The following is a 42,926-nucleotide window of genomic DNA, read 5'->3' on the forward strand; positions in this document are numbered from 1 at the left end:
GCTTCATATGTACGGTCTTGTTTCTGACGGCGGTGTACACAGCCACATCACACATATCTATGGCCTTTTAGAGCTTGCTAAAAAGAATGGCCTTAAGAAGGTATATGTTCATTGCTTCCTTGACGGAAGAGATACACCACCAGAGAGCGGAATTGACTTTGTACAGCAGCTTGAGGACAAGATGAAGGAACTTGGAATTGGTGAGATCGCTTCAATTTCTGGTCGTTACTACGCAATGGACAGAGATAACAACTATGACAGAGTTGAGATCGCTTACAATGCGCTTACAAAGGGCGAAGGCAACAAGGCTAATTCTGCTCACGAGTGCATGGTTAATACATACAAAGATGGCAAGACAGATGAGTTCGTTGTTCCTACAGTTATCATGAAGAACGGAGCTCCTGTAGCTACTATCAAGGATGGAGATTCAATCATTTTCTATAACTTCCGTCCAGACAGAGCAAGAGAGATCACACATTGCTTCTGCGATGATGAGTTTGATAAATTTAACAGAGGTAAGCGCCTTGACGTAACTTACGTTTGCTTTACAGATTATGATCCACTTATCCCTAACAAGGAAGTTGCCTTTAAGAAGGTTCTTCTTAACAACACCTTTGGTGAGTGGCTTGCAGCTAAGGGACTTAAGCAGGCGCGTATCGCTGAGACAGAGAAGTATGCTCATGTAACATTCTTCTTTAACGGCGGTGTTGAGCAGCCTAATGAGGGTGAGGACAGAGTTCTTGTAAACAGCCCTAAGGATGTTCCTACATATGACCTTAAGCCTCAGATGAGTGCTCCTGAAGTTTGCGAAAAGATTCTTGATGCAATAAACTCACAGAAGTACGACGTTGTTGTAGCTAATTTTGCTAATCCTGATATGGTTGGACATACAGGCGTTATCCCGGCAGCTGTAAAGGCTATTGAAGTAGTTGATGAGTGCGTTGGCAAGATCGTTGATGCTGTTAAGTCTGTTAACGGAACAATGTTCATCTGCGCTGATCACGGTAATGCAGACATGATGATAGATTACGAGACAGGAGAGCCTTGGACAGCTCATACAACAAACCCTGTTCCTTTCATCCTTGTTAACTATGACCCTGCTTATACTCTTCGTGAAGGCGGATGCCTTGCAGACATCATTCCTACACTTATTGAATGCATGGGAGAAAAACAGCCAGCTGAGATGACAGGAAAGAGTCTTCTTATCAAGAAATAATTGACTAACTGGTCCTGAATGTGCTATAGTACTTTTTGCGTGTTTTAGAATTCTTTGAACTTTTTTGGAGGTTTTTTCGTGAGCGTTTTAGATTACGTTTTTGGAGTTTTATTTATTATAATTTGCCTTGCGCTATGCGCACTTGTGCTTGCACAGGAAGGTAAGAACCAGGGACTTGGTGCTATTCAGGGAACAGTTGAGAACACATACTGGGGCAGGAATAAGGGCCGTTCAAGAGAGGGTATCCTTAAGAAAGTGACAGTAGTTCTTTCATTTGGCTTTATCATTCTTGGCATTGTTCTTAACATGGGTATTTTTTAATTAAAAATACAAATTATATTAACTTTTCTGGGCACTCTACTACAAGGTTAGTTGGGGTGCCCATATTTTATGGTATTATAAAGATATGAGTAAAAATAAGAGCCTAAAGCGCATGGATGAGCAGCTTTTTGGCAGAGATAAAAAGAAAAACTACATAACAGGTCAGTTTGTTTCAAGTGGACGTGGATTTGGCTTTGTGGAAGTGGAAGGGAGAGAAGAAGATATCTTTATCCCTGAGGAGTATGTACACGGAGCTTTTCATACAGATACAGTTGAAGTTGAGATACTGCCAGAGAGCACAGGTAAAAGGCAGGAAGGCAGGATCAGGAATATCCTGGTAAGAGGTATTGAAGAAGTAGTTGGAACTTTTCAGGGTGAGACTAACTTTGGATTTGTTATTCCTGATAATAACAAGATCCAGAGCGATATATTTATTCCCAAGGAACATTCAAATGGAGCAGTATCCGGGGATAAAGTAGTTGTCCTTATCAGTGATTATGGTGACCCTATTGCAAGAAGAAAACCAGAGGGCAAGGTTAAGGAAGTTATAGGTAATATCAATGATCCAGGTGTTGATATCCTTTCAATAGTTATGGGATATGGCATACCCTATGAATTTCCTGAAAAGGTCATAAATCAGGCCAACAGATGTCCTGACAGCGTCAGCGAAGCTGATATGTACGGAAGGTCTGACCTTAGAAATGTGACTATGGTCACTATTGACGGCGAAGATGCCAAAGATCTTGACGATGCAGTAAGTCTTAGCATTGATGGAGATGGTAATTATCATCTTGGTGTTCATATAGCTGATGTAACTAACTACGTACAGGAGAGTTCAGCCCTTGACAGGGAAGCTTTAAAAAGAGGAACCAGTGTATACTTGGTAGACAGGGTTATACCAATGCTTCCCCACAGACTTTCCAATGGTATATGTTCCCTTAATCATGGAGAGGACAGACTGTCTTTAAGCTGTCTTATGACCTTTGATAAAAATGGGGGATTACTTGACCACGACATAGTTGAATCAGTTATAAATGTCAATGAGCGCATGTCTTATACAGATGTCGCTAAGATCTTAGAGGATAAGGATCCCGAGACTATAGACAGGTATAAAGAGCTTGTCCCAATGTTTGAGGATATGGCAGAGCTTTCCCACATCCTTAGAGGCAAGAGAGAAAAGAAAGGCGCTATTGACTTTGATTTTCCTGAGTCCAAGATTATCCTTGATAAAGATGGAAATCCTATAGACATCGTTCCTCATGAAAGAAATGTTGCAACAAGGCTCATTGAGGACTTTATGCTTGCTGCCAATCAGACTGTGGCAGAGCATTTTTACTATATGCAAAGTCCCTTTGTTTACAGAGTACATGAACAGCCTGATCCGGAGAAAATAGCATCTTTATCTTCCTTTGTGTCCAGCTTTGGTCATCATATAAAGATGCGCAAGGATGATGGAGTAAGACCAAAAGAACTACAAAAGCTCCTAAAGGGCATACAGGGGACCAAGGAAGAAGCGGTTATCAGCAGAATGGCACTAAGGTCCATGATGCAGGCTAAATATAGTACTGAGTGCACAGGTCACTTTGGACTGGCTTTTGACTATTATTGTCACTTTACTTCACCTATAAGGAGATATCCTGATCTTCAGATCCACAGGATCATCAAGGATTACCTGCGGGGCAGGATGAATGAAAAGAAGGCTTCTCACTACAGCGAGATCCTGGATGAGGTGGCAAAGCATTCCTCCGAGACAGAAAGGCGTGCTGAAGAGGCTGAGAGAGAAACTGACAAGCTTAAAAAGGCTCAGTTTATGGAAAATCATGTGGGTGAGCGCTTTGAAGGACTTGTTTCCGGTGTTACCCAGTATGGATTTTTTGTTGAGCTTGAAAACAGCTGTGAGGGTATGGTAAGGGCATCCTCTATGGAGGACGACTTCTACGTATATGATGAAAAGGCAATGAAGCTTGTTGGCGAGAGATACCACAAGGAGTATACCATTGGCCAGAAGGTACTTATCAGGGTTGTTGGTGCTGACAGACTCACAAAAACCATAGATTTTAAACTGGCAAGTGATGATCCGCAGGATGATACAGATGACTATGTGGAGTATTCAGACAGCCGCAGAGCTGTAGAAAAGAGAGCAAATAAGATCCGAAGACTCTCTCTGGAAGCTTCTGATACTGGCGAAAGATCTGATACCCCTGCAAGAAAAGTATCATCTGGCAAAAAGCCAGAAGATAAGAAAAAGTCCACACGAAAAGTTTATAAAGTACATAAATACAAGAAATCTGCAACCAGCAAGGCAGCCAGAAGTGCTCAGGGTAAGGGCAGATCCAGGAAAAAGAGATAACAATGGCAGAAGATAATAAGGCAAGAAAGTTAATAGCAAATAATAAAAAGGCTTATCATGACTATTTCATTGAGGAAAAGTATGAGGCTGGACTTGAGCTTTTCGGAACAGAGGTTAAATCCCTAAGACAGGGCAAGTGCAGCATCAAGGAGTCATGGATCAGCATCGATAAGGGCGAAGCTTTTATAATGGGCATGAACATCAGCCCCTATGAAAAGGGTAATATCTTTAACAAGGATCCCTTAAGAGTTAAAAAGCTTCTTTTACACAAGGCTGAAATAAGAAAGCTTGACCAGCAAAAAATGGTTCAGGGCTATACACTTGTGCCTCTTGAGGTGTATTTTAAAAATGGCAGAGTGAAAGTGGAAATAGGCCTTGCCAAGGGTAAAAAACTCTATGACAAGAGAGCTGATATGGCGAAAAAGGATCAGCAAAGAGAAGCAGAAAAAGAGTTTAAGCAAAGGTTCAAATAAACCTTTGTCTTAAGGAGGGTGTAACTGTAATAATGCCTGAAGATAAAGATGTATGGTTAGATCAGCTAAAGCACGTTGAGACAGCTGACGGAATAAGGTACACAGGTAGTAAGGAAGCTTATCTTAAGTTTCTTAGGACTTTCTATGCCACTTTGGAGGACAAGGCCGACGAGATTGAAAAATCCTACAAGAGTGGTGATATGGAGTTTTGTACTATCAAAGTCCATGCATTAAAAAGTACAGCCAGGATAATCGGAGCCAGAGAACTTTCAAAGCTTGCTGAAAAACTTGAAGAGGCTGGAAAGAAAAAGAACTTTAAGATTTTTGACGAGCATATATATGAACTTTTGTCCATGTACAGGCAGTATAAAGAAGACCTTGCCGGACTTCCAAGAGAACAGGATCTGATAAAAAAAGAACCCATTTCGGAGGATGCTCTTTCAGATGCCTATGATGCTCTAAGGACCTTTGCATCCCAAATGGATGTGGATGCAGTAAAGATGATTTTGGACGAGCTTGACACCTATAAACTTTTAGCAAGTGATGAAGAAAGAATTGAAACAATTAACAGAAAATTGTTACAATTTGATTGGGATGGAATAGAAAAGCTGTTACAATAGAGGTATAAATATACGGCACCCTTGGAGGATGTGTATCTATGGCTGTAAATAAAGCAATTGTAATAGGACAAAAAGAATCGTTCTTCATCAAGGTACTTATAAAAAAGATGGAGGATGGCAGGATTCAGACTAAGTATGTTCAGAATACTGTTGATGATATCAACAGCAACATAAACGATGCTGATATTGCTGTATATTATATGGATTCTGGTGAACTTATAGAGGCCAGCATCTTAAGGTTTATAGTAGATACACTTAAAGACAAGGAAAAGAAGCTGATCCTGATAGGAGACCCTGCTGATACCAGGTTCTTAAGTGACGATATTCCAGATGATATTCTCTATCAGGTGCTTCCAAGGCCACTTGATAATGACAAGTTTATGTCCGTTATATCTGAGTTCTTTAAGAAAAGCTCCATGGATGAGTTTAAAAAGAGTATTTTGGTTTGCGATGATGACCCCAATTATCTGGGCCTTGTAAGAGAGTGGCTTAAGGATACATACAAGGTATCAGTTGTAACATCAGGACTTCAGGCCATCAAGTGGCTTGGAAAAAACAAGGCCGATCTTATTTTGCTTGATCATGAAATGCCGGTAACAACAGGTCCACAGGTTCTTGAGATGTTAAGGGCAGATGAGGAGACCAGATCTATTCCAGTTATGTTCCTTACTGGTAAGAGCGATAAAGAGAGCGTGCTTGCTGTTGTGGCTCTTAAGCCTGAAGGATATTTCCTTAAGAATATTGAAAAGGATGAGCTTTTAGAGAAGCTTGGACATTTCTTTGCTCTTCAGGCAGCAAAAAATGGCTAAACCTACAGGTTATTGATTTAATCTGTGTTTATGTATATACTGAAAAAGCAAATTAAATAAGGGTTAGTAAAGGTTTCGACAGGGATTTTGAAGCTGGAGAAGCTATCCGCAGGACGGTGCGTTAAACTTCAAATTAAAATTAAACGCTGAAGATAATTTAGCATTTGCTGCCTAAGGGCAGCTCGTGGACCTGAGTACACCTACATACTTAGTAATCCGCGTCAAATCTTGTAGGAAACGACATGGCAAGTGCCTCGAGGCTGTGGTCGTATAAGGGGCTACAGATCATCTTTGGTTGCCTATTACTGAAGGTGTGATGGAACAGGAATGCAGAATTCCGAAATAACAGGCTATGATAGTAGAAGGACAGGGGATGAATTTTTGGACGCGGGTTCGACTCCCGCCTAATCCACTCGGGAAAAGAGCTATTTTATGTGGCTCTTTTTTGATTTGTAGATAATTGTCAGAATATATCACAATTTTGTCACAAATTTAGCGACGCAATTTGATATACTGACACTATGCGTTTCATATTTATTTATTTGTGAGGGGAAAAGATGGCGCTAAGTAAAAAGAGAATAGTTGTAAAAGTTGGAACTTCAACAATAACAAACGAAGAGGGCAATATTGACATAAGGACCCTGGACCATCTGTGCAGGGCTTTGGCCGGTGTTGAAAATCTTGGATATGATCTGGTCCTGGTATCATCAGGCGCTATAGCTGTTGGTGCTGGTAAGATGAGACTTGCCCAAAAGCCAAAGGAGATCAGGATGAAGCAGGCTGCAGCCGCAGTTGGGCAGACTGAGCTCATGCACCTGTATGACAAGTTCTTTAGTGAATATGGCAGGATGGTTGGCCAGATTCTTCTTGATAATGGGGATATTTTAGACCCTGTAAGAAGCGAGAATCTAAAGAACACCTTTGATGCTCTTTTAGAGAATCACATTATTCCTATAGTCAATGAAAATGACTCAGTAAGCCACACAGAGATTGAGTCTGAGAAAAAGCTCTTTTCTGATAATGATATGCTCTCAGCTGTGGTAGCAGTATTCTGTAATGCCTGTAAGCTGATCATTTTTTCTGATATTGATGGTTTATATGATGGCAATCCAAGCACTAATCCGGATGCCAAGCTCATAAGCAGGGTAGAAGAGATCACTGAAGAATTAAAGGGACTTGCTTCTGGCTCTGGCTCTAACAGAGGAACCGGCGGTATGATAACCAAGCTTGAAGCAGCAGAGCTTGCGACTTCAAGAGGGATTGACGTTCTTATTACCAATGGTAAAAATCCTGAAAAGCTCTATGACATCATTGAAAAAAAGAAAGTCGGAACTTTATTTGTAGCAAAAAAATAAAGCATTTGACTGACTTTTGAAGTGTTCATCAATCAAATGCTTATTTTTGCTTTATAGATCAGACATTTTCATGGAACTTATCATATATCTCAGTAAGATAAGTCTTGACAATCTGAATGTTTGACATCTTGCGAAGGTCTACATTGCCCATGCTTACTGCAATCTCATCTGCAAGAAGAAGCATGTCATATATCTTTAACTTGAACTCGTTCCTGCTAAGCTGATCCACGTTGATCTCCATAAGAGGAGCACCAAGCTTCATTGTTACGTTTTCATCAGCGATTCCGGTCTGTACAATGCGGCTTTCAGGATCAAAATTAACGTAGAGGATGAGTTTTTCTTTCTCGTGCTTTTTTAAAGTAGTAGGAGTCTGGTGTGAAGCGTCCATCCACTCGTAGAAATCTGCCTCGTCCGGGTTCATAAGGAACTTTGTGAGTTCTTCTCTATGTTTTTCAACGTACTGCATATATTTGCTGGCGTTAGGACCAGTATAAGCCAATTCTACCTTGACACCATTGTCTGTTTTAACAAGACGACATTTTTCAGCAACTTCCTTGATCTTGAGGGAGGTTTCTGTGTTGCCGATCATCTTAAAAGTGCCGGTTTCCAATTCCTGCTTAAATTCCATTGCGTTCTCCTTGTCTGTTTGTAAGTAACTACCTATAAATCAGTTGTTAGTATAGCATAAAGAATTTAAAAATGATATACTATCTAAAGTCTGAGACTTGGCTTTTCAGATTTAGTATTAGAGAAAGTTTTGTAATGGGTAAGAAATGGCTACTAATAACAGGGGAAATTCATCCAGGGGAGCTTCAAAAAAGAGCTCATCCAGGTCTAAAAGTGCATCAAAAAAGGCAAGGCCTCAGGAGGAAGAGATTCTTGACTACTCCTTAAGGAGTGAGCTTGTCGTCATTGGAATGGTGGCACTTACTATCTTTTTATTCCTATGTAATTTTGGCATATGTGGTGCTTTTGGAGACGCTGTAAGTAGTGTTTTATTTGGTTTGTTTGGAATTACAGCCTATATCGCACCTTTAGTTATTCTTGGCACAGTTGTGATATCTATTGCTAATTTTGGCTCCAGCGCATCAACAAGGAAGGTCGTATCTGGAATAGTTCTTTTCTTCCTTGTAGGGATCATTGCGGAGCTTTTGTCAGGACGTCCTCAGTCCGCTGAATCCTATGATATAAAAATGATCTATTCTCAGGCCAGTGAATATCGAAATGGCGGAGGTGTTTTCGCCGGTTCTCTTGCCTATCTTTCATACAAATATCTTTCACTTGTGGGATCTGTTTTGCTTATCCTGCTTCTTTCAATTGCTGCAATTGTGGTATTTACCCAGCACTCCTTTGTGGGAGGACTTAAAAAGGGTGGAAGGCGCATTATAGACAGAACCCGTCAGGAAGCTGACAACTACAGGGACTACGCTGAAAAGCGAAGGGAAAAGATGGAACAGCGAAGAGCCCAGGTGGAGGAGAAAAGACGACTTTTGCTTGAGCAAAAGGAAGATGAGAAGATCCTTCGCATGGAGAAAAAAGTTGCTGGCGTCATGCTGGATACTGAGCTCAAAAAAGAAGAGGATGAGGAACAGCCTGATAAAAAGATCAAGATCCACGGAGAAGATGACAAGTCAGATAAAAATCTCTTTATCCCTGATGAAGATGAGTTTCACGACGACATTCATGAGATCACTTTAAAGAATGCAATCGATGAGATAAGCAGTGCTGACGAGGACATTTACGAAGAGTCTTACGAAGATTCATCTTATAAAGAATCTTATGTCGAGGAAAGCAAAGAGGAAGAGGAGACTAAGACAGAGAATGCTCCTATTAAACTTGTTGCAAGGAGCGCAGATGAACCGGAAAGCGACCATGATCCACTTCCAGATGTACCGATTCACGCAGAGCATCTTGGTAATGGCATGAATGGTGAATATGTAGTTCATGCCCAGGACCACATATCTCAGTCTTCTGGTGCAAATACCAGTATAAATGGTGCTTCAAAAAGCTCAGTATCATCTCTTGGACCTGGTCCTCACACCACTAGTCCTGGCATGGAAAAAGAAATCGAGAAGCACAAAAAGGTTATCAACAAGAAGTATGTGTTCCCGCCAATTTCGCTTCTTGAAAAGGGCGTTAAGAACAAGAACACAGATACCGCAAGGCAGCTGAAGGAGACGGCACTTAAACTTCAGGAGACACTGCGCACCTTTGGAGTAAACGTTACGGTAACTGATATCAGTCAGGGACCTGCAGTAACAAGGTTTGAACTTCAGCCTGAAGCGGGAGTGAGAGTCAATAAGATAGTATCCCTTGCTGATGACATCAAGATGAATCTTGCTGCCAGCGATATCAGAATAGAGGCTCCGATTCCAGGTAAGGCTGCTGTCGGAATAGAGGTTCCCAATAAGGAGAATCAGGCAGTTGCTTTAAGAGACCTTCTGGAATCCCAGGAATACAAGAACTTTTCATCAAAGCTTGCCTTTGCTGTTGGTAAGGATATAGCAGGTAAGACAGTAGTGACAGATATAGCCAAGATGCCCCATCTTCTTATTGCTGGAGCAACGGGATCTGGTAAGTCTGTCTGCATAAACACCATCATCATGAGCCTTATCTATAAGGCTGATCCCAAGGATGTTCAGATGATCATGATCGATCCTAAGATAGTGGAGCTTTCAGTGTATAACGGAATTCCACATCTTATGATCCCGGTTGTTACAGACCCTAAGAAGGCTGCTGCAGCCTTGAACTGGGCAGTTGCAGAGATGACGAGCAGATACAAAAAATTTGCTGATACTGGAGTGAGGGATCTAAAGGGCTATAACAAGCTCCTTGCAGAAAAGAATGATCCTGACAATCCACCGCTTCCACAGCTTGTTGTTATCGTAGACGAGCTTGCTGACCTTATGATGGTTTCAGCCAACGAGGTTGAGGATGCAATCTGCAGATTGACTCAGCTGGCAAGAGCTGCAGGTATCCATTTGATAATTGCAACCCAGCGTCCATCAGTAGATGTCATCACAGGACTTATCAAGGCCAACATGCCAAGTAGAATTGCTTTTGCTGTGTCCAGTGGTGTTGATTCGAGGACGATCCTTGATATTAACGGCGCAGAAAAGCTCCTTGGTAAGGGCGACATGCTCTTTTACCCCCAGGGCTACACAAAACCGGCCAGAGTTCAGGGAGCATTTGTTTCAGACAAGGAAGTACAGGCAGTTACTGATTTCTTGAAAAACCAGGGAATCGACTCTTCATATAGCGAAGAAATTGAGATGCAGATAAATAATCTGCAGAGCCAGTCCGGTGGAGGAGGCGGAAGTTTTGGATCTTCCGATCCGGATTCAGGCAGAGATGAGTACTTTGTTCAGGCAGGGAACATAATCATAGAAAAAGAAAAGGCTTCAATCGGAATGCTGCAAAGAGTCTTCAAGATCGGCTTTAACAGAGCCGCAAGGATCATGGACCAGCTTTGCGAGGCCGGAGTAGTTGGAGATGAGGAAGGTACCAAGCCCAGGAAAGTACTGATGTCAAAAGCGGAGTTTGAATCTTATTTAAACGGAGGAGAGTAAATGGCTGTAAAGAGTGATATCGAAATTGCACAGGAAGCTAAGATGCTTCACATCAGAGAGGTGGCACAAAAGCTGTCTATTACCGAAGATGACCTTGAGTATTATGGCAGATACAAGGCTAAGCTTACGGAAGAATACCTCTCAAAGGTACAGGGGAATAAGAAGGGCAAGCTTATTCTCGTAACTGCGATCAATCCTACTCCAGCAGGTGAAGGAAAGACCACTACCAGCGTAGGACTTGGAGATGCACTTAACAGGCTTGGCTACAAGACTGTAATTGCACTTCGTGAGCCTTCTCTTGGACCATGTTTTGGTATAAAGGGTGGAGCTGCAGGTGGTGGATATGCACAGGTTGTTCCTATGGAAGACCTTAACCTCCACTTTACCGGAGATTTTCATGCAATAACTGCTGCAAACAACCTTTTGGCCGCACTTCTCGATAATCACATACAGCAGGGTAATGAACTTGGCATCGACACCAGACAGATCATCTGGAAAAGAGCTGAGGACATGAACGACAGAGCTCTTAGAAATATTGTAGTAGGTCTTGGCGCCAAAGCTGATGGCGTTCCAAGAGAAGATCATTTTGTTATAACAGTTGCTTCAGAGATAATGGCTATTCTTTGTCTTGCCAGTGATATGAACGACTTAAAAGCAAGACTATCAAGGATAATCGTTGCTTATACAAGAGACGGCGAGCCTGTAACAGCCAAGGACTTAAATGCAGTTGGCTCTATGGCAGCTCTTTTGAAGGATGCAATAAAGCCTAATCTTGTTCAGACTCTTGAGCACACACCAGTTATTGTTCATGGCGGACCTTTTGCCAATATCGCTCATGGCTGTAACTCAGTAAGAGCAACTAAGACAGCTCTTAGCATTTCAGACTATACAGTTACAGAGGCAGGCTTTGGTGCTGACCTTGGTGCTGAGAAGTTCCTTGACATCAAGTGCAGGATCGCAGGCCTTAAGCCTGATGCAGTTGTGCTTGTTGCAACAATAAGAGCACTTAAGTACAACGGCGGCGTTGCTAAGGCTGACCTTGGAACAGAGAACCTTGAGGCTCTCAAAAAAGGTATTGTTAACCTTGAAAAGCACATTGAGAACATCCAGAAATACGGTGTTCCTGTTGTAGTTACTCTCAACGCATTCCTTACAGATACTCAGGCAGAGATGGATTATGTAAAGGCCTTCTGTGAGGAGAGAGGCTGCAAATTTGCCCTGTCAGAAGTATGGGCTAAGGGCGGCGAAGGCGGAGAAGCTCTCGCAAAAGAAGTTATTGAGACTATAAACACCAAGCCATCTAATTATGCTCCAATCTATCCTGATGATATGTCTCTTCAGGACAAGATAACTACTGTATCAAAAGAAATCTATGGCGCAGACGGCGTGAACTTTGCACCAGCAGCACTTCGCCAGCTTAAGAAGATTGAAGAGATGGGATTTGGAAAGCTTCCTGTATGCATGGCCAAGACACAGTATTCGCTTTCTGATGATCCTGCACTTCTTGGAAGACCAAGAGATTACAATATCACTGTTCGTGAGGCATATGTATCTGCAGGTGCAGGCTTTGTTGTTGCACTGACCGGAGCAATCGTTACTATGCCAGGTCTTCCTAAGAGACCAGCTGCCTTTGATATTGATGTCAATGAAGAAGGCAAGATTGTAGGATTATTCTAAGGAGCTAATATGAGTGCTACTTTAATTGATGGTAAGGCTATATCACAGCAGATAAAGGATGAGCTTAAGGAAAAATGCTTGGAGCTAAAGGACAAGGGCATAGAAGTTACGCTGGCTGTTATCCTTGTAGGAAGCGATCCTGCTTCCCAGGTATATGTTAGAAATAAAAAGAGAGCCTGCGAATATATTGGCTATAATTCTCTTTCCTATGAGCTTCCAGAAGATACAACCATGGAAAAGCTCCTTGGTATTATTGATGAGCTCAACAATCGAAGCGATGTGGATGGCATTCTTGTTCAGATGCCACTTCCAAAGCATATGGATGAGAAAAAAGTAATAAATGCTATTCGACCTGATAAGGACGTAGATGGATTCCATCCAATGAACGTCGGGGCTCTTGTGGTAGGAGATAAGGGATTTGTATCCTGCACTCCTGCAGGGGTTATACAGCTCCTTAAAAGAGGGCTTCCTGATTATGATATATCAGGAAAAGAGTGCGTCATTGTAGGAAGGTCCAATATAGTTGGCAAGCCAATGTCTCTTTTGATGCTAAGAGAGAATGCCACTGTGACTGTGGCTCATTCCAGGACCAGCAATCTTAAAGAGGTGTGCAAAAGAGCTGATATTATAATTGCTGCTGTAGGAAAGGCAGGAGTTATAACAAAAGACCATGTTAAGCCCGGAGCAGTTGTTATTGATGTGGGTATTAACAGGGGCGATGACGGAAAGCTTTGCGGAGACGTAAAGTTTGATGAAGTTTCTGAAATAGCTCATGCCATAACTCCGGTACCTGGCGGTGTTGGACCAATGACCATTGCCATGCTCATGAATAACTGCTATGAAGCTGCACTATCACACAAGTTGGGAGAATAAATGAAGTGTCCTAATTGTGGCCTTGAGATTCCGGAAGGACATATGTATTGTGACCACTGTGGCCTTGAGATCAATTTCGTCCCAGAGTTTGATCCTGAAGTAGAAAACGAGATCAATGCCACTTTATCCGGAATGGCAGATGAACTAAATAAAGAAGACCGGGAAAAAGAGGAAAAGAGAAAGAAGAGAAAAAAGCTGATCCGTGCTATCACTTCAAGATGGCAGATGATCCTTGCTTCTTTGATGGCTTTTGCTCTTTTGGCTATTGCTGCATTTTACCTGTTTGCCTATAACAGCAAGTCTTCGCTTTACTATCTGAGGCAGGCTGAGAATGAAAAAGCCAAGGGAAGTATTGAGAGTGCTATTGAGATATTAAAGGATGGACACAAAGATCATCCAAATAACACTGACATTATTTTTCGAATGTCAGACTATTATCTTGAAGATGGCAATACCAGTGAAGCTGTAGATACACTAAGGATCATTACGGACGGATCTTCTTTCACAGATGAGAAAGTGCTTAATGCCTATGAGAGTATCATTTCAATCTACAGGCAAAGTGGTGACTATGACAAGGTGGCACAGATTCTGAATGAAAGTGATGCTCCTGCTGTGGAAGGGCTTCGCCAGAGGTATATACCGGCAATGCCTGTAATGAGTCCCGTTTCAGGAACTTATACAGAAGTAAGTGTGAATATTAAACTCCTTGAGGGAACCTCCAACAAGATCTACTACACAGTCAATGATGGCGAACCGGATTCTGGAAGTATCATGTATGATAATGAGATCGTGCTTGATGATGATGGGACATATAACATCAAGGCAGTTGCTGTGAATGAATATGGTATTTCCAGTCCTGTATCTGAGTGTGAGTATACAGTTGAAAAAGGAGCTCCTGCAGAGCCTGAGATAATGGAACCAAGCGGTGACTACAACCAGAACACAATGATAGTTGCTGTTGCTGAGGCAGGAACATCTATCTTTTATACCACCGATGGCAGTGATCCAACCATGGAGTCCAAACAGTATGTATCACCGATCACAATGCCTGTTGGAAGCAGTCATTTCAGATTTATTGCATATGACAACGATGGGAACTTCAGTGAGATAGTAGACAGGCAGTATCATCTGATCTATACAAGACTTGTTTCTACGGAGCAGGCTGTTAACAACCTTGTTAGTACTTTGGTAAGGCTTGGATATCTTTTGGATAATACCGGAAAGGCCATAGGAGTGGAGGGTCACAACGAATACATCTATAACTCTGTAATAGAGATACAGGGAGCGGGAGAGTATTACGTTGTAGTCGAAAACCACGTATCCAATGATGGAACAGTGGCTCCAACAGGGCTTATGTATGCTGTTAATACTCATGACGGCGCAGTAAACAGACTTGGCTATGATTCAAGCGGCAAATATACACTTATCACGATATCAAACAGGTAGAGAGCACTTTAACGGTTTAAAGGTTTAACGCTTGAAATTTTGCCTGTCTTCGGTTATTATTTTTAATTAAGCGTGAATAATTATTAGGGGAACAATAAATTTTTTTGGTAGGAGGATTACTATGTTCAAGATTTTGGAGGCCAGAGAGCTGACAACAAACATTTATCAGATGATTGTTGAGGCTCCACGTGTGGCTAGTGCCTGTTTACCAGGACAGTTTCTGATCATTCGTGTTCATGAAGATGGAGAGAGAATACCTCTCACAATTTGTGACTACGACAGAGAAAAGGGTACAGTTGAGATCGTAGTTCAGGCTATTGGTGCTGAAACTTTTAAGCTCTCTAAGCTTAAGGCTGGTGATGAACTGGCTGATGTTGTGGGACCTTTAGGCAAAGCTTCTGACCTGGTTTATGAGGACATCGATGAACTTAAGAAAAAGAAGATCGTATTCATCGCAGGCGGTGTTGGTACAGCACCAGTTTATCCTCAGGCTAAGTGGCTTAAGGAACATGGCGTTGACTGTGATGTTATTATCGGTGCCAAGAACAAGGATCTTGTAATCCTTGAGGATAGATTTAAAGAGGTTTGTAACCTTCATATCACAACAGATGACGGTTCCTACGGAAGAAGTGGAATGGTTACTGTAGCACTTCAGGATCTTTGGAATGAAGGCAACAAGTATGATCACTGTGTTGCTATCGGACCTATGATCATGATGAAATTTGTGTGCAAGCTTACCAAGGAGCTTGGTATTCCTACTGTAGTAAGCATGAATCCTATTATGGTTGATGGAACAGGAATGTGTGGAGCATGCAGACTTACTGTTGGCGGCGAAGTAAAATTTGCCTGCGTTGATGGACCAGAGTTTGATGGACACAAGGTTGATTTCGATCAGGCTATGAATCGAATGAAGCTTTACAAGACAGAAGAAGGAAGGCTCATGCTCAAGGCCCAGGAAGGTGACACACATCACGGCGGTTGCGGTAATTGCTAATATTCTGAAATAGGAGAATCGATATGGATGGATTTGTAAGAGTTCCTGTTCGCGAACAGGATGCAAAAGAAAGAGCCAAGAACTTTAGGGAAGTTTGTCTTGGATACAACAAAGAAGAAGCAGAGAGTGAAGCTACAAGATGCCTTAACTGTAAGAATCCCAAGTGCGTAGAGGGATGTCCTGTTTCAATTGATATCCCTGCATTTATTCAACAGGTTAAGGAAGGAAATGTTGAAGGCGCATATCAGACAATCAGTAAGTCAAGTGCCCTTCCAGCAATTTGCGGAAGAGTTTGCCCACAGGAGAGCCAGTGCGAAGGTAAGTGCGTAAGAGGCATTAAGGGTGATCCTGTTTCAATTGGTAAGCTTGAGAGATATGTTGCTGATACAGCAAGAGAAATGGGCATTGTTCCTGAGGGTGCCAAGGAGAAAAAGAACAAGAAGGTTGCAGTTATCGGCTCAGGTCCTTCTGGACTTACCTGTGCTGGAGACCTTGCAAAGATGGGCTATGATGTAACTATCTTTGAAGCACTTCATGAGGCTGGCGGAGTACTTGTTTATGGTATTCCTGAATTCCGTCTTCCTAAGAGTGCAGTAGTTAAAAAGGAAATCGAAAACGTTAAGGCTCTTGGCGTAAAGCTTGAGACCGATGTTGTTATTGGAAAGTCGGTTACAATTGATGAGCTTATGGAGAAAGAGGGCTTTGAGGCAGTATTTATTGGATCAGGTGCCGGCCTTCCAAGATTCATGAACATCCCTGGCGAGCAGGCTATGGGTGTATTCTCAGCCAATGAGTATCTTACAAGAAGCAACCTGATGAAGGCTTTTGATGAGAACTCAACTACTCCTATCATGAGAGCTAAAAAGTGCGTAGTAGTTGGTGGTGGTAACGTTGCTATGGACGCAGCAAGAACAGCTCTTCGTCTTGGAGCTGAGGTACATGTTGTTTACAGACGTGGTGAGGAAGAGCTTCCTGCACGTAAGGAAGAGGTTCATCACGCTAAGGAGGAAGGCATCATATTTGACCTTCTTACTAATCCTGTTGAGATCCACGAGGACGAGAATGGATGGGTAAAGAGCATCACATGTATCCGTATGGAGCTTGGAGAGCCTGATGAGTCTGGTAGAAGAAGCCCAGTTGAGATTCCTGGCTCAGAGTTTGAGATAGAGTGCGATGCAGTTATCATGTCACTTGGAACATCACCTAACCCTCTTATTTCTTCTACTACTGAGGGACTTGAGGTTAACCGCAGAAAGTGCATCGTAGCAACAGAAGAGACTGGACAGACATCCAAGGAAGGCGTATTTGCAGGCGGTGATGCAGTAACTGGAGCAGCTACTGTTATTCTTGCAATGGGTGCTGGAAAGGCAGCTGCCAAGGGAATTGATGAGTACCTGTCTTCAAAGTGATCTTTGAACTATAATATACCTGCAATCTGGGGCATGGGTTAGTTTATCTAACCTATGCTCTTTTTTGTATTTATGAAGAAAAATTAAGAAATTTCGACGGTAAATCTTAAGATTTTGCTGATAACATGAGGGTAACAGATATTATAGAAAGCCAAGGTGTGGTATAATATCAAAGATTGTGAGAATGGAGAGAAAGAGAAAATGGATAAACAGGAGAAAATAAAGATTGCAATTACTGCAGGTATTGCAGCAGTAATTTTACTGATCTTGGTTTTAGTGCTTACGCTTTCTGGTGCTAAGGATAATGGAGATGATCAAAAGCTAAGTGAGAGTATACAGGAATATGCTGACATTGCAGCAAGCAGCGCCTCTGTAGAAGATGTGATAACAGCTTCAGATGAAAGCAGCAGCGAGGATTCAGCAGAGGAAGTGGCAGAAGATAGTAGCGCCGCTTCCAGCAGCCAGTCGGTAGATGTTCTTACTACAACTTCAAAAATGGAAGCTGCAAAGGAGACTGTATCTGGTAACAGCTTTTATGCTACTGATAAGGCAACTTTAAAGAATGTATATAAGGGACTTAAGATCGATGTTAAGTCTCAGCTTGAAGAGCTTTATACTTACTGGTCTGATGATAATACTGCAGCTGTAAGGGATCTTGCACACCTTGAAAGATTTGAGGCTATGTCATACCAGCTTTGTGGAACTAATGATTTTTACTATTATGGTGAAACAAATAGTGATGGCAAGCCAAATGGAACTGGCGTAGCGGTATATGGAGACGATCAGTATTATTATGGACAGTGGTCTGATGGACTTAGAAGCGGCAATGGAACCTGGATTTCTTTTTACCCAGACTATAGTCAGTATGTAGTTACAGAGCACATGTATTCAGGACAGTGGGATAATGACCTTCCAAATGGCAAGGGACAGGAGCACTATGACTACAATTTTGGGGATATGAATAAGGCTGATTACTATCTTCAGAATGCAATTGGTGAGTTTTCAAATGGCCTATATAACGGAGAAATGTATATCATAACTGTAGATAAGGATGAGAATACCATAGAGTGGGTCGGTACCTGCAAAAATGGCTCATGGGAGCAGGTTCTTTACTCTACAGTTGATAAAAATGGCAGGGCACCATACTTGTCACAGAGAGAGGACTCTGAGCGCCATTTGTACATGACAATGGAAGGCGCTAAGAATAACGGCGTCAGGGGTATTATTTACGGCGGAAGTGTAAAAGGATACTGATTTGGTAAAGATAAGTATTATCTGTGTAGGTAAGATTAAGGAAAAATACTGGCTTGATGCGATCGCAGAGTACTCCAAGAGGCTTTCAAGATACTGCAAGCTAAATATCATCGAAGTTGCTGATGAAAAGACACCAGATGATGCATCAGATGCTGAGTGTGATGCAATAAAAAAGAAAGAGGCTGATAAGATACTTAAAAAGATCGACAGCCAGGGGCTTGTGTGTACATTGGAAATCGCAGGGAAGCGCTTTACTTCAGAAGGCTTTGCTTCTTTCATTGATGGAAGCAGCACAAGGACCAGTCACATCCAGTTTGTGATCGGAGGTTCTCTTGGACTTCACAGAAGCGTCCTTGATCAGTCTGATATGGGGATCAGTTTTTCAGATATGACATTTCCTCATCAGATGATGAGAGTGATCTTGTTAGAACAGATATACAGGGGCTTTCGTATTACAAACGGTGAGCCTTATCACAAGTAATATGGGGATAGATCTTTTATATGAGTGAGATTACAGAACTTAGGCTTTCTCTCACAGCAGAGGATGAGAGAAGTATTTTTGGGGACAACGACAACTACATAAGAAAAATAGAAAAAAGCCTTTCTGTTGAAATAATCGACAGAAATGGCGAGCTTCACATAATTGGCGACAGGGAAGGCGTAAGCAATGCTTCTCAGATAATAAGGGATCTGGTAAAGCTGTCAAGACGCGGATCTTCTATAGAGGAGCAGAGTATAGACTATGCCATTTCTCTTAAGAAGGACAAAGAGACAATTGGTCTTTCAGAGGATGAGGAAAAGAATAGCTTATCCTACATCGATACAGATGTTATCTGTCATACGATAAGTGGTAAGCCAATAAAACCCAAGACTCTTGGTCAAAAGAAATACATAGATGCTATAAGGAATAAAATGATAGTCTTTGGACTTGGTCCAGCGGGTACTGGTAAGACATACCTTGCTATGGCTATGGCCATCACCGCATTTCAAAGGGAAGAGGTTGGAAGGATCATTCTTACAAGACCTGCTATAGAAGCTGGAGAGAAGCTGGGATTCTTACCTGGAGATCTGCAGAGCAAGGTTGACCCATACCTCAGGCCTCTTTATGATGCCCTTTACCAGATCATGGGTACAGAGAACTTCCTTAAAAACATGGAGAAGGGACTGATCGAGGTTGCGCCTCTTGCTTACATGAGAGGGAGGACCCTTGATAATGCCTTCATAATTCTGGACGAAGCACAGAACACAACTCCTGCCCAGATGAAGATGTTCCTTACACGTATCGGATTTGGATCAAAGGTGATTATAACTGGAGATTCATCACAGAAGGATTTATCTCCTGATGTAAAGTCTGGCCTTGATATTGCAGAAAGCGTCCTTAAGGGAATCGATGATATAGCCTTCTGCAATCTGACAAGTGCTGATGTTGTAAGGCATCCACTTGTTCAAAAGATTGTCAAAGCCTACGAGGACTACGAAAAGAAAGCTGCAAATAAGCAGGCTAAGAGAAAAATTCAGAAGGTGGAGAGACAAAGGTCGAATGGAAGGGGATAAATCTGCATCAAGATATAATCTGATATATATGGCGCTTTTTCTTTTCACTGGCGCGTTTGTTTTTGCATTTTCATTTATTGTTGGGAAAAGCTATGAGGCCATACTAAGAAACACTGTTGTTTCAATGCTTTCAGCTGGAACAGTTCTGTTTATGATAAGGGATGCCATGGGAAGGGGACCAGAGGGCTTTTCTTATGACAACTATTACAGAAAGATAAGATTTATCGTAGTCTTTGCCGGAATGGTTGTTTTGTCCTGCGTGCTGTCCCTGGTTCCAAATGAGTTTTGGCCGTATATGTCACTGTTTGTGATACTGGCTTTGTTTTCTAACAGCGAAATTGGAATGATTGCTGGTATTTCTTTTACCACAATATCAGTTATGCTTGAGAAAAATGGTGGTTTTGGTGAACTGTTTATGTATGTTCTTGCAGGGGCAGTAGCCATAGCGCTTTTTCGTGACCTTAAGGAAAATACTGCTATTGGCCTTCCGGTATTTATATCGCTGCTGATGCAGGCTGTGCTTATAATAGCTTACAATGTGCTGTTCCAGAACAGGACATTTTCTATAAATATCCTGATCCTTCCGATCCTTAACCTTATGCTGAATCTTATTATTCTCCTGGTGTTCCTCAACATGTTCGGAGTTTACGTTATCCGTAAGTCCAACGACATGTATATGGAGATAAACGACGTATCATACCCGCTTCTTGTAAGCCTAAAGGAAAAGGATAAGGATGAGTATTTCAGAGCTATCCACACAGGATATCTGGCAGAAAGAATTGCACTTGGCCTTGGCTTTAACGACAGAGCTGTTAAGGCCTGTGCTTATTATCACAGGATCGGTGTGCTGGATGGAGGCCTTAAGTGGTCAGATGTAGAGCATTACTATGTCGATAATAATTTCCCAATTGAGGCAGTAGAATTCCTTCACGAATATATCGAGCCTCCAAAGGGATGTGTGAAGTCAAAAGAGGCGCTTGCTGTCCAGTTATCAGAGACTGTCATAGCCTCAATAATGTATCTTATCAAACAGAATAAAGATGCTAAAATAGATTATGACAAGCTTATTGATAATCTCTTTGACAAGAAAGAGGCAAGCGGAGAATTAAAGGATTATGCAGTTACCTTCATGGAATATGACAGGATGAGGGCAATCTTAAAGAAAGAGAAGCTTTACTATGACTTTTTACGTTGAGAATGAAGTAAATGCTGAGTTTGATTTTGATATAGAAAAGCTATCTACTATGGTAGCAGGTAGAGTTCTTGAATCAGAAGGCTGCGATTATGATGTGGAAATTGGCCTTACCATTACAGATGATGAGGGGATAAAAGAGCTAAACAGTCAGTTTAGGGATATAGACAAGCCAACGGATGTCTTATCCTTTCCAAACGTGAATTATGAAACTCCTGGGGATTTTTCAGTTATTGAATCAGACCAGAAGGTTGACCTTATAAATCCTGATAGCGGCAAGATAATGTTTGGGGACATTGTCATCAATGAGAAAAGAGTCAGAGATCAGGCCGCTGAATATGGTCATAGTGAGAAGAGGGAGTTTGCTTTTTTGGTGGCCCATTCAATGCTCCATCTTTGTGGATATGACCACATGGAAAATGATGAGGCTGCTGTAATGGAAAAGAAGCAGGAGGAGGTTCTAAGTAGCCTTGGTATAACAAGGGACTAAGAGCTTTAGTTTTTAAGTATTGTTGTGGGAGAACGCCGTAGTGAAGACGTATGCAGAAGCTAAACGAATAAGACCAGATATACTTACAGCAGCTGTGTATATTTCTGCATGTATACTCATGGTCTTTTTGATCATATCAGAAAAGATATTTGGGGATACGGGAATGTATTTTGCCTCAGGTCCTTTGTCCATTTATCTGTTATTTTATTTAGGGCTTGTTTTATCAGTTCAAAAAGCAGTTTATATAATGGTCAGGCTAAGGGCCAGAAGATCTCAGTACTTAAATGCTGAGACTAATATGCAAAGATCAATGAGGATTTTTTCACTGGCAGGAATTTTTGCCGGAGTGGTCCTTATTCTTGCCTGCTTCCCCATTTCCACAAAGGGATTTGGAACAGAAAGAGGTTATATTCAGATCATAATGGCAGGAGCTTGCGTCCTGTTTTTGGGAATTCAGGGAGTGCTTCGGGGATATCTTCAGGGAATTGGTTATACCAAGCCAATTGTTATCTCAGATATGCTGGTGGCAATAGTTTCTTTTGTTTCTGGTGTCATTATATCAGGAGTTTTATACAGCTATGGAACCAAGGTAAATGACCTTTTACATGTGGATGAGTTTTCATCGGTATATGGCTCTGTTGGAATGATGGCTGGTATTCTGATAGGATCTCTATCAGGCTTTATCCAGAGTGTTATCAGTTACAACTTAAGAAAAAATGAGATAGCAAGCTTTGTAAAAACAGGGGCACCCAGGTATCTTGATAATAAAAATGATGTTTTGACAGGCATAAGACCTATAATGCTTCTTTACTGTGCTCCTGCACTTGTGTTTATTTTTGACCAGTGCTTTTACTCAGTCTATATGAGAAAGGTGCACGAGGATATTGATTTTAAGACTGTTTATGGCATGGCTTTTGGAAGAGTAGAAGTTCTTGCTATTTTGATCATGCTTATATGCTGCATTCCGTTTATTAAATCTCTTAACAGGATCATGGCAAGAGTTGAAAGGGATGAGCATGAGGGATCAAGGGAGAGATTCAGAGGTTTTATGCGCTTTTCCAATATGCTCTTTATTCCTGTCACAGTATTTGTACTTGCGGCAAATGAGCTTTTAATGACTTCGGTTTATGGAAAGAGCAGCAACCTTGCCAATTCTTCACTGATGCTGGGATCACTGCTCATATATTTTGTCGGGTATATGGTTATGTTTTCGTGGCTTCTTAGCCACATGGGCAAATCGGTTCTGACAATGTTAAATACCCTGGTATGCCTTGCGTTACATGTAGCGCTGATGATCCTGTTTGTTCCGGTTTTAAGTCTTGGAATCCTGGGAGTACTTCTTGCTGTCATCATAGCGGCAGCTATATACGATATACTGAATCTTCTTGAGCTTTCCAAGATCCTTTCAAACAGGCAGGAGTATCTAAAGACATTTTTGATGCCACTTTTGTCATCGGCAATTGCAGGTGTTTTGGTGTTCCTGATAGGAAGACTTCTTGCCGGACTTATTGGCGAGATTCTGACACTTGTTATCTGTATAGTGGTATTTTGGGTTGTATATATGATAGCGATGATATTTTTACGGGGCGTAAGAGCCCATGAGCTTCGCAAAGTCTTTTTAGGTCAGCTCTTTTATGGCATTGCCACAATGATCCAGACAGAAGAGCGGTATGAGGGATAAATTTGAGTAAGAAGATTTATGTGTGTGGCGGCGGCGCATCAGGAATGTGCGCTGCCATATATGCGGCAAGAAATGGCGCAAAGGTTTGCATAATTGAAAAGAACGACTGCCTCGGCAAAAAGCTCTCCATGACAGGCAATGGGAGATGCAATCTCACCAACCTTAACATGAGTGAAGACTGCTATAATGCTGCCGCAAGAAGCAGAATGAAGGATTGGCTTGGAACGTATGGCGCGGAAGATGTCATATGTTTTTTTAAATCTCTGGGAGTTGTGGTAAAAAGCGAAGATGGCTATATTTATCCGGTTTCTGGTCAGGCTAAGACTGTCGTAGATGCTCTGAAAAATGAGATCAAAAGACTCGGTGTAGAGGTGGTTTACAAAGAGCAGCTTAAGTCTGTAGCTGGTCTTGAAGATGGCTCTTTGGAGATAGTTACAGATAAATCCAGGTACCAGGCAGACAGGAGCATCATTGCAGTTGGCTCTTTATCTGGTGTTAAAAGCACCATGTCTACTGGTGATGGCTATTACATTTGCAAAAAGCTTGGAATGACAATAAAAGATACATTCCCTGCACTTGTGGGCTTTAAGTGTGAGGAAGATGAGTATCTTCCAGAAAAGGGAGTAAGGTGCGACGCACGGATATCCTTTATTCTTGGAAGTGAGGTCCTGTCAAGCGAACAGGGGGAACTTCAGATAACATCTGATGGAATATCAGGAATACCTGTAATGCAGGCTTCAAGAGATGTGATCAGGTTTGTTGAAGAGAAAAAACCTGTATATGCAGCTATTGATTTTTTTCCTGACTACGATGAGAATGACTTTGCTTGTCTTAAGAAGGATATGCTTCGCCTTAAGGACGAACGGACTATAGAGGAGTTTCTTTTAGGCTTCGCTAATCAGGGCGTAACAGATATGATCCTTGCCAGGATGAAAATATCAAAGACCATGAAGATGAAGAATATTTCCGACAGCTTTGCTGAGTGCATTCTTGACAGCTACAGGAACCTTAAGATAAAAATTGAAGGCAGCTACGGATATCAGGCATCTCAGGTAACTGCTGGCGGCGTTAGCATAGCTGAAGTTGGAAGCGATTTTTCTTTTAATAAAAACAGGAACATTTACGTAATTGGTGAACTTCTGGATGTAGACGGCAGATGCGGCGGATATAACCTTCAGTTTGCCTTTACCAGCGGATCCATCGCAGGATGCGCTTCTTCCCTATAAGGAATAAGATTTAATTTATGATAAGAATTGGACAGATCAAGTTTGAAATCACTGAAAATACCACATATGACGAGGAAAAAGTAAAAAAGCTCCTTGCTATTAAGGCTGCAAAAAAGCTTAAGATTTCTGCCTCTGAAATAACAGGGATAGGGATCTCAAAGCACTCCATCGACGCAAGAAAAAAGCCTTTACTGTTTGATGTATATGTGGCTGATGTGACAGTAAAAGGTGATGAAGAAAAGATAGTAAAGAGAGCAAAAGATAAGAATATAGCTGTCTTTGCAAAGAAGGAATATGACTTTTTCAAGGCGGCAGGCACCAAGCCATTTAACTCTGATAAAATGGTTGTGATAGTAGGAGCAGGTCCTGCAGGACTTTTCTGCGGCTATGAACTTGCAAAGCATGGCTTTAAGCCGGTTATCCTTGAAAGAGGCGCTGATGTCGATAAGAGGACAGAGATCGTTAATAATTTTTGGAAGGATGGCAAGCTAAATCCTGCTACCAATGTGCAGTTTGGAGAAGGCGGTGCCGGAACCTTTTCAGATGGTAAGCTTAACACCATGGTTAAGGACAAGGATGGAAGGCTTGACAGGGTCCTTGATATTTTTGCCTCCCACGGAGCACCAGGCAGGATCAGGTATGAGTCCAAGCCACACATTGGCACTGACATTTTGCGGGAAGTTGTTAAGAACATAAGAAATGAATTTATAAGCCTTGGTGGAGAGATACTCTTCGAAAGCCAGGTAACTGATATAAGATTAGATCATGATGGCTCAGTAAAGGCTGCAGTTTGTGGAGAAAAGGAATACCCCTGCGACTATCTGGTGCTTGCAATCGGGCACAGTGCAAGGGATACCTTCTACATGCTTAAAGATTTGGGAGTTAGCATGCAGCCTAAGCCCTTTGCAGTGGGCTTTAGGGTTGAACATCCTCAGAGTCTTATTAATGAATCCCAGTATGGCAAAAGAGATATTGGAGCTTTGTCAGCAGCTCCCTACAAGCTTACTACTACAACAGCTGAGGGCAGAGGCGTTTATTCATTTTGCATGTGCCCCGGGGGATACGTGGTAAATGCATCATCTGAAGAGGGGATGCTTGCAGTAAACGGTATGAGCTATAGCGGAAGGAACGGAAAAAACGCCAACTCAGCAATAATCATCACTGTTGATCCAAAGGATTTTGGCACAAGTGATGTCTTGTCTGGCGTTGAGTTTCAAAGAGGACTTGAAAAGAAGGCTTATGAACTTGCTGGCGGTAAGATCCCAATTGAATACTATGGGGATTTTAAAAAGGCTGTAACTGGGGAAGATGCCTTAGATACAGAAGATTCCGGCCTTATAGATGAGCATTTTTCTCCGCAGATGAAGGGAAGTTATGAGTTTTCAGCTGTCCATGAGATACTTCCAGAAGAGCTTAATAAAGCGTTTGTTGAAGGCATGGAAAACTTTGGAAAGACCATAAAAGGATATAATGACAACAGGGCCCTTGTGTCTGGTGTTGAGAGCAGAACTTCATCTCCTGTAAGGATAAACAGGGGAAATGACGGCTTTTCTGAGAATATAAAGGGACTGTTCCCCTGCGGAGAAGGCGCAGGCTATGCAGGAGGTATCATGTCTGCTGCCATGGACGGAATACGGATCGCGCAGCTCCTTGCCAGAAAGGCGGCGGGAATTGACTAAGGACGATCTGAGAAAACAGGCTCTTTTGAAAAGAGACAGCCTTTTAAAAGATAAGATAACAGGCTATAGCAGAGAGATATTTGATAAACTCACAGCTCTTTTATCCTACAAAGAAGCTGGGAACATTCTTATCTACGCATCTATGAGAAGCGAAGTCATCACAGATGAGATAATACTGGATGCACTTGCTTCTGGGAAAAGAGTCTTTTGCCCTAAGGTAGTTGATAAAACAAACGGACTAATGACATTTGTCAGGATCAGGGCTTTAGAAGAGCTTAAGAAAGGCTATTTTGGAATCAGAGAGCCCGTGGTACCCAGTGGATATGCTGAACCAGACTTTGATATTGATAAAAGCCTGATTGTTATGCCACTTGTTTGTTTTGATGATGATAGAAACCGCATTGGATACAGCGGAGGCTTCTATGACAGATATCTGGCTATGCACAAAGGTATGAAGTCTGTTGCTATAGCTTTTGAATGCCAGAAAACTGATGGCAGGATACCGGCTGATGCCTTTGATGTGGCGCCTGATATGATCGTTACTGAAGAAAGTATTTACTGATGGGAAGAAGAAAGAGAGATACAATTGAATTTCGCTTCTATGAAGTCCCTCAGGGTCAGGATTGTCTGGCTCTTCTTGGCGAGAGCTGGATAAGGGTGTATGGCATAGATGAAAAGTACCTTCACTTTCATAATCTTTTTGAAGTTGGATACTGCAGGAACGGAAAGGGAGATCTTGTACTTGATGAGGAAGTAAGGAAGTATGAAACGGCTATGTTTTCAATAATTCCTGCAAACTACCCGCATACAACTTTAAGCCCTGTGGCCAATTTCTGGGAGTATCTGTTTTTTGATGTTGACCAGATACTTAGGCTCATTTATCCGGGAAATCCTACAAAGCAGAGGGAAGCAGCTGAAATCATCGACAAAAATGCAGACCTTATATATGAGTATGAACATCCTGAAATGGCAGAAGTCATAAAGAGGATCATGGAGGAGATGAGGGATAAAAAGCCCTACTACATTGAGACTACCCAGAATCTTCTAAAGGCATTTGTTTTGATGCTGATAAGATACCAGAGCCAAAAGGAAGAGGCAAGGAAAATCAGTGTTGATGGTGATGATGGCTCTGCAATGATGCTAATAAGACCTGCGCTTGAGTATATTGACAAAAACTACCCTGAGCCTATCAAGGTATCTGAGCTGGCACACTGCTGCAATATCAGTGAACCCCACTTCAGACGTATTTTTGTGGACACCATAAACATGTCTCCAATAGACTATCTTAATCTTGTAAGAATACAAAATGCCTGCAAGATAATGAACAAAACTGATCATTCCATGGAGGTTGTGGCGTCGGAATGCGGCTTTTCGACTTTTTCAACTTTTAACCGCAACTTCAGGAAATTCCTTGATACTTCGCCTTACCAGTGGAAAAAGAATAAGGACAATTACGAAAACAAACTCCTTAATTACAACATAAATGCCCTTAAGGGATGGTGAGCAAAAGTTACTTAAAGGTTTACGAAAACTTTTTCTTCACATTTTCGACATATTTGATTGAAAATGCACATTTTAGACTTTAAAATGTGTATTTTTTTTGTTTACAGTTGTTATAATGTACACATAAACCGATCGGAAACCGATTGTTTCCGTCAAAATGTATAATGCATTCACTATGACACTAGTCTGACATATGTGCAATATACATAAATGGTTTCAAATCATTTTTTCATTTAGGGAGGGTAAAAAATGAAAAGAAAAGCACTATCAATTTTCCTTGCATCAGCTATGTCACTTTCACTTTTAGCTGGATGCGGTGGCGCAGCAGACACAGCTTCAACCACAACAGACAACACAGCAGACAACACAGCAGAGGCTCCAGCACAGGACGCAGCTACTGAGGCAGCTCCTACAGCTGACGTTGCATCTGAGGGTGAGCATGAGCTTTCAGTTTATGCTTGGGACAAGAACTTCAATATCCCAGCTCTTGAGGCTGCAGAGAAGGCTTACCAGACTGTAGATCCTGATTTCAAGCTTAACATTGTTGAGCAGTCAGCATCATCAGATGTTGAAAATGCCATCACACTTGCTGCTTCATCAGGCGATTACAGCCAGCTTCCTGACATAGTTCTTTTCCAGGACCACTACATCCAGAACTACGTTACAAACTATCCAGATGCTTGGCTTGATCTTGAGGATGCAGGAATCAACTGGTCAGACTTTGGTGCTGAGAAGCTTTCATATTCAACAGTAGGCGGCAAGCACTACGGCGCTCCTGTAGATAACGGAACATCAATCTTTGCATATCGTACAGATGTCCTTGAAGAGTGCGGATATACAATTGACGATGTAACTGGTATCACATGGGATGAGTGGCTTGAGATTGGCCGTGTTGTAAAAGAGAAGACAGGTAAGTACCTTGTTTCTATGGACCACAACGGAGACGATCTTCCTTACATGATGATGCAGGCTGAAGGCCAGTCACAGTGGAAGGATGGAGAGCCTAACTTCGTTAACAACGACACATTAAAGCAGGTTCTTAATGTTATTATCACAGGAGCTAAGGACGGTGTTATCTACCTTTGCAACGATTGGTCAGAGTACACAGATACTTCTATCATCGGCGACCAGGTTGCAGGCGTATTCAATGGTAACTGGATCATTCCTACAATGCAGCAGGTATCAGAGAACAGTGGTAAGTGGGCTATTACAACAGCTCCTACACTTTCTGGAAAAGAAGGCTACGCTGCAAACGGTGGTTCTTCACTTTACGTAACAAGCAACTGCTCAAAGCCTGAGCTTGCAAAGGCATTCCTTGCATACACATTTGGCGGCGGAGAAGGTGCTATGGCTACATACGATGACGCTCTTAGAAACGGTGGTGTTATCACATGCTGCATCTCAGCTTCAAAGTCTTCTGTATATCAGGAAGGTGTTGATTTCTTCAATGGACAGTCAATCTATGCTGACATCGTTGCTATGGGTGCTAACGTTCCTGTAGTAGAGCAGAACGATTTCCACTACTCAGCACGTACTCAGATCCAGGCTGCTATCACAAACGTGATCAACGGATCAGATCTTGATACAGAACTTCAGAACGCAGAAGACCAGGTTAGATTTGAGATGGGCCTCTGATACATTGGCTCATTACATTCGCCAATGTATCAAAGGCGATCTGATGATAAAAATACGGGGAATCGGACTTCCGATTCCCCTATTTACTAGAAATATCAAAGCTATTAAATGTCACAAAGGGGGACAACAATGGGAAATAAGAAAAAAATGGGGCTCCTTGCTAAACAGAGAGCTGCTGGATGGGCTTTTCTCTTTCTTGCGTCCGCAATGATCGTTGTTATGAGCTTTTACCCTATGGTACGGGCCCTTATTACATCATTTAAAACGGGCTCTTCAGCCAATCTTCAGTGGGCTGATCCACTGATCTACAACTACAAAAGAATGTTTCAGGATAAGATGTTCATGAGATCTGTAGGAAACACATTCCTGTATCTTATAATTCAGGTTCCTATCATGCTTGTTCTGGCTATACTTCTTGCTCAACTTCTTAATAACAAAGATCTTAAGTTCAAGGGACTTTTCCGCACATGCATATTCCTTCCTTGTGCAGTATCACTGGTTTCTTACGCACTTATTTTTAGATCTATCTTTGCAACACAGGGCCTTATAAATATCATCCTTCAGAAAGTTGGAATAATTACTGAAGGCATTAACTGGCTTGGAACAACTTCAACTGCAAGAATTGTTATCATCATTGCTCTTATCTGGAGATGGACAGGATATAACATGGTTTTCTATCTTGCAGGACTTCAGAATATCGAATATTCAGTGTATGAGGCAGCCAAGATCGATGGCGCAAATGGATGGAAGACATTCTGGTATGTAACAGTACCGCTTCTTCGTCCTGTCATCATCATGACATTTATCATGTCAATAAATGGTACATTGCAGCTCTTTGATGAGTCTGTAAACCTTACAAACGGTGGACCTGCAAATACCACTATTACAATGTCTCACTACATTTACAATAACTCATTTGGACAGGGTGTTGCCAACTTTGGTTATGCATCTGCCATGTCATTCTTTGTATTTATACTTGTTGCTATACTTGCAGCAATTAACCTGAAAGTAGGTGATACACGTGACTAAGACTAAGAAGAAATTCAACAGAAGTGCTACTCAGAGAAGACTTATACCAACCTATATTTTTCTTGTAATAGCATCTTTTTTCTCAGTATTTCCTCTCTACTGGATGTTTACTGCTGCGACAAACGTAACTGTTGACGTATCAAGAGGTAAATTGTGGTTTGGTACTCACATGGTAGAAAACTTTAACAACCTTGTGGCATCAACAAACCTTTGGAAGGCCTTTGGCAATTCATGCCTTTATTCAACTGCCCAGACTATCCTTTGTATTTTCGTTTGTTCACTAGCTGGATATGGTTTTGAGCTTTATCATGACAAGGGAAAAGACATTTTGTTTGCGATACTTCTTATGGCTATGATGATCCCTGGAGTTGCAACAATGATACCTCTGTTTACAATGATGAGTAAGTTCCATTTCCTCAATACAGTATGGGGCTTTGCACTTCCTGGTATCTCAACTCCATTTATGATCATGATGTTCAGACAAAACTCACGTAATTTCCCGCCTGATATCATGGAGGCTGCCAGAATTGATGGCCTTTCAGAGCTTGCGATCTTCTTCCGCATGTATATGCCGGTTATGAAGTCTACTTATGCAGCAGCTGCAGTAATTGTCTTTATGAATTCCTGGAATGCTTATATGTGGCCAAGAGTCGTAATGACAGATAACAGGGCACAGACAATGCCAATGCTAATTGCAAACCTGGCTGGAGGATATACAATTGACTACGGAATGCTGATGATGGGCGTATTGTTCTGCTCACTTCCAACAATGTTTGTATTCTTCGTGCTTCAGAAACAGTTTGCAGAAGGTATAACAGGTTCTGTTAAATAATAAAATGAGGAAAAAGTTATGGAAAAATTTGTTTATGACATCGTAGGTGACCCCAAGATTTTTGAAGAAAACAGGCTCCCTGCACATTCTGATCACATAGTCTATAAGTCTGGGTCAGAGCTTATGGCAGGAAAGACAAGCCTTAGACTTCCTCTTGATGGAGTTTGGGAGTTTCACTATTCAAAAAATATAAAGGATGCCCCTTTGGATTTCTTTGAGGATTCCTATGATACTTCTTCATGGGACAGGATACATGTTCCTGCACACATTCAGATGGAGGGGTATGACAAGCCTCAATATGTAAATGTTCAGTATCCATGGGATGGAAGAGAGTGCCTTACTCCCCCTGAAATTCCACAGATGTTTAATCCTGTTGGAGACTATGTAAAGCACTTTACACTTCCTGAGAGCTTCAGCGGAAACAAAGTCCACATTTCTTTCCAGGGCGTTGAGAGTGGCTTTGCACTCTGGCTCAATGGAAAATATGTAGGCTATAGCGAAAATTCTTTTGACCCTGCTGAGTTTGATATTACAGATAAACTTAAAAGTGGGGATAACAGGCTTTGCGTAAGAGTATTTAAGTGGACCAGTGGAAGCTGGTGCGAGGATCAGGACTTCTTTAGATTCTCCGGAATATTCAGAAGCGTTTACCTCTTAGATATTCCTTCCACTCATATTTACGACCTTAAGACAATACCTGTTGTAGATGAGAGCTTGAAGAGCGGAAGCCTTAAGTTTGAGTTTACGACAATGGGCAGTGGATCAATAGATCTTAAGCTTAGCTTTAAGGGAGAAAAAGTCCTTGAGGGCAACATTCCTCTTGCAGATGGTGGAAACACACACGGAAGCTGCGATGTATCAGACCCGGTACTGTGGAGTGCTGAAGAACCTAATCTCTATGAACTTATTCTTACTGTCAAGGATGCAAGCGGAAAAGTAACTGAGATCATTAGACAGAACGTTGGCTTTAGACGTTTTGAACTAAAGGATGGTCTGATGCTCCTTAACGGAAAAAGAATAGTATTTAAGGGCGTCAACAGACATGAGTTTTCTAATAAAAATGGAAGAGTGCCAAGCAGGGATGAGCTTTTAACTGACATTCTCACCATGAAGAGAAATAACATCAATGCCATTAGGACCAGCCATTATCCCGATGATTCACCTCTTTATGAACTTTGCGATATCTATGGTCTTTACCTTATTGCAGAGAATAACTTAGAGACCCATGGAACATGGGAGCCCTATGAAAGAGGAGCCAAGGGCGAAGACTATGTTGTACCAAGGGATAACCTTGATTGGGAAGGGCTTCTTTTAGACAGGGTTAATTCCTGCTATCAGAGGGATAAAAACCACCCTTCAATCCTTATATGGTCCTGTGGCAATGAGGCTAATGGCGGAGTAGTACTCCATAAGATGTCATCTCTTTTTAAAGAGCTTGATAAAGAAAGGCTTGTTCACTATGAAGGCCTTTTCCATGACAGAAGATTTCCTGATACCTCTGACATGGAGAGCCAGATGTATCCAAAGGCTGCGGACATAAAGAAGTTCCTTGATGAAAATAAGGAAAAGCCTTTTATATGCTGTGAGTATTCCCATGCTATGGGTAATTCCTGTGGCGGAATGCATCTTTACACAGATCTTACTGACACAGAACCAAGGTATCAGGGCGGCTTTATTTGGGATTATATTGATCAGTCAATAACCAGGAAGGACCGCTACGGAAAAGAGTTTGAGGCCTACGGCGGAGACTTTGACGAGAGACCAAATGATGGTAACTTTAGTGGAAATGGTATCTGCTATGGTGACAGAACTCCTTCTCCTAAGATGCAGGAGGTTAAGTTCAACTACCAGAACATTTCTGTAGAGTTTGATAAAAACGGCAAAAAGTTCAAAGTCATAAATAAGAACCTCTTTGTCAATACAGACAGCTTCGACTGCTATATGATCCTTGGCGTTAACGGAACAGAGAAGATGAGAGAAAAGATGGAAATATCTGTAGCGCCACTTTCCTCAAAAAGCTTTAATGTGCCTGCTTCGATCATGGACTTTGCTTCCTGTATTGACGGCGCAGAATCCGTTAAAAATCAGTTTACAGAGTATGTTTTCACTGTTTCATTCGTGCTTAAGGATGATACTTTATGGGCATCAAAGGGCCACGAAGTAGCCTTTGGACAGACTGTATTTAAAACAAACTTTTATGAGCATACAAGTTCTCTTCCTCTTAAGTTTGTTCAGGGTAATAATAACCTTGGTATATATGGTCAGGACTTTTCCTGCATGTTCAGCTATCCAAGCGCAAGTCTCTTATCCTATGTTTATTGCGGCAGGGAGATGATGGTAAAGAACCCTCTTCCAAATTTCTGGAGGGCACCTGTTGATAATGATAATGGATACATGATGACAAGCAGGTATTCACAGTGGAAGATAGCAAGTCTTTATCCTACACTCAGAAGACCTGATGGGCCATTTGTTATGCCTGATATTATCCCTTTAGCAAATTCCATTACCATAAGGTACACCTACTTTATGCCTACAACTCCAGAGAGTGAATGCCATGTAAGCTATGAAGTATTCGGGGATGGTACCATAAGATGCGAGATGGATATGGATCTAAGCAAAGAGCTTTGCGATATGCCTGAGTTCGGAATGATCTTTAAACTGTCAGCAGACTTTGATCAGGTTACCTGGTATGGACTTGGACCTGAAGAAACCTATGCAGATAGAAAGAGAGGCGGAAAGCTCTCTGTATATAAGAATGAGGTAAAAGACAATATGGCAAAGTATCTTGTCCCTCAGGAGTGCGGCAACAAGTGCGATGTCCGCTTTGCAAAGGTTACTGACAAGCGTGGCAGAGGAATGATGTTCTTTGGAAAGCCATTCAACTTCAGCGCACTTCCATATAGCCCTCATGAGCTTGAAAATGCAATGCATCCATTTGAACTTCCTGATGTTCATTACACCTACGTAAGAACCTCACTTATGCAGATGGGAGTTGCAGGAGATGACAGCTGGGGATCAAGACCTCATAAAGAATACAGGCTCCCTAATGAAGGAAAATTAAAATATGATTTCTACTTCAGAGGAATCTGATAATAGAATACTCATAGGATTTTGAAGTGTGTCCCGGATGCCCTTTGGTATCCGGGACTTTTTTTGCCCTGAAAAGCTCATGAAAGCTAGACATTTAAGTGGCTATGTGTGATAATCAAATAGTGTTTTAAAGGGCCCTGCAAGTGATGCAGGGCTTAGTTTTAAAGTAGAGGATGAATAGCATGAATCTTGTAGAACTCTGTAAAAACGCAAAACAGGCTAAATATGAGGTGGGGAGCCTTTCTACTTCCCAGAAAAATGATGCTCTTTTATTCATAGCTGATGAACTTATCGCAAATAGTGACAGTATCATTAAGGCCAATGAAGTTGATGTCAAAAAGGGACAGGACAATGGAATGCATAAAGGTCTTATTGACAGGCTGCTTCTCAATGAAGGAAGGATCGAGGCAATAGCCGAAGGGCTTAGACAGGTGGTAGCTCTTCCTGATCCAATTGGAGAGGAGATCGAGCACTTTGAAAGACCAAATGGCCTTAAGCTTAAAAAGGTAAGAGTTCCTCTTGGAGTCATTGGAATCATATATGAATCAAGGCCTAATGTGACTGCAGATGCCTTCGCACTTACATTTAAGGCTGGAAATGCTGTTGTTCTAAAGGGCGGAAGTGATGCAATAAACAGCAATATTGCTATTGCGAATGTGTGCAGGAATGCTCTTATAAAGAAAGGCATAACCCCTGACGCAATTCAGCTCATAGAGGATACCGACAGAAAAGTTACCTCTGAGTTTATGAAGATGAATGACTATGTTGATGTTCTGATTCCCAGAGGTGGAGCAGGACTTATAAGATCTGTTGTTGAAAATTCCACTATACCTGTTATCGAGACAGGCAGCGGAAACTGCCATATTTATGTGGACAAGGAAGCTGACATAAGTAAGGCAATTCCAATAATCATTAATGCTAAAACCCAGAGAATTGGGGTCTGCAATGCTGCAGAATCTCTTATTGTCCATGAGGATATAAGAGATGAGTTTTTGCCTCTCTTTTCAAAGGCCATGAAAGATCATAGTGTGGAAGTAAGAGCTGATGAAGAAAGCAGACCATATATAGAGGGCGCAGAAAGTGCCACAGTAGAAGACTTTGGAAAAGAGTATCTTGACTACATCATCTCTGTTAAGACAGTTAAGAATGTAGATGAAGCAATTGATCACATTAACAGATACAACACTGGACATTCTGAGTCCATAATCACAGAGAATAAGGCCACTGCACAGAGATTCCTTGATCGCGTTGATGCAGCATGTGTTTATGTCAATGCGTCCACCAGATTTACTGATGGATTTGAATTTGGCTTTGGCGCTGAGATAGGTATCAGTACGCAGAAACTCCATGCCAGAGGACCAATGGGACTTAGGGAGCTTACATCCTACAAATACCAGATCTATGGGGAAGGGCAGATCAGAGGATAACATGGACAATTTACAGTATCTAGAGGAAAGAAAGCACATAATCGATGTTGCCAGAGAACTTAATGAAATAGGTCTTCTTGTAAGAACCTGGGGGAATATAAGCTGCAGAACAGATTCAGATCATTTTCTCATAACACCAAGTGGCATAAGGTATGAAGATCTTACTCCGGAAATGATTGTTTTAGTTGATCTTAAGGACATGTCCTATGAAGGAGAATATAAGCCTTCCAGTGAGAAGCTGGTTCACGCAGCTGCTTACAATGCAAGGAAGCACTGTGATTTCATTATCCACACACATCAGGTGTTTGCATCCTGCGCTGGAACCCTTGGTATAAAGAAAGTCTTTTCATACTTTGAGGATGAGGATGTTACTATTCCTGTTGCTTCATATGCACTTCCAGGAACGCAACAACTGGCGGATAACGTCAAAAGAACGCTTAATAAGTTTAAATCTTCCAATGGAATAATAATGTCCAATCACGGAACGCTGTGCCTTGGCGAAACCTCCAATGAAGCATTGTTTGAAGCGGAGATGATGGAAACAGCCTGCAGAAACTTTCTTGAGGATGTATGCAAGATGGATATGCCCCACGGCGTTGAGGAGATGTTTTCATCCCATCTTGAAAATGGTGACATCATCTATGATGTTCATGATACTCCTGAGAGGGTTAAGACAATACACAAGCAGGTATATTCGAAGCGTTCAGACGTTAAATATATAATTCACAATAAGTCAGAGGCTGTAATGATGGTTTCCAGAAGAGCCAATCATATGAAGCCGCTACTTGATGATTTTGCACAGCTTATTGGAGTGTCTGTTAAGATACCTTCAAATGAAGGGGAGATATATCACAACATCAAGAAAAAGGTTAATGTCCTGTTTGTGCCAAATGACGGTGCGTACTGCTTTGGCCCCACTAAAGATGATGCAGAGGCAGTAGCCATGGTCCTTGATAAGGGCTGTATTGCATATATCGCTGCCATGAGAAATGGCGAGGGACATTATCTTTCACTTTTTGATTGCATCAAAATGAACCGCAATTACAGAAAGAATTATTCAAAACTTGCTGACACTGTAGCACATGAGGAGAAAGATGATTAAAAGACCAGGAAATATCAAAAGCGGAGATACGATCGGAATAACAGCCCCATCCTTTGGTGCCTTCATCGAGCCATATAGTCTTCTTATTGATATTGCTGAAGATAATTTAAAGGACAGAGGTTACAGGATATTTGAGGGCAAGACAGCCAGGCTCGGAGATGGCATAGGGATCAGCACTGACCCAAAGGTCTGCGGCGCTGAACTTATGGATTTTTACAAAAGAGATGATATTGATGCCATTATTTCCGCAGGTGGCGGTGAACTCATGAATGAGACCATAACCTATGTGGATTTTGATGAGCTGAAAAACTATAAGCCAAAGTGGTATGTTGGATATTCTGACAATACTAATTTTATTTTCCCTCTTGTAACAATTACAGGCGTTCAGGGGATCTACGGTCCTTGTATAAATGGATATGCCAAGGTGTGGGAAGATACAGAAAAAGATACCTTCGCAATCTTAGAGGGCACTAAGAGCTCTTTTGACGGATATGATATGTTTGCAGAGCCGGTTAATGAAACTGATCCTGAAATAGAAGAGTATACTGATGAGTATCTACGTGCGCCATATCCTCTTAATGCTAAAAGGCAACTTGTATCATATGTACATGACGGCAAAGGTCTTGTATCTGCAGATAATGAAAATATCGAAATGCAGGGCATATTACTTGGTGGATGTCTTGACGTACTTGCCAATCTTGTCGGAACAAGGTTTGACAGGGTTAATGAGTTTATAGCGGGTAATCCTGGAGTGATCTGGGTTTTGGAAGCCTGTGATCTTTCTCCGATGTCTACAAGAAGAGCAATATGGAACCTTAGAGAAGCTGGATGGTTTGACTCAGCTGCCGGCTTTGTCATTGGAAGGCCCAGGGCTTCCTGGAAGCAGGATATGCTTGGCGTAGATCAGTATAACGCTGTCACAGATGTGGTCCGTGAAATGAAGGTCCCTGTAGTTATGGATGCTGAGATTGGACATATAGATCCAATGCTTCCTGTTATCATGGGAGCAGAGGCTAAAGTAAGTGTTTGCTCAAATAAATTAAATATCAGTTACGTGTAAATCACTTGCTTTAATTATTTACAATCTTTAGATTTTATTTACGTGCAATTACGATAACTATAAGATATAATATAATCACTCACTATGTATGAATGGAGGGTTTCTTACGATGAAAAAGACTTTAAAAATGATATTTGGTTTAACACTTGCTCTGATGTTTTTCCTGTCCGCACCTGCCATGCAGTCATATGCCTACAGCACAATTCCTGATTACTTTGACTTTGGTGATGCTACAATAGCAATTCCTGCAGGCGGGAGTTATAAGATGTGGCTTGCAGCAACATATGATTATACATACTTTATTGAAGGTGCGACCAGTGATGCAACATATCTTGAGTGCAACTTTAAGAGAGATTCCGGATATGTAACATTTCACATCGGGGCTGATGAACAGGGCGGCAATGTGTTCTTCCATTTCTATGTAAGGGACGATAAGGTGCCTAATCAGGATCTTCATGATTGTGTTGAAATCTATGTACAGAACAGACAGCCTGTAAATCAGAGCCTTCAGGTGCCTATTGCTGGTGGTAAGGTTGGTACACTTTCAAAGGATGGAAAGAGATCAATGCTCTATAATGACAAGGGCGTTGCTATGGCTTCCTTCTCACTTACAATGGGAAATGGCAGAGGTGCTGAGTTTGGACAGAAAGGTGTTGAGAGTAACGGAGCGAATTACTTCTCAGTAATCACAGGATATGATAACTGCACACCTGTTATTTCAGAATCTGACAAGGCTGTTATGCTGGCAAATGGATATGCTGGAGTAGTTGTAAATGGCAAATTTGTAAACTGGCCATAATCATTAAGTTTATCAAGATATAAAAAAGCAAGCACTTTTCGGTGCTTGCTTTTTTAATGGTTAATTTGCTGATTTAACTTTCATCCAGGCGTCATTGTAAAGCTTGTCGCCGCTGTCTCCAAGATACTTGAAGGCTTCAAGCTTCATTGTGGAAAGATCAGGAAAGGCTACTTTGGAGCCTTTTATATCTTCATCTTCAATGTTGTTCTGGGCCTCGATGTTTGGAGTAGAGTAGGTGATGTATTCAAAATTCTTAAGAGCAATATCGCCTCTACACATGAAATCGATCCATTTTTCGGCGTTTGATACATTTTTGGATCCCTTGGTTATAACCCATGAATCAATCCAGATATTGGAGCCTTCATCTGGAACAACATATTCAAGGTCTCTGTTTTCTCTTACTGTATATATTGCTTCTCCGGAATAGATAACTCCCAGAGCTGCCTCTCCGCCGATCATCTTGTCTCTGACCTGATCAATGACATAGGCCTGAACAAGAGGCTTTTGAGCTATAAGATCTTGTGTGGCTTTTTCAATTTCAGCAGGATCTGTGGTGTTGAGAGAGTAGCCGTTTTTGATAAGTGCCACCATGAAAGCATCTCTTACTGAATCCTGCATAAGGATCTGACCACTGTATTTTGGATCCCAGAGGATATCCCAGCTGTTTACAGGATCAGTGACCATGGTCTTATTATAGAGGATACCAACTGTTCCCCAGCAATATGGAACTGAATATCTGTTACCTGGATCAAAAACTTCTGAATTCTTAAAATACTCATCGCCGATGTTCTTGGCGTTTGGAATATTTGTAAAATTAAGAGGCTGTATCATATCTTTTTCAATGAGCTTTTGTATCATGTAATCAGATGGACAGATCACATCGTAAGCAGAAGTGTCCTGGGCAAGCTTGGCAAACATGATCTCGTTGGTCTCGAACATGTCGTAGACTACATCGATTCCTGTCTCTTCCTCAAACTGTTCGATCACATCTTCATCGATGTATTCGCCCCAGTTGTAAACGTAAAGTTTACCGTTGTCGCCCTGGCCAGATGAACTGCCGCAGGCAGATAAGCAACCGATCAGCATAGCTGATACAAGTGCTACAGATATTAGTTTCTTTTTCATAATCCTCTTATTTCTCCTTGGTTTTATTATTTGGTGATCTGTATATGATCATCAAAAGAGATAACACAACTACAAATATTATAGCAGAAAGAGCGTAGATTTCAGGTTGGATTCCTCTTTTTACTTCGTTATAGATAAGAGTTGATAAAGTCTCAAAACCAGAGCCCTTGGTAAAGTAGGTGATGATAAAGTCGTCAAGGGACATGGTAAAGGCCATAAGTGCTCCTGAAACTACTCCAGGCATGATATCTGGCAGCATGGTCTTTCTAAATGCATAAAGAGGTGTTGCACCAAGATCCAGTGCAGCCTCGTAAACATAGAAGTTAAGGCTCTTTACTCTTGGCATCACACTTAGCATGACAAACGGAATATTGAAGGTGATGTGAGCCAAAAGGATAGTAGTAAAACCTGATCCTATATGAAGGAACCTAAAGAGCAGCATCAGCGAGATACCAGTAACGATATCCGCATTGATCATCGGTATATTAGTGATACCCATTATGACTGAGCGAAGCTTTGAATTAAGCCCGATCATAGCGATGCAGGTGATTGTACCAATGATAGTTGAAAAAATGGTTGCCAGGACTGCAATTGAAAGAGTATTTACAAGGGCACTGGCTACTGCCTGATCGGAAAAGAGTCTTGTGTACCACTTGAGCGTAAATCCTCCCCATTTGGCCCTTGACTTGCTTGAGTTAAATGAAAGGATGATAAGCGTAACTATAGGTGCGTACATGAAGATAAGGATAATGCCAAGGTATATCTTTTCAAATACTTTTCTCATCAGAATATGCCTCCTTCCTTATCAGAAATGCTCTCGATTATCATGTTAAGAAGGATGAATATCATGAGAACTATAGACAGTCCGCTTCCAAGGTGCCAGTCATAAACTTGTGTAAACTGCTGCTCGATTATGTTACCAATAAGAAGGATCTTGGATCCACCCAGCATGGTAGAAATAGCGAAAGTTGTAAGAGCAGGAATGAACACCATTGTAATACCGCTGATGATACCAGGAACAGACAGCGGAAGAGTGATCCTAAGGAATGTCTGAACTGAATCTGCACCAAGGTCTCTTGCGGCATTTATCACATTATCATCAATCCTTGACAGGGAGTTGTATATAGGTAGGATCATAAATGGCAGGAAGTTATAGACCATACCAAGTACGATGGCACCTGATGTATTGATGATATTTATTGTTGGAAGATGCAAAAACTCAAGGACTGTGTTAATGACACCTTTTCCCTCCAGAAGAGTCATCCATGTAAGAGTCCTTAAAAGAAAGTTCATCCACATAGGCAGAATGAACAGCGTTACAAGATAGGTGTTTCTTGTAAGCTTCATGGATGCAAGGATCATTCCCAGAGGATATGCAAGTAGAAAACAGATTACCGTGCTAATGAAGGCCAAAGCAATAGAACGGCATAAGGCCTTAAAATAGCCAGACTCTGAAATCCTTGCGATATTATCAAATGTAAAAGCGCCGCTTGTATCAGTAACACCATAATAGATCACCATAGCCAGAGGAACCACGATAAAGATCACAGCCCAGACAAGATAAGGCGAAGCCATAAGGAATGCGCTTTTTGCGTTTTTAAATAGTTTCACTTATTGCCTCCTCATCCTCTGAAACGGGCACATTCATGATCTGAATATTAAATGGATCAACCTTGATGCCAACCTTGGTGCCGACTTCTGAAAGCCTGGTGGAGTGTACAAGCCATTCGTACCCACAGGCCTCAACATCCATTTCATAATGCACACCCTTGAAAGTAAGATCGGTAACAACACCGGAGATTGTACCTTCTGAAGGCGCTACAAGTTCCACATCCTCAGGTCTTATCACCACATCCACGGGCTTGTTTTCGCCAAAGCCTTTATCGACGCAGGCAAATTTTGTGCCAAGGATATCCACAAGCTCATCCCTTATCATTGTTGCCCTGATGATGTTGCTGTCTCCAATAAAGTCAGCAACAAAGGCATTCTCAGGCTCGTTATAAATGGTTTCAGGAGAGCCTTCCTGCTGAATGTAGCCCTGGTTCATTACCACAATGTGGTCAGACATTGTAAGAGCCTCTTCCTGATCGTGGGTTACATAGATGAAGGTGATGCCAAGTTCTTCCTTGAGTCTTTTAAGTTCGTACTGCATATCCTGACGCATTTTAAGGTCAAGGGCACCTAGAGGCTCGTCAAGCAAAAGAACTTTGGGTTCATTGACAATAGCTCTTGCAATGGCGATACGCTGCTGCTGACCACCAGATAACGAATCAGGCATACGTTTTTCAAACCCTTCAAGGTTTACAAGTTTAAGCGCGTACCTTATCTTGTCCTTAATGTAGCTGTCTGGTTTGTTCTTTATTTTCAGTCCAAAGGCTATATTTTCTTCAATACTCATATGGGTAAAAAGAGCATACTTCTGGAAAACAGTATTGAGCTGCCTTTTATTTGGGGCAAGAGAAGTTATATCCTGTCCGTCAAAAACAACTCTGCCCTGATCCGGTTTTTCAAAACCGCCAATTATCCTAAGGGTTGTGGTCTTGCCACATCCAGAAGGACCAAGGAGAGTTACAAAAGAATTCTCATGTATATCAAGGTTTAGATCGTCTAAAATAAGCTGACCATCATAGGATTTAGAGATGTGCTCCAGTGTGATAAGACTTTTACCCATTATTTTTATTTTCTCCTATTATTAATAAAAATATAGCAATCTTCTTTATTTTATATGAGCCTACACCTGTGTCAATTACTTTTTTCAGATATATTTAAAGTTTGATTTAGTTGTGATAGAATGTGGTAAATAAGCGATTTTCAAAATGGCTCTTTAGGAGGATAAGAAGGTGGCTGCAAAGGACAAGTATGTGGCATATGTGTCCAGCTATACATCAGGGCTTGGCACTAAATACGGAATCAGAATCTATGATGTAGATCTTAAGAATGGAAGACTCACTGAGAAACAAAAGGTTGAGATCACCAATTCTTCTTATATCGGAATATCACACAGTGGAAAAACTCTTTACTCAATTACAGATGATGGAGTTGAGTCATATAAGATCCTTAAGGACGGAAGCCTTGAGTTCTTAAATGAGGCTTCTATAAACGGAATGAGAGGCTGTTATTTAAATGAGACTCAGAA

Annotated in this window: 37 protein-coding genes and 1 other RNA gene; 33 read left to right on the forward strand and 5 right to left on the reverse strand. The window is 41.6% G+C overall.

From position 1 onward, the window contains the following. The 8 genes from gpmI to proB all read left to right on the forward strand — a co-directional run. Positions 1–1,216, forward strand: a 1,216-nt coding sequence (gene gpmI / locus J6I68_RS02065) for a 2,3-bisphosphoglycerate-independent phosphoglycerate mutase (RefSeq protein ID WP_292216871.1), incomplete at its 5' end; no start/stop codon positions are given. Positions 1,217–1,294: 78 nt separating this feature from the next. Next, positions 1,295–1,537, forward strand: a complete 243-nt coding sequence (gene secG / locus J6I68_RS02070) for a preprotein translocase subunit SecG (RefSeq protein ID WP_292216875.1) — start codon at positions 1,295–1,297, stop codon at positions 1,535–1,537. Between the two features lie 85 nt (positions 1,538–1,622). Next, positions 1,623–3,887, forward strand: a complete 2,265-nt coding sequence (gene rnr, locus J6I68_RS02075; protein ID WP_292216879.1) for a ribonuclease R — start codon at positions 1,623–1,625, stop codon at positions 3,885–3,887. A 2-nt stretch (positions 3,888–3,889) separates the two neighbouring features. Further along, a complete protein-coding gene (gene smpB / locus J6I68_RS02080) occupies positions 3,890–4,360 on the forward strand; it encodes an SsrA-binding protein SmpB (RefSeq protein WP_292204511.1) in 471 nt (156 codons plus the stop codon). Between the two features lie 32 nt (positions 4,361–4,392). Continuing rightward, positions 4,393–4,980 (forward strand): Hpt domain-containing protein, encoded by a 588-nt coding sequence (locus tag J6I68_RS02085; protein ID WP_292216881.1) that lies wholly within the window; start codon positions 4,393–4,395, stop codon positions 4,978–4,980. Positions 4,981–5,018: 38 nt separating this feature from the next. After that, positions 5,019–5,789, forward strand: coding sequence for a response regulator (locus J6I68_RS02090; protein WP_292216883.1), 771 nt, complete (start codon positions 5,019–5,021; stop codon positions 5,787–5,789). A gap of 60 nt (positions 5,790–5,849) precedes the next feature. Further along, positions 5,850–6,204, forward strand: a transfer-messenger RNA (tmRNA) gene (gene ssrA, locus J6I68_RS02095). 142 nt (positions 6,205–6,346) lie between these two features. After that, entirely contained in the window at positions 6,347–7,144 is a 798-nt protein-coding gene (proB, locus tag J6I68_RS02100) for a glutamate 5-kinase (protein WP_292216885.1), read from the forward strand. 58 nt (positions 7,145–7,202) lie between these two features. Here the strand turns inward: proB and J6I68_RS02105 are convergent, their stop codons facing one another. Next, positions 7,203–7,772, reverse strand: coding sequence for a hypothetical protein (locus J6I68_RS02105; RefSeq protein ID WP_292216887.1), 570 nt, complete (start codon positions 7,770–7,772; stop codon positions 7,203–7,205). Between the two features lie 145 nt (positions 7,773–7,917). On the opposite strand from J6I68_RS02105, the gene J6I68_RS02110 reads away from it, so the two are divergent. The 24 genes from J6I68_RS02110 (at position 7,918) to J6I68_RS02225 (ending at position 38,665) form a co-directional block, all read left to right on the forward strand. Next, on the forward strand, positions 7,918–10,713 hold the full coding sequence (locus J6I68_RS02110; RefSeq protein ID WP_292216889.1) for a DNA translocase FtsK 4TM domain-containing protein: 2,796 nt from the start codon (positions 7,918–7,920) through the stop codon (positions 10,711–10,713). After that, a complete protein-coding gene (locus tag J6I68_RS02115) occupies positions 10,714–12,390 on the forward strand; it encodes a formate--tetrahydrofolate ligase (RefSeq protein WP_292216892.1) in 1,677 nt (558 codons plus the stop codon). It begins immediately after the preceding gene. A 9-nt stretch (positions 12,391–12,399) separates the two neighbouring features. Beyond that, positions 12,400–13,263 carry a bifunctional methylenetetrahydrofolate dehydrogenase/methenyltetrahydrofolate cyclohydrolase FolD gene (gene folD / locus J6I68_RS02120; RefSeq protein WP_292216894.1) on the forward strand — a complete coding sequence of 288 codons (864 nt, stop codon included), beginning with the start codon at positions 12,400–12,402 and terminating at the stop codon, positions 13,261–13,263. After that, on the forward strand, positions 13,264–14,709 hold the full coding sequence (locus J6I68_RS02125) for an FN3 associated domain-containing protein (protein ID WP_292216895.1): 1,446 nt from the start codon (positions 13,264–13,266) through the stop codon (positions 14,707–14,709). A 121-nt stretch (positions 14,710–14,830) separates the two neighbouring features. Then, positions 14,831–15,703: a sulfide/dihydroorotate dehydrogenase-like FAD/NAD-binding protein gene (locus tag J6I68_RS02130; RefSeq protein ID WP_292216896.1), complete on the forward strand. Its 873-nt coding sequence runs from the start codon at positions 14,831–14,833 to the stop codon at positions 15,701–15,703. A gap of 23 nt (positions 15,704–15,726) precedes the next feature. Continuing rightward, the gene (gltA, locus tag J6I68_RS02135; protein WP_292216898.1) at positions 15,727–17,112 is read left to right on the forward strand and encodes an NADPH-dependent glutamate synthase; all 1,386 of its coding nucleotides are present in this window, start codon (positions 15,727–15,729) and stop codon (positions 17,110–17,112) included. A gap of 201 nt (positions 17,113–17,313) precedes the next feature. Then, a complete protein-coding gene (locus J6I68_RS02140; protein WP_292216900.1) occupies positions 17,314–18,366 on the forward strand; it encodes a hypothetical protein in 1,053 nt (350 codons plus the stop codon). A gap of 1 nt (position 18,367) precedes the next feature. After that, the gene (gene rlmH / locus J6I68_RS02145; RefSeq protein WP_292216902.1) at positions 18,368–18,847 is read left to right on the forward strand and encodes a 23S rRNA (pseudouridine(1915)-N(3))-methyltransferase RlmH; all 480 of its coding nucleotides are present in this window, start codon (positions 18,368–18,370) and stop codon (positions 18,845–18,847) included. A 20-nt stretch (positions 18,848–18,867) separates the two neighbouring features. Beyond that, positions 18,868–19,920 carry a PhoH family protein gene (locus J6I68_RS02150; RefSeq protein ID WP_292216904.1) on the forward strand — a complete coding sequence of 351 codons (1,053 nt, stop codon included), beginning with the start codon at positions 18,868–18,870 and terminating at the stop codon, positions 19,918–19,920. Then, positions 19,907–21,115: a hypothetical protein gene (locus J6I68_RS02155; protein WP_292216906.1), complete on the forward strand. Its 1,209-nt coding sequence runs from the start codon at positions 19,907–19,909 to the stop codon at positions 21,113–21,115. Before J6I68_RS02150 ends, J6I68_RS02155 begins: the two co-directional genes overlap by 14 nt. Next, complete coding sequence (ybeY, locus tag J6I68_RS02160; RefSeq protein ID WP_292216909.1) at positions 21,099–21,602, forward strand: rRNA maturation RNase YbeY; 504 nt, start codon at positions 21,099–21,101, stop codon at positions 21,600–21,602. The genes J6I68_RS02155 and ybeY overlap by 17 nt, the downstream gene beginning before the upstream one ends. Before the next feature lie 40 nt (positions 21,603–21,642). Then, on the forward strand, positions 21,643–23,283 hold the full coding sequence (locus J6I68_RS02165; protein ID WP_292216911.1) for a polysaccharide biosynthesis C-terminal domain-containing protein: 1,641 nt from the start codon (positions 21,643–21,645) through the stop codon (positions 23,281–23,283). 2 nt (positions 23,284–23,285) lie between these two features. Further along, positions 23,286–24,509 (forward strand): aminoacetone oxidase family FAD-binding enzyme, encoded by a 1,224-nt coding sequence (locus J6I68_RS02170; protein ID WP_292216913.1) that lies wholly within the window; start codon positions 23,286–23,288, stop codon positions 24,507–24,509. A 17-nt stretch (positions 24,510–24,526) separates the two neighbouring features. Next, positions 24,527–26,188: an NAD(P)/FAD-dependent oxidoreductase gene (locus J6I68_RS02175; RefSeq protein ID WP_292216915.1), complete on the forward strand. Its 1,662-nt coding sequence runs from the start codon at positions 24,527–24,529 to the stop codon at positions 26,186–26,188. After that, positions 26,181–26,750, forward strand: coding sequence for a 5-formyltetrahydrofolate cyclo-ligase (locus J6I68_RS02180; RefSeq protein ID WP_292216916.1), 570 nt, complete (start codon positions 26,181–26,183; stop codon positions 26,748–26,750). Before J6I68_RS02175 ends, J6I68_RS02180 begins: the two co-directional genes overlap by 8 nt. Further along, positions 26,750–27,691 (forward strand): AraC family transcriptional regulator, encoded by a 942-nt coding sequence (locus J6I68_RS02185; RefSeq protein WP_292216918.1) that lies wholly within the window; start codon positions 26,750–26,752, stop codon positions 27,689–27,691. The genes J6I68_RS02180 and J6I68_RS02185 overlap by 1 nt, the downstream gene beginning before the upstream one ends. 249 nt (positions 27,692–27,940) lie before the next feature. After that, positions 27,941–29,326: an ABC transporter substrate-binding protein gene (locus J6I68_RS02190; protein WP_292216921.1), complete on the forward strand. Its 1,386-nt coding sequence runs from the start codon at positions 27,941–27,943 to the stop codon at positions 29,324–29,326. Positions 29,327–29,455: 129 nt separating this feature from the next. Next, complete coding sequence (locus tag J6I68_RS02195; RefSeq protein WP_292216924.1) at positions 29,456–30,355, forward strand: carbohydrate ABC transporter permease; 900 nt, start codon at positions 29,456–29,458, stop codon at positions 30,353–30,355. Further along, positions 30,348–31,187, forward strand: a complete 840-nt coding sequence (locus tag J6I68_RS02200) for a carbohydrate ABC transporter permease (protein ID WP_330622373.1) — start codon at positions 30,348–30,350, stop codon at positions 31,185–31,187. The genes J6I68_RS02195 and J6I68_RS02200 overlap by 8 nt, the downstream gene beginning before the upstream one ends. A gap of 18 nt (positions 31,188–31,205) precedes the next feature. Further along, the gene (locus tag J6I68_RS02205) at positions 31,206–34,277 is read left to right on the forward strand and encodes a glycoside hydrolase family 2 TIM barrel-domain containing protein (RefSeq protein ID WP_292216927.1); all 3,072 of its coding nucleotides are present in this window, start codon (positions 31,206–31,208) and stop codon (positions 34,275–34,277) included. 182 nt (positions 34,278–34,459) lie between these two features. Continuing rightward, the gene (locus J6I68_RS02210; protein ID WP_292216930.1) at positions 34,460–35,704 is read left to right on the forward strand and encodes a glutamate-5-semialdehyde dehydrogenase; all 1,245 of its coding nucleotides are present in this window, start codon (positions 34,460–34,462) and stop codon (positions 35,702–35,704) included. A 1-nt stretch (position 35,705) separates the two neighbouring features. Then, positions 35,706–36,806: a class II aldolase/adducin family protein gene (locus J6I68_RS02215; protein WP_292216931.1), complete on the forward strand. Its 1,101-nt coding sequence runs from the start codon at positions 35,706–35,708 to the stop codon at positions 36,804–36,806. Further along, a complete protein-coding gene (locus J6I68_RS02220) occupies positions 36,799–37,866 on the forward strand; it encodes a S66 family peptidase (RefSeq protein ID WP_292216934.1) in 1,068 nt (355 codons plus the stop codon). The genes J6I68_RS02215 and J6I68_RS02220 overlap by 8 nt, the downstream gene beginning before the upstream one ends. 109 nt (positions 37,867–37,975) lie before the next feature. Further along, positions 37,976–38,665 carry a hypothetical protein gene (locus tag J6I68_RS02225; protein WP_292216936.1) on the forward strand — a complete coding sequence of 230 codons (690 nt, stop codon included), beginning with the start codon at positions 37,976–37,978 and terminating at the stop codon, positions 38,663–38,665. Between the two features lie 60 nt (positions 38,666–38,725). Here J6I68_RS02225 and J6I68_RS17385 read toward each other — a convergent pair whose 3' ends face one another. Genes J6I68_RS17385 through J6I68_RS02240 form a run of 4 tightly spaced genes read right to left on the reverse strand, consistent with a single transcriptional unit; the run spans position 38,726 to position 42,461 of the window. After that, positions 38,726–39,790 carry an ABC transporter substrate-binding protein gene (locus tag J6I68_RS17385; RefSeq protein ID WP_330622374.1) on the reverse strand — a complete coding sequence of 355 codons (1,065 nt, stop codon included), beginning with the start codon at positions 39,788–39,790 and terminating at the stop codon, positions 38,726–38,728. A 7-nt stretch (positions 39,791–39,797) separates the two neighbouring features. Further along, a complete protein-coding gene (locus tag J6I68_RS17390) occupies positions 39,798–40,574 on the reverse strand; it encodes an ABC transporter permease (RefSeq protein WP_330622375.1) in 777 nt (258 codons plus the stop codon). Next, positions 40,574–41,365, reverse strand: a complete 792-nt coding sequence (locus J6I68_RS02235) for an ABC transporter permease (protein WP_292216946.1) — start codon at positions 41,363–41,365, stop codon at positions 40,574–40,576. The genes J6I68_RS17390 and J6I68_RS02235 overlap by 1 nt, the downstream gene beginning before the upstream one ends. A 22-nt stretch (positions 41,366–41,387) precedes the next feature. Beyond that, positions 41,388–42,461, reverse strand: coding sequence for an ABC transporter ATP-binding protein (locus J6I68_RS02240; RefSeq protein ID WP_292216937.1), 1,074 nt, complete (start codon positions 42,459–42,461; stop codon positions 41,388–41,390). A 169-nt stretch (positions 42,462–42,630) separates the two neighbouring features. Between J6I68_RS02240 and J6I68_RS02245 the strand changes: the two genes are divergently transcribed. Then, the coding region (locus J6I68_RS02245) for a lactonase family protein (protein WP_292216940.1) at positions 42,631–42,926 on the forward strand (296 nt) is incomplete at its 3' end.

The organism is Butyrivibrio sp., assembly GCF_017940685.1.
In the GTDB taxonomy this organism is placed as follows: Bacteria; Bacillota; Clostridia; order Lachnospirales; family Lachnospiraceae; genus Butyrivibrio.

Excerpts from the sequence above, each read along its gene's own strand:
- rnr (WP_292216879.1), top strand. The coding sequence starts at position 1,623 with ATGAGTAAAAATAAGAGCCTAAAGCGCATGGATGAGCAGCTTTTTGGC.
- smpB (WP_292204511.1), top strand. The coding sequence starts at position 3,890 with ATGGCAGAAGATAATAAGGCAAGAAAGTTAATAGCAAATAATAAAAAG.
- J6I68_RS02085 (WP_292216881.1), top strand. The coding sequence starts at position 4,393 with ATGCCTGAAGATAAAGATGTATGGTTAGATCAGCTAAAGCACGTTGAG.
- J6I68_RS02090 (WP_292216883.1), top strand. The coding sequence starts at position 5,019 with ATGGCTGTAAATAAAGCAATTGTAATAGGACAAAAAGAATCGTTCTTC.
- proB (WP_292216885.1), top strand. The coding sequence starts at position 6,347 with ATGGCGCTAAGTAAAAAGAGAATAGTTGTAAAAGTTGGAACTTCAACA.
- J6I68_RS02105 (WP_292216887.1), bottom strand. The coding sequence starts at position 7,772 with ATGGAATTTAAGCAGGAATTGGAAACCGGCACTTTTAAGATGATCGGC.
- J6I68_RS02110 (WP_292216889.1), top strand. The coding sequence starts at position 7,918 with ATGGCTACTAATAACAGGGGAAATTCATCCAGGGGAGCTTCAAAAAAG.
- J6I68_RS02115 (WP_292216892.1), top strand. The coding sequence starts at position 10,714 with ATGGCTGTAAAGAGTGATATCGAAATTGCACAGGAAGCTAAGATGCTT.
- folD (WP_292216894.1), top strand. The coding sequence starts at position 12,400 with ATGAGTGCTACTTTAATTGATGGTAAGGCTATATCACAGCAGATAAAG.
- J6I68_RS02125 (WP_292216895.1), top strand. The coding sequence starts at position 13,264 with ATGAAGTGTCCTAATTGTGGCCTTGAGATTCCGGAAGGACATATGTAT.
- J6I68_RS02130 (WP_292216896.1), top strand. The coding sequence starts at position 14,831 with ATGTTCAAGATTTTGGAGGCCAGAGAGCTGACAACAAACATTTATCAG.
- gltA (WP_292216898.1), top strand. The coding sequence starts at position 15,727 with ATGGATGGATTTGTAAGAGTTCCTGTTCGCGAACAGGATGCAAAAGAA.
- J6I68_RS02140 (WP_292216900.1), top strand. The coding sequence starts at position 17,314 with ATGGATAAACAGGAGAAAATAAAGATTGCAATTACTGCAGGTATTGCA.
- J6I68_RS02150 (WP_292216904.1), top strand. The coding sequence starts at position 18,868 with ATGAGTGAGATTACAGAACTTAGGCTTTCTCTCACAGCAGAGGATGAG.
- J6I68_RS02155 (WP_292216906.1), top strand. The coding sequence starts at position 19,907 with ATGGAAGGGGATAAATCTGCATCAAGATATAATCTGATATATATGGCG.
- ybeY (WP_292216909.1), top strand. The coding sequence starts at position 21,099 with ATGACTTTTTACGTTGAGAATGAAGTAAATGCTGAGTTTGATTTTGAT.
- J6I68_RS02175 (WP_292216915.1), top strand. The coding sequence starts at position 24,527 with ATGATAAGAATTGGACAGATCAAGTTTGAAATCACTGAAAATACCACA.
- J6I68_RS02185 (WP_292216918.1), top strand. The coding sequence starts at position 26,750 with ATGGGAAGAAGAAAGAGAGATACAATTGAATTTCGCTTCTATGAAGTC.
- J6I68_RS02190 (WP_292216921.1), top strand. The coding sequence starts at position 27,941 with ATGAAAAGAAAAGCACTATCAATTTTCCTTGCATCAGCTATGTCACTT.
- J6I68_RS02195 (WP_292216924.1), top strand. The coding sequence starts at position 29,456 with ATGGGAAATAAGAAAAAAATGGGGCTCCTTGCTAAACAGAGAGCTGCT.
- J6I68_RS02205 (WP_292216927.1), top strand. The coding sequence starts at position 31,206 with ATGGAAAAATTTGTTTATGACATCGTAGGTGACCCCAAGATTTTTGAA.
- J6I68_RS02210 (WP_292216930.1), top strand. The coding sequence starts at position 34,460 with ATGAATCTTGTAGAACTCTGTAAAAACGCAAAACAGGCTAAATATGAG.
- J6I68_RS02215 (WP_292216931.1), top strand. The coding sequence starts at position 35,706 with ATGGACAATTTACAGTATCTAGAGGAAAGAAAGCACATAATCGATGTT.
- J6I68_RS02220 (WP_292216934.1), top strand. The coding sequence starts at position 36,799 with ATGATTAAAAGACCAGGAAATATCAAAAGCGGAGATACGATCGGAATA.
- J6I68_RS02225 (WP_292216936.1), top strand. The coding sequence starts at position 37,976 with ATGAAAAAGACTTTAAAAATGATATTTGGTTTAACACTTGCTCTGATG.
- J6I68_RS17385 (WP_330622374.1), bottom strand. The coding sequence starts at position 39,790 with ATGAAAAAGAAACTAATATCTGTAGCACTTGTATCAGCTATGCTGATC.
- J6I68_RS17390 (WP_330622375.1), bottom strand. The coding sequence starts at position 40,574 with ATGAGAAAAGTATTTGAAAAGATATACCTTGGCATTATCCTTATCTTC.
- J6I68_RS02235 (WP_292216946.1), bottom strand. The coding sequence starts at position 41,365 with ATGGCTTCGCCTTATCTTGTCTGGGCTGTGATCTTTATCGTGGTTCCT.
- J6I68_RS02240 (WP_292216937.1), bottom strand. The coding sequence starts at position 42,461 with ATGGGTAAAAGTCTTATCACACTGGAGCACATCTCTAAATCCTATGAT.